Genomic DNA, 55,219 nt, shown 5'->3' on the forward strand with positions numbered 1-55,219 from the left:
CCCCTTCAATCGATCGTCACGACAAAGCTGTTTCCGCCGCGCGAGGCCGGCCGCCTGCTGCCGCGAGACCACCTGATCGCGCAATTGGTCAAGGCACGGCGGCATCGTTGCGTGCTGGTCGACGGCCCCGCGGGGTCTGGCAAAACGTCATTGGTGGCGGCTTGGCGGCGCGAATTGCTCGCACTCGGCTTCGACGTGGCGTGGCTCACGCTGGCGTCCGATGACAACGATGTTTCCCGCTGGCTGGACTATCTGCTGGCGAGCTTTTCCCAGGTCGATCCAACAATCAGCGACACTGCATCGCAGCTCGTGGGGCGAGGCGTCGACAGTGAGGCCGTCGACCAGCACGCAACGATGCCGCCGTGCCTTGACCAATTGCGCGATCAGGTGGTCTCGCGGCAGCAGGCGGCCGGCCTCGCGCGGCGGAAACAGCTTTGTCGTGACGATCGATTGAAGGGGCTCGGGTGATGCACCTGCATCGCTCGGCCGGCGAGACGTCATCTCAGTCAAACCTCCGTCCTCCGCCGGGATTGTCGCGGCCGGCCCGGCGGCAGCAAGGCCACATTATGTCACGGCGCAACCCGAAGACCACCCGGAGCGGGTGGGGCGGCCCAGGCAGTTCCGAGTGTAGTTTTCGCGCAAGCTGGCGTTCACACAGGTCGATCGGAGCAAAATTGAGCGTTTTGTCCGGAATTCGCGTCCTCGAATTCGAGGCAATCGGTCCCGCCCCCTTCGGGGCGATGCTGCTCGCCGACATGGGCGCGGATGTCCTGAGGGTCGACCGCCCGTTGCCGCCCGAGGACCTGGGGCCGCGCCGCAGCGGCAAGCCGGTCGACGTTACGGGCCGGGGCCGTCGCTCGGTCACGCTCGACTTGAAATCGCCGTCGGCAGCGTCCGCGGCGCTCGCCTTGATCGAAAAAGCCGATGTGCTGATCGAGGGTTTTCGTCCCGGTACGATGGAGCGGCTCGGCCTCGGGCCTGAAGCTGCGCTCGCGCACAATCCGCGGTTGGTCTACGCGCGCATGACGGGCTGGGGGCAGACTGGTCCCCTGGCTGAGAATGCCGGCCACGATCTCAACTACATCGCGCTATCGGGTGTCCTGTCGGCGATCGGGCCGGCAGGCGGGCGGCCCCTGCCACCACTTAACCTGGTTGGCGATTACGGTGGTGGGGGCATGCTGCTCGCGCTCGGCGTTGTCGCGGCGCTGCTCAACGTGCATCGCGGAGGGACGGGGCAGGTCGTCGACGCCGCCATGACCGAGGGCGCCGCCCAACTCGGGTCCATCATGTGGGGGCTGGTCGCCGGAGGCAGCTGGCAGGAGCAGCGCGGCAGCAACATCCTCGATGGTGGCGCGCCATGGTACGACAGCTATCGGACCCTCGATGGCCAGTACATGGCCGTTGGCGCGGTCGAGCAGCGCTTCTATGCGGAACTGGTCGACAAGCTCGGCCTCGCCGACGCCGGGCTCCCGAAGCAATACGATCGCAGCGGCTGGCCCGCGCTGCGCAACGCGTTCGCAAAGGCGTTTCTCGCCAGGACGCGGGACGAATGGTGCGAGATATTCAACGACAGCGATGCATGTGTAACCCCCGTCCTCGGGTTTTCGGAGGCGCCGCATCATCCGCACAATCGCGCCCGCAGCAATTTCATTGAAGTCGGCGGCGTCGTTCAACCGGCACCTGCGCCGCGCTTTCTCGGCACGCCATCCGAGCAGCCCAAACCGGCACCGCAACGCGGCGAGAACGGGGCGGCCGCGCTCCATCAATGGGGCTTTGGCGCTTCGGACGTATCCAGGCTGTGTGAGCTCGGTGTGGGATTTGCCGGCCAGCCTGAACCCCAGCCGGCGTGATCAATTCATCGGAGAGGCAACAGAGCGTGAGCGGAATCCTCGATTTGACTGACAATGTCGCCTTGATCACCGGCGCCGGACAGGGTGTCGGCCGCCAGATCGCACTGCATTACGCCACTCATGGTGCGGATGGTGTCATCGTCAACGACTTCTTCGAAGAACGCGCACAGGCCGTCGTCGACGAAATCAGGGCACTCGGTGGCAAGGCCATCGCGGCGGCTGGCGACGTGACCGATCTCGATGCCGTGAAGGGAATGGTGCGCAGGGGCAATGAGGCGTTCGGCCGCATCGATATTCTCGTGAACAACGCCGGCAATGCCGGGGCGATGCCCGATCCGGAGGCGCGCAAGCCGTTCTGGGAGACGGGGCCTGGCGCCTGGAACAGCTTCATCGGTGTCAATTTCTACGGCGTGATCAACTGCGCGAGCGCCTGCATTCCGTCGATGATTGAGCGCCGTCGTGGACGGATCATCACCATCATATCGGACGCCGGCCGCACCGGCGAGGCCGGCCTCGAAGTCTATTCTGGCGCCAAGGCCGGTGCAGCCGGCTTCACGCGTGCGATCGCCCGGTCGCTCGGCCGCTACCAGATCACGGCAAACTGCATCGCCATCGCCGCAACGATGACGCCTCCGATCGAAGCGCGGCTCAAGACCGAGCCGGAGCGGCTCAAGAAGATGATGGAGAAGTACGTCATTCGCCGTCCGGGCCAGCCGCAGGACGTCGCGAACATGGCGCTCTATCTGGCTTCCGGCGCCAGCGACTGGATTACCGGCCAGACCTATCCGGTCAATGGCGGCTTCTCCTTCTCAATGTGACCAACGGTGGCAAAATGAGCGAACGTGTTCTGACCGAGCGGCGCGGTCATATTCTGGTCATCACGATTAATCGTCCGGAGGCCAAGAATGCCTTCGACCTTGCATCCGCGCAGGCGATGCACCGGGCGATGGACCTGCTCGATGCCGAGGACGATCTCTTCATCGGCGTCGTCACGGGAGCCGGAGGCACGTTCTCCGCAGGCGCTGATCTGAAGGCGGTGGCCCGCAACGAGCGCGCAGTGACGCACCGCGGCGGCTTCGGCATGTTCAAGCGGCCGTCGCGCAAACCGTTGATCGCGGCGGTGGAAGGATTTGCGGTCGGTGGCGGGCTCGAGCTCTGCCTGTCCTGCGACCTCATCGTTGCGGCACGGGACGCGAAGATGGGGCTGCCCGAGGTCAGGCACAATGTCGCGGCCGTCGGCGGCGGATTGTTCCGGCTGCCGCGGCGCATTCCCTATCACATCGCCATGGAGCTGGCGCTGACCGGCGGCTTCCGTGAGGCCGAATTCTTCCAGCGCTATGGACTGGTGAACCGCATCAGCGAGCACGGGCAGGCGCTCACCGACGCGATTGGCTTCGCCGAGGAGCTTCTTGTCAACGGTCCCACCGCGCTCGCCGCCTCCAAGGAGATCATCTTCCAGTCGGCGAACTGGACCGACGAGGAGGCCTGGAGCCGACAGGCGCCTATCGCGGCGATCGCGTTCGACGCCGAGGACCGTGCGGAAGGCCTTCGCGCCTTCGCCGAAAAGCGAAAGCCGGTTTGGCGCGGACGCTGAGAGACCAGGCAACGACCGACGGTACGTCGGCGAGGGAAACGCAAGGAACCGGAGGAAACGATGGCCCGCAAGGACCTGAGAATCGAAGCCCTGACTCTCGCGGCCTGCATTGCACTGGCGAGCACGCCGGCTATCGCGCAGAAGAAATATGATCCGGGGGTCAGCGATACCGAGATCAAGATCGGCAACATCATGCCCTATAGCGGACCCGCGTCTGCCTACGGTGTGATTGGAAAGGCAAGCGATGCCTATTTCCGAATGATCAATGACGAAGGCGGCATCAACGGCCGCAAGATCAAATTTATCACCTATGATGACGCCTACAGCCCGCCGAAGACCGTCGAGCGGGCTAGGAAGCTCGTGGAGAACGACGAGGTGCTGCTGGTCTTTCAGCCGCTCGGTACGTCGGGAAACACGGCAATTCAGAAATACCTCAACACCAAGAAGGTCCCGCAGCTTTTTGTCGCCTCCGGCGCAACCAAATGGGGTGATCCGAAGGGCTTTCCGTGGACGATGGGCTTCCAGCCGAACTATCAGAGCGAGGGCCGGATTTTCGCCAAGTACATCCTGGAGCATAAGCCGGATGCGCGGATCGGCGTGCTCTACCAGAACGACGACTTCGGAAAGGACGTGCTGAAAGGACTGAAGGACGGTCTTGGCGCGAAGACGTCGCTGATCGTGGCCGAGGCGAACTACGAAGTCTCCGATCCGACCGCCGACTCCCAGATCGTGAAGCTCAAGACTGCGGGCGCCGACGTCTTCGTGGATCTCACGTCGCCACGGTTTGCGGCGCTTGCGATCAGGAAGGTCGCCGAGCTTGGCTGGAAACCGACGCATTTCCTGAGCAGCGTTTCGGGTTCGATCGGGTCGGTGTTGCAGCCGGCCGGGCTGGAGAATGCGAAGGGCGTGCTGAGCACCGCCTATACCAAGGACCCCTCTGATCCCCTCTGGAACAACGATCCGGGAATGATCAAGTGGAATGCGTTCATGGATAAGTACATGCCTGGTGCGAACAAGGCGGACCAGGGGCACATCTCGTCCTACATGGCGACGCAGACCCTGGTCGAGGTCTTGCGCCGATGCGGCGACGATCTCTCGCGCGAAAACATCATGCGTCAGGCGGCAAGCCTTCGTGATTTCGAGGTCGACGTCCTGTTGCCGGGCATCAAGGTCAACACCAGCCCAACCGACTTCTACCCCGTCGAGCAGATGCAGATGCGGCGCTTCGATGGCCGCGTGTGGGAGCTGTTCGGGCCAGTCATGAACGGCGAAGTTGGCAGTCCGGCCGGCTGAGCGTGCGCGGTCACGCCGACAAATGCAGCAAGGGAGGCAGCAGGTGAACGAGCAAATCGGGTTTGCGCCGACGACGACCACTATGATCCTGCGCGCGCTGTCGCGATTTCCGGATCGGCAGGCATTCGTATGGAATGGCGGCAGCCTGACGTATTCGGCGGTGCGCGACCTGATTGCCGGCTTGCAATCGGGAATGGTCAGCGCCGGCCTCAAGACGGGCGATGTGGTGGCGCTGCTGAGCGCCAACAGCGCCGAGACCTGGTGCGCGGGGATCGCGGCGCAGGCCCTCGGTCTGCTGATCACGTGGCTGCACCCGCTGGGCTCGCTCGCCGATCATCTTGCCGTCGTCGAGGACATCGGGGCGACGGCCCTGATCGTCGACCCAAAGACGCACGGCCAGCGCGGCGCGGACCTAGCGGCGGCCGCCGCCCATCAGCTCAAGCTGACGTTCGCGATGGGGCGCGCCGAATTTGGCTGCGACCTGCTGTCTGCCGCGCGTGCCGCCGGTGCCGTGACGCCGGTCGATCTGACCAATATCAACGAACGTGCGATCGTGAACTATACCGGCGGCACGACTGGAAAATCGAAAGGCGCGGTCCGCACTCACCGTGCATTGGTTGCGTCGGCGCAGTCGGTGGCGGCCGAATTCGGGCTTCCCGAGACCCCTCGCTATCTCGCTGCCGCGCCGATCACGCACGTCTCCGGCAGTTTCGTGCTGCCGTCGCTGGCTCGCGGCGGCACCGTGCATTTGCTCAAGGGCTTTGATCCCGATGAGTTCCTGACGACGATCGCACGGGAGAAGATCAACGTGACCATGATGGTCCCGACGATGATCTACGTCATGCTCGACCATCCGAAGCTTGGTGCCATCGATATCTCGTCGCTCGAGTTGCTGCTCTACGGTGCGTCGCCGATGTCGCCGACACGGCTGGTCGAGGGACTTGAGCGCATCGGGCCGATCTTCGCTCAGCTCTACGGTCAGACCGAATGCTATCCCGTCAGCTTGCTGGGCAAAGCGGACCACGACGACCGCCGGCCCGAACTGTTCGCATCATGCGGGTTCCCGCTGGCCTCCTGCACGGTGTCGCTGCTGGATGAGAACAATCAGCCGGTCAGGCCGGGGGAAGCGGGTGAAATCTGTGTCCGCGCCACGCAGGCGATGGAGGGCTACTGGAAGCGCCCCGAGCAGACCGCCGAAACATTTGCAGGCGGCTGGCTGCATACCGGCGACATTGCGAGAGCCGACGAGCGTGGCTACCTCTATATTGTCGACCGCAAGAAGGACATGATCGTCTCGGGTGGCTTCAACATCTTCCCCCGCGAGGTGGAAGACGTGCTCTCGTCCCACCCCGACGTCGCGATGGCCTCCGTCATCGGAATCCCCCATCCCAAATGGGGCGAGGCGGTCACGGCCCTGGTCGTTCCGAAGCCTGGCAAACAACCGGACGCCGAATCCCTGATCGATCTGGTCAAGCAGCGGAAGGGCGGTACCCACGCGCCAAAGCAGATCGAGTTCGTCGACAGCCTGCCGCTGACCGCAGTCGGCAAGGTGGACAAGAAAGTGCTGCGCTCCAAGTACTGGGCAGGTCAGGAGCGACAGGTCGGATAGCCTGCTCTGCAGACTTCCAGCCGCCTGCACAATTCCAATTGCCAACATCTGTGAGAACGAAATGGTTGACGCACTGATCATCGATGCATGCAGGACGCCACGCGGAATCGGCAAGGCCGGCAAGGGCGCGCTTACCGAGCTTCATCCGCAGCAGCTTGGCGCCACGGTGTTGCGAGCGCTTGCCGATCGCACCGGCATCGACACCGCCGATGTCGACGACATCATCTGGGGCACCAGCTCGCAGCGCGGCCCGCAGAGCGGCGACCTCGGCCGGATGAGCGCGCTGGACGCCGGTTACGATGTCCGGGCGAGCGGCGTTACTCTCGATCGGTTCTGCGGTTCCGGCATCACCAGCGTCAACATGGCGGCGCACGCGATCATGTCGGGTTCAGAGGATCTCGTCATCGCCGGCGGCACCGAGATGATGTCGATGGCAGGCCGCCGCGGTGAGGGGCCGGTGGTGATGGACGCCGGAAACCTGCGCCTGCGTGCCCGGCATCCGCAATCGCACCAGGGCGTCTGCGCCGACGCCGTGGCGACCCTGGAAGGCATTACGCGGCGGGAACTGGACCAACTCGGGCAGGAGAGCCAGAGGCGCGCGGACACGGCGATCAAGGGCGACCATTTCAAGAAGAGCCTGGTGCCCGTTTTCGGCGAGGATGGCGCGCTTGCTCTCGATCATGACGAATATCCGCGGTCGGGCAGCACGCTCGAAGGTCTTGCAACGTTGAAGCCGGCGTTCGCGGCGATGGCGGATGTTCCGCTCGACGATCGTGGGACGACCTATCGCCAACTGATCCTGGACCGGTATCCGGACCTCGACATCAACTTCGTGCATCACGCCGGCAATTCGTCGGGTGTGGTCGACGGTTCGGCTGCAATCCTGCTGGCGTCGCCGGACTATGCAAGCAAGCACGGCCTGAAGCCGCGAGCACGCGTGGTGGCGACCGCGAATATGGGCGACTCACCGACCCTGATGATGAACGCGCCGGTCCCCGCGACGCGCAAGGTGCTCGCGAGAGCCGGGCTCACCCTCGATGATATCGATCTGTTCGAGGTCAATGAGGCGTTCGCTGTGGTCGTGGAAAAATACATTCGCGATCTCAAGATCGACCGCGACAAGATCAACGTCAACGGAGGTTCGATCGCGCTGGGGCATCCGATCGGCGCAACGGGATCGATTTTGATCGGTACGGTTCTCGACGAATTGGAACGACGCGATCTCAGGCGCGGTCTCGTGACGATGTGCGCCGCCGGGGGGATGGCGCCCGCCATCATCATCGAACGGGTCTGATGGCTTTCGGCGATGCTGGAGCCGCGTTCCAACTCCATCGCAACGGAAATAGCTCTAGTTCCTTGAGGATGCGGTTTCGTTCGCCTGCAGTCGCGTGTCCGATGGATATTCGCCGAACAATTGATAGTAATACTGAGAGAACCGTCCGAGATTCAGGAATCCGTTCTGGAGTGCGAGGTCCGCAATCGTCGCGGTGTTTTGTGGATGCCTGCGGAGCGTGGCGTGAATAGAGCACAGCCGTCGATGTCGGAGGAATGAAATCGGGCCGAGCCCCAGAGCTTCATGCACCGCACGGTGCAGCGTTCGGCGAGAAAGGCGTAGCTCTTTGCATATCTGAGATATGTGGATTGGTCCGTCGCCCTGGGTGTCAAGATAGTTTTCGATCTCTCTGACCGTCTTCAAGGCCGAAGGCAGCGGTCCACCGCGATCTGACGGGGCACCTGCAACCGCGCTCGCCGTAACGGTCTCGATGATCGCCCGCTTCCAGAACTCGGCCGCTTGGGCCGTCAAGACCAGATTGTTCGCAAGCCGAGCAGCTAATTCCTGGAGCCGAGAGATGACCCACCGAACCGTCTCATCGGTGCCATTAAATTGGTGTCCCCACCAGAATGCCGGATCCGCTGGCCGACCTTCGCTACTGAACATCGCTTCGATATCTGATGGGGTAAGAGAGATGATCAGGACTGAACCGCCACCATAATGTCTGTTGTCCAGCTCTTCGCCCGGTTGTCCAATTAGCAGATCGCCGGGGGACAACTCGTGTGATCCGCAGGTCACGCGCTCGGTACTGCTTGTCAGCATGCCGATGGTGATCCGGTCTTTGCGGACCAACCCCCTGGATCTCAGGCCACGATTGAAAGCTGCAATGTCGATGGGAAGACCTGCAATCGTGCCATGCGATAGCCGTCCTCGCATCTTGCCGCGCCCGAGCTGAACGATATCCCGCTGTACGCCGGTGATCGTCTTCTCAAGCTCTTCGAAGCACTCAATTCTCTGGGTGTGCAATATCGCGAAATTATTCATCTAGGCCGATCCTTCAAGACGGAAGGAATTGCGCACCCTCGCCGCTTCGAGCCAATTCTCGTCAAATGCAGCACGAAGTGCGTCGATCGGTCGCGGTACGGCAAGCGTCGACACTTTAGCCCCTCGATGTTGGCGTGCCGGGTCATTGCAGCTCACCGAGCAACATTTGGCACAAACTGGACATCACAGTCCAGCACGACGTGTTTATCGTTCTGATTCAACGACAACGAGAAGGGCTCGATCAGCGGCGACGCGGCACTTGCATGTGTCCGGCTGCTCGACTCCTGCGCGGCCTTGCGGTCTCGTTGGGCCGACAGCGCTCATGAGTGAAAAGGAGACCGTAATGCAGAGATCTCGCGCTATTTTGCGCTTTGATCAGCGTGAGACGACTGTCGGTACGATGCTCTCCGTCGCGCTTCTCGTGCTTCTTGGATCGATCGTATGCTCTTCGCAATCATCGGCGTCGACGCTTCGATCCGTTGGCCTGATCGGGGCGCAGGTTGATCAAGCTAGCGACGTCACCAGAGTCGTCGTCGTCAGACGCGATCGCGCTGCCGCTGGGTCGCCTGGCGGCTTCGTCGCAGGTCCTACAACAGTGGTGCGGCCCGGCTGGTATGGCTGGCCCGTAGGCGGAGCGATCGCAGCCGGCGCTGCGCTTGGCTCCGTCACCGCGGCGACCGCGGCAGCATATGCAGGTGCGGCTCCGGCGCCCGGTATGTGCTGGTACTACACCGATCCGTCCAGGGCCCAGGGTTTCTGGGACTATTGCCCGCGGTAATTCTGATCAGCGTTGGGAACAGGCGTCATGGTGCGGGCTGGCGCGGAGCGCAACGAGCAACCGTCGGATCGTGTCAATACTGATGACATGATCTGGATACCCGGCGGGACGTTCCGCATGGGCTCGGACCGGCATTACCCCGAGGAAGCGCCGGCGCATCAGGTCACGGTCGACGGCTTCTGCATCGAGCGAACTCCGGTGACGAACCGGCAGTTCAAGAATTTCGTGAGAGCAACCGGCTATGTCACGACGGCTGAAATTCCGCCGGACCCAAACGACTATCCCGGGGCATTGCCGGAGATGCTCTATGCCGGCTCGCTGGTGTTTTCGCCACTCCCGCGCGTCGGGGATCTGCGCGATTTGAGCCAATGGTGGACCTTCATGAAGGGCGCCGACTGGCGGCATCCTTATGGTCCGAAGAGCAACATCAATGTTCTCGACCATCATCCGGTCGTGCATATCTCCTTCCATGATGCGCAGGCTTATGCCAAATGGGCCGGCAAGGATCTACCAACCGAAGCCGAATGGGAGTTTGCAGCACGTAGCGGACTAGACGAGGCCGAGTTCGCCTGGGGTGACGCACTGACGCCTGACGGTGCCCATATGGCCAACACCTGGCAGGGTGCTTTCCCGAACCAGAATCTTTGCGAGGACGGCTACGAGCGGACGTCGCCGGTGACGGCATTTCCAGCGAACGGCTATGGCGTTCACGACATGATCGGAAATGTCTGGGAGTGGACGTCCGATTGGTGGTCGTCGAAGCACGATGCCGATCCGGCCAAGCCGTGCTGTATTCCGCAAAATCCGCGCGGCGGTCCGGAAGACGCCAGCTACGATCTACGTCAGCCCACGGTCAGGATTCCACGAAAAGTCCTGAGGGGCGGCTCGCATCTGTGCGCACCAAACTATTGCCGCCGCTATCGCCCGGCGGCACGCCACGCCGAGCCGGTCGATACTTCGACCAGTCATGTTGGCTTCCGGTGCGTGGTGCGCCCGAACCGACCGCAGCCGATCCAAGAGCTTTCAGAAATTTAGGGAGTATCGAATGATTGATGACGCCAAGAAAGACAACGTTCGGACCGGTCAAGTCCAGAAGGGTGGCCGAATGCTTCGCAAGCTGCTTGCAGCGGCAGTTGTTGCAACCAGTCTCTCGCCACTGACATTTTCGGCATCAGCGCAGCAGGCCAACGCCGCGAAACCGAACATTCTTGTTATTTGGGGCGACGACATCGGTTTCTGGAATGTCAGTGCTTATAGCCATGGCGCGATGGGCTATCGCACGCCGAACATCGACCGGATCGCCAAGGAAGGCGCAATTTTCACGGACCACTACGGTCAGCCGAGTTGCACCGCGGGCCGAGCTGCGTTCATCACCGGCCAGTTGCCGATCCGGTCCGGGATGACCACGGTCGGTCTGCCGGGCGATCATCTGGGCCTCAAGCCGGAAACCGTAACGCTGGCCGAGGTTCTGAAAACCCGGGGATATGCCACCGGCCAGTTCGGCAAGAACCACCTCGGCGACCGGAACGAACATTTCCCGACCGTTCACGGCTTCGACGAGTTCTTCGGCAATCTCTATCACCTGAACGTGTCCGAGGAGCCGGAGATGGACGGTTACCCGACTGATCCAGCATTCAAGGCGAAATACGGCCCGCGCGGCGTCATGCATTGTTACGCCACCGCGACGGATCAGCCGGGCGAGGATCCACGCTATGGCAAATGGGGCAAGCAGAAATGCGAGGATACGGGACAATTGACACGCAAGCGCATGGAGCGCGTCGACGATGAATTCATCGATGGCGCGTTCAAGTTCATGGACAAGTCCGTTTCCGAGAAGAAGCCTTTCTTCATCTGGCTGAATACGAGCCGCATGCATGTCTTCACGCATGCGCCGGCCGAGTATCACGAACGTTGCAAGGAGTTCACCGGTGGCGACGATCCGCATTGTGCCGGCATGATCCAGCATGACGACAACATCGGCTCGGTGCTCAAGAAACTTCAGGATCTCGGCATCGCTGATAATACGATTGTGGTCTATTCGTCCGACAACGGTCCAGAACATTCCACATGGCCGTTCGGCGCAACGACGCCCTATCGCGGCGAAAAGATGACGACTTGGGAGGGGGCGATCCGCGTGCCGATGATGGTGCGTTGGCCGGGAAAGATCCCTGCCGGAAGTGAGCTCAACGGTATTCAGTCGCATGAGGACGTGTTCGTCACCCTCGCTGCCGTCGCCGGTGCGACCGACATCAAGGAGCGTATGGCCAAGGGCGACGATCTCGGAACCGGCGTCGTCAAGAAAAACTACCTCGATGGCTTCAACAATCTCGACTACTGGGAAGGGAAGACGAACAAATCCGCGCGCAACTTCATGATCTATTACGCGGAAAACCACATTCAGGCCGTGCGCGTGGATCGGTGGAAGGGGCATTTCGCCATGCGCGACGGGTATTACGGCACGACCACTGCGGCTGAAATCCCATGGATATTCAACATCCGACAGGATCCGTTCGAATCGTTCGATCAGGCTCCGGGCCCGCGAGCGCTCGTATCCCAGGCGCATACCTATGCAACCTACATGATCAAGGACATCGTGGAGGCGCATGTGAAGACCCTCGCCGAGTTTCCGCCTGTGCAGAAAGGCAACTCGCTGAGCATGGATCAACTGATTGAAGGCATGCAGAAGGGAGCTCAGTGACGCGGGTCTGATTGAACCGAGGTATGCGCACTTCAATCGGGGCGCATGTTCTGAATGATCCGTTCGAACATCGAGCGATGGAAGCCGCGTTTACACGCGGCCTCCCCAATTGGCCGCGCTGAGAGGCGCATATTCTGATCACGATCGTATCAACGATCCCGGCAAGCGTAACCCGTCCTACGGGACCACGAGCCGCCGAATGAAGGTAAGAGCAATGAAACTTGGAAACCATCTGAGCTTGGCGCTGGTGGCTGGCGCATTGATGCTTTCACCAGCGAAGGCACAAACCCCACTAACCGCCTATACCGACGCAAACGGCTTTATTGACGTGCAAGCGCTAACCTGCGCGCAGCTTGCAGGCACCTACCAGGAAGACGCCGACATGTTGGCCGCTTGGTACAGCGGTTGGTACAACGGTCTCGCCAAAAAGCACTTCGCGCACATTACCCGGGCGAAGTCCGGTGAGCATCAGTTGATCCTCTATTGTAAAGCCCATCCCGGTGTGAAGATCATCGAGGCGATCGACGTCCTCATGAAAGACGAAGGCAAGTAGTTCGAAAAGCGCAGGCGCCCCTGTCGCTGCGTCTGGACGGCGAGGGGATCATCGTGAGCGGATACGACATCTTCGCTTGGATCGTGCTGATCATACTGCTCGCGAGTGCGGTTGGCGTGTTCTGCATCGCCGGTTGGCTGCCGGGACACATCGCGAAGGCGCGTGGTCATCCGTGGGCGCAGGCCGTCACGGTCGCCGGTTGGATCACACTGATCTGCGGATTCGCGTTTTGGCCACTCGCGTTCAGCTGGGCCTATGTTGATGTGCCCGCGCCGCGCAAGACGGAGAACGTGTGATGGGCGTCGTGATTATCAACAGCTATCTCGTGCTGTTGTTTCTGCTCGTGCATTTCAAGATCGTGCCCTTTAACCTGTTCTGGAAGCTATCCCCGTTCCTCGTATTACTTCTGACCATGTTCGGGCTGCTTATCCCGATGAATTGGGGTGCGCCTCAAGGCTCAGCCCTTGTGGTACGCAATGCTGTGTCGATCGTTCCTGACGTGGCCGGCGAAGTGATCGACGTGCCCGTCACAGCCAATGTTCCGCTGAAAGCCGGCGACGTGTTGTTCAGGATCGATCCGACCCCTTTTGATGCGCAAGTGCAGGTCATCAATGCACAATTGAAGCTGGCGTCGACGCGCCTGTCGCAGATGACGACACTGTACGAGCGTGACGCGGGCCGCGCCTTCGACGTCGAGCAGCGGCAATCTGAAGTCGATCAGCTCAAGGGCCAGCTCCAGGCCGCGCAGTGGAATCTCGACAAGGCGGTGGTGAAGGCGCCAGCAGATGGCTACGTCACGAACCTTGCGCTGCGCAAGGGCGCGAGGGTTGCTAACTTGCCGTTGTCACCGGTCATGGCGTTCATCGATACGTCCGACGCGATAATCGGTGTTGAGATCAACCAAATCGACGCGCGCTACATCTTGCCGGGCCAGGAGATCGAGGCAACCTTCAAGTTTGTGCCGGGGCGAATCTATTCCGGCAGAGTTGAAGGCGTGCTCCAGGCGGTAGCAACGGGCCAGGTACAGACCTCGGGTACCGCCGTTCTACCGAAGGCGGTCGAGGCCGTGCCCTTCGTCGTGCGGATCAGGCTGGATGACCAAGAAGTCACGCGTCGGTTGCCCGCCGGCGCGAGTGGCACGGTCGCGATCTACACCGATCACCTGAAGCCGACTCACATCGTGCGCCGCGTGCTTCTGCGCCAAGTAGCGATTCTCAACTACGTCAACCCGTTCTGAAGTGCATTGAGCAGACACAAGGAAACAGCCAAGATGCTCCCTCATCTCAAGACAATTGGTGCAGGCGGGCTTTGTGCGCTCACCTTGCTTCTAGCTCCACACTCCGCGTGCGCGGATGAAGGCGGCATCAGCTTCTGGCTGCCCGGTAATTTCGGCAGCCTTGCCGCGGTGCCGGGCACGCCGGGCTGGTCCTGGGCGACGGTCTATTACCACACCGAGGTCTCTTCCGCCGCCGGAGCGCGCTTCCCGCGCGGTGGGCGGCTCGATGTTGGCGTCGGCGGGCAGGGCGATCTCGCGTTTTTCGGCCCAACCTACACGTTCGCGGTGCCGGGTCTCGGTGCAGTCGGCTCAGTCAGCGTGCTCGGCATCGGCGGTCGCAACAATGCCTCCGTTGCCGCGTCGCTGACAGGGCCGCTCGGCAATACGATCAACCTGTCGCGCTCCGAGGCGCTGACTGACATTGGCGACGTCATTCCACAGGTCACGCTGAAGTGGAACAGGGGCGTCAACAACATCATGATCTACGGTATGGGCGACATTCCGGTCGGCGCCTACGATCCGAAGCGCCTCGCCAATCTTGGCATTGGCCATGGTGCAATGGATTTCGGCGGCGGATACACTTATTTCAATCCGCAGACCGGCAACGAATTGTCCGGGGTCGTCGGTTTCACCTACAATTTCAAGAATCCCGATACGCAATATCAGAGCGGCGTCGACTTCCATTTTGACTGGGGCGCGTCGCGCTTCGTCACGCCGAATGTGCAACTCGGCCTAGTCGGCTACGTGATGCAGCAGATTTCCGACGATACCGGCCCGGGCGCAACGCTGGGTGGCTTCCGCTCGCGCATCGCCGGCGTCGGGCCCCAGGTCGGGTTCATGTTCCCGGTCGGGGATATGCAGGGCTATCTCAACATCAAGGGCTATAAGGAATTCGCTGCCGAGAACCGTCCTGAGGGTTGGAACACGTGGGTCACGTTCGCGATCTCGCCGGCACCGCCTGAGCCGGGGACGGCGAAGCCGATCGTGCGGAAATACTAGTGAGGCAACGAAAGTCAGGATGAGCGACGCGCGCGGGACCAGCCGGCGACCGATCCGGATCGGTTTCCGCACCTCGATCGTTACGGTGTTCATCGCCGTGGTTCTGGTGATGGGACTGACGCTGGTCTATCTCAGCTTCAAGCGCGTCTCATCGATCACAGAGACTGCGGCGAGCACCTTTATCGACAAGGTGGCGCAGCTCGGCGCCGATCGCATCGACTCCCAGTTCAAGGGCGTTCGCGACTCACTCGCGATCCTCGCCGGTCTGCCGCCGATCCAAGAGGCCGACCTCGCTGACAATACCAGGCTGTACAGCCTGATGGCAGCAACAACCCCCAGCTCTTCAGTCTCTATGTCGGATATGAGGATGGCTCGTTCCTGGAAATGGACGTGATCGACCGTGCCAAGCCCGGCTTTCGCAAGAGCCTGAATGTCGATGAAGACGCGGTCTACCGCGTCGTGATCATTTCCCGCACCGGCTCGGCAGCCGCACCACCAGTAACGCAGTTCCTTTCGGAGAATCTGATTCAGGTCGCGGAGATTGCCGGGCCGGCATCTTACGACCCGCGCCGGCGGCCTTGGTATGTGGAGGCCTTTAAAGATGACAAGACGCTGTTGACGGGACCTTACGTGGTTCATTACTCCGAGCGGACCAGTCTATCGTTGAGAAAGTCCATGAAGAAAAAATTCGATCCTGCGCCCATCGACAAGCTCGCGGTCGATCCCAAGAAGGCGATCGAGGCGGACATGAAGCAAACCAAACTCGAGGAAGGTCTCGAAGAAACGTTTCCGGCTTCCGATCCCGTGAGCGAGACTCAACCGAAACCCTCAAAATACTAGTCATCCTGCGACGTCGTCCACGGCAATCATAGATTGGCGCCGAGATACGACGGGAGTCACTCGAGTCGCACGGGTCAGTCGGACAGGTCGGCGAGAAACTGCCGCGGCGGTACGAAGAACGTTGCTCCAGAGACGGGTGTTGAGTAGTCGAGGATGCGATCGTGAAGCGGAGGCGGATCTCCGATAAACATCCGCTCAAGCATTTTCTCGATAACCCACAAATGCCGCGAGTAGCCGATGAAGTAGGTCCCGTACTCTCCTCGCCCGGGCACCGCGAACGGCATGTTGTCACGCAGAATATCATGCTCGCCCTCTTCATCAGTGATGGTGCAGAGTGTTTTGTGAGACTTCTGCCCTTCACTCGCGTCCGCCAGCTCGACATTGTCGAACTTGGTCCGGCCGATGATGGCCTCTTGCGTTTCGGCGGCCTGAGCCCGCCAGGCAGCCAGATTGTGGAGGTATTTCTGGACAACTACATAGCTGCCGCCGGCATGGTCCGGATCTTCGTCCCCAACGAGAGTCGCGGCGGGGAGATCGAGACCATCGGGGTTCGCCGTGCCATCCACGAACTCCAGCAGGTCGCGGCCGTCGAAATACCGGAAGCCTGCGACATCGTCCACGGCGATGACTGCGTCGCCGAAGGCCTCCAGCAGGATCTTCTCAAACTCGATGATAAGATCGGTCGAAGCGGCGCGGATATGGCAAAGCAGATCTCCCGGCGTTGATATCGCGGTATGCTTGGCTCCCTTGATCTCCCTGAACGCGGTGAGCTCCCTGGGTTCCGCTTTGCCGGTGAGAGTCAGCCAGACGCGATGCCCGATTCCCACGTTGGCGGTGAATGTCTCGCCGTTGGCACGTCCCCGGATATCCTTGATGAGATCGGCGGTCGAACCGAGGACTGCACGAACCGTCTCAAGAGCCTGATCGCCGGGATTGATTGCTAGTACGAGGAAGGCCGCCGACGCGGTCATTGGCGCATCGATGTATTGGGGCTCGGAGTCAATCGCGCGATGCCGCGCCTCCGGGGTCTGCGTTGCGTTGGACACTGTGATCGCACCTCCCTCGTCGAACAGGATCGTCTCTTCAGGTCTGTTGCATGGCAACGTGTCGCCGCGGCGTCTGTCCGGGTATTGTCGCGAGATCCGTTGCTCGCTCTAATCTGGCGGAACATCTCATGTCGTGCAATCGTGCACTGACTCACCCAGCGTGATCGGGCAGTGTGTTCCGGGCGAAGTCGATAGACAAATTGTCCGCAACGACACAGACAAATTGTCCGGCGTCGGTCTACGCCGCGTTCCAGATCGCTGGCACTGCGGCGCGTTAGAAATGGCACATCTATTGCTCGAAGCGCTTGCGATCACGTCGTGAAGTTGACCGTTTCGCTACGGCAAATATTCGAATAGTCGCTGCGAAGCCGGGTGCGATCGAGCTGGCGATCTGCGCGCGTTGGCGTGTCAATGCATTCTCGATGCCTCGTACTTCCTTCGAGCAAGAGTTGAGGTCATTGCAACAGTTTTCTGCCGATCAGAGCCTCGGCGTGCTGCTTGTCGCGAAAGAAGATGGCGCACCAATCGGCGCTTGCCTCTTGGTCGAGTCCGAGTTCGAGCCGAACCACGATGTCGCGCCATGGCTCACAGGTCTGTTCGTTATCCCCGAGCATCGCAAAGAAGGAGCGGGATCCATCCTGGTGCGAGCGATCGAGGATCAGGCGCGGCAGCGCGGATTTTCCCGGTTAAACCTGTATACATCAGAGGCAGCCGGATTCTATGCGCGGCTCGGATGGTCGATCGCCGATCGCACCTGCTGGAGGGGCGTTGATGCAACGCTCATGGTTCGCGATCTGTGAAGTGATGTCATGAAGTCGTTCTAGACCCGGCCGTCACGCCAGCTTCCCTGGGCACCTTGGCAAGGCCTCCGGTCCAACTTGTCCGTCGCGTGAGACAAAATGTCTGCCCTAAGGGCGGTGATCGCCCTCTAATTCATTGAATTTGCGTCGTCTTGGGATTTGGCGTGCTCCTTGCTCTGGGAGCACCCGAGTCAATGAGCGTATGGCCGATCGGTCCGGGTTGATCCGGAGCGACCGTCGCTTAAGGACCGTTAGATGGCGCTCGCTCGAGATCCCGATGGTCAGTATGAGGTTCACCGTCATGGAATCTATTTCGTGATGTACAATGACAGTGCCGAGGTTACGTGCATGATTGGGCGCAGAGCCCTCAATGTGATGCGCGTGCGGTTTCATCCCGCTCTGAGCGCCGAGGAGTTTTTCCTGATGCGTCGATCGCGCATCGAACGCGCCGCCAGCGATAAGTTCGAAAATCGTCAGTCCAGCGTCACCCGCGTGGTTTCGCTCGATCGGTTCGACGTGGATTTCTGAACCCAACTCAACTTTATAAATGATGTTACAACTCGACACAGCGGCCGCATTCTCCGTGCCGTCACAGGGAAATCCTCCCGGATCCGACGCATCGGTGTCCGCAGAATGTCTATGCTGGCCAGCCCGCGGCAGCGAAGCTCAGACCAGCGCAGCCTTGCAATGCGGGCGTGGGAATCGACCTGGAGTGCCGGAGAGGCGGCAATGATCGTACGTTCCAAGCCCGGCTTCTGGGACGTCGCGTTTGCGGTCAACGGGTCGATCTTGCCGCGGATCGCGCCGCATCTGGTGGCGATTGCACTGATCAGTGTGTTGGCCATCTTCGCCGCCATGGAGCATCCGGGTATTTTCGCGCGCATCTCCGCGGTGCCGTTCACGTTGATCGGCATCGCGCTATCGGTCTTCATGAGCTTCCGAAACAGCACATGTTACGCCCGCTGGTGGGAGGGACGCGAGCTCTGGGGTAAGCTGATCATCGCCTGCCGCTCGTTCGCACGTCAGATCTCCACCCTCGAAGACGACGATCGGCGTGTCCTGCTCCGCGGCCTGTGCGGCTTCTGCTCCGGACTAACGGCGCGCCTGCGCGGGGAGGACGAAGTGGCGGCGATCAAGCCATGGAGCGAAATCGACGTCGCTTCAGTCGGCCCCAACCCGACCAATGCCGTACTTAACCAGATCGGGCTACACTGCTTGATGCTGATGAAGCGGGATCGGATCGAGCCGATCCACTACGCAGTCCTGGAGGGGCAACTCACCGCTCTCTCCGACGTGCAAGGCGGATGCGAGCGTATCGCGTCCACTCCGGTGCCATTCGCCTATTCGCTGTTGCTGCATCGAACCGCGCTGATCTTCTGCGTGACGTTGCCGTTCGCGCTCGCCGGATCGCTCGATTGGTGGACGCTGCTGCCCGTTCTGCTCGTCGCCTACACCTTCTTCGGCCTCGACGCGCTCGGCCATCAGCTTGAGGCTCCCTTCGGGTCGGAGCCAAATGCTCTTCCGCTTGACGCAATGAGGCGAGGCATCGAGCGCGAAATGCTCGCCCTGCTCGGAGAGCGCGATTTGCCGGCTCCGATCGAGCCTCGTCAGAACGTGCTGATGTAACTCCGCCGTGAATCGTCGAAAGCAGCGAACCCCAAACCACGCCAACGACTCAGTGTGGGGTTGTCGCGGGTCGCCAGGAAAGATCGTTGGACCAAACGTAGATGGCGATAACTGCCAGGCACAAGGCGATACCAACCCAGAAGACGGGCGAATGATGGATCGGTCGTCGGCTCGCCGGATCGCGCTTCATTCGAACTCCTCATTTGCACGAATAGTCGACGAAGCGTCCTTGCGCAAGAACGCGGTGTCTCAACGTTCGTGAACGTAAGCGAAAGCGATGGAGGAGTCATTCGTCATCGCGTTCTCCACGCCGTCCATTGCGCCAAGCAAATGCATTCGGACTTCGGCCCCGTTGACGCGAGCTCGTGTCCATAGCGACGGTATCAAGCGTTGCGCCAAAAGATGAAGCCGCGGCCAGAAGCGGATGCTGCAATCTTCCATGCCGGACAACTTGGCCAAATCTGTCGTGACAAATTGTCCATTGTCGGCGGCCCGCACCGCCTAACTCATTGATATGACGATGCGCTCAGACTGGCACGCCTGTTGCTAACCTCTCTTCGATGCACGTTTCACGGTTAGGAAAAGAAGGAGATGAAAATGAACTGGGATCGCATCGAGGGAAACTGGAAGGCCGCCAAGGGTGCACTCAAGGCGACATGGGGCAAGCTGACCGACAACGACATTGACATCATCAATGGCGACAGGGAGCGGCTGGAGGGCAAGCTGCAAGATCTCTACGGCATCGACAAGAACCAGGTTCGCAAAGAGGTCGACAAGTGGGCGCGGGAAGCAAACTGGGATTGATCTCGATTGACCGATCCCGGTGGATCGACGGCTGCCGCGAGGCAGCAGCGGCGCTGGATCTGGATTGATCGAGCCTGTTCGCAATCGAACGCTGAACGTCATCACAGTGGGTAGCAAGGCTAAGCAGCACCCGGGCCGGCGAAGTCCGGCCTCAAGACTCGCTTGAACGGTCTGAACTGAGTTTCGTCCCGCCGAAACCGCCAAGCTGAACCGGATACACGAGGAGGTACAATGTCAAAGGATCACGACAAGGCGTCGCACGGATCGCAGGACGCACGACGTCACAAGATCGATCATCAAACGCGGCACGAGTGGCTTCACAGAGACGTGGGCCTCCAGGATGCGTGGCGCGCCTCCGGCATGACGCGCGATGACTTCATCCGGCACAACGAAAGCCTGATCGACAAGGTGATCGTCGCCAACCTCGATCAGGATCGATAGAGCGGGCCGATAACGGCCCGGCGTACCCGCGGGTGATCATATTCAGGTCACCCGGCTGAAAACCCTGTTGAAGATCTGGCAATTGCGGAGTTGATTTATGTTGGACGGTAAGCCGCGCTTCAAGACGTATCATCATCCCGCCGGCGGTTGGGGGGCTGCCGCCGCGACTGCAAAGATTCTTCTCGAGCAGAGTGTGGTGACGAAGGGGTCGCGCGCGCTTCTGTCAATGAATCAGCCCGGCGGGTTCAAGTGCTCGAGCTGTGCGTTTCCCGACGCGGAATGCAAGAAGACACTCGATTTCTGCGAGAACGGCGCCAAGGCGCTGGCGTTTGAGGCAACGAAGTTTCGAGTCACGCGCGAGTTCTTTGAACGGCACACCGTGTCCGAGCTCATGGAGCGGTCGGACTACTGGCTCGAGATGCAGGGACGTTTGACGGAGCCGATGCGTTATGACTCATCATCGGATCGCTACGTGCCGTGCAGCTGGGACGACGCATTCGCCCTGATCGGCAGGCATCTGCGGGCTCTCGAAACTCCGCACCAGGCGGAGTTCTATACATCCGGCCGCACGCCCAACGAGGCGGCGTTTCTCTACTCGATATTCGTCCGGGAGTTCGGAACCAACAATTTCCCCGATTGCTCGAACATGTGCCACGAGCCGACCAGCCGGGGCCTGCCGCCCTCGATCGGTGTCGGAAAGGGCACCGTTATCCTCGACGATTTCGAGCACGCCGAAGCGATTTTCGTCATCGGGCAGAACACCGGAACGAACTCGCCGCGGATGATGAGTAATCTGGTCGAAGCGAGCAAGCGCGGCGTTCCGATCGTCGCCGTCAATCCGATGCCCGAGCGTGCGTTGGTGCGCTTCGCCGATCCGCAGGATGTCATCCAGATGGCAACCTTCGGCTCGACCAGGATTGCCAGCGAGTTCGTTCACGTCCGCATCGGAGGCGACCTTGCCTTCCTCAAAGGCGTCATGAAAGTCATGTTCGAACGGGAGGAATCCGGCGAGAAGATCGTCGACTGGGAGTTTATCCGTGAGCATACCGTCGGCCTCGATGCAGTCCGGAGCGACGCGATGGCGCAGACGTGGTCGGAGCTGGAGCGGGCTTCCGGGCTTGAGGAAGCGCAAATCCGCAGGTGCGCCGAAATCTACATTCGCTCGCGCGCGACAATCATTTGCTACGGGATGGGCATTACGCAGCATCAGGAGGGGTCGCGGCTGGTGCAGCAGCTGGTCAATCTGCTCCTGCTCAAAGGCAATTTCGGCAAGCCGGGCGCCGGAATTTCACCCATCCGCGGTCATTCCAATGTGCAGGGAGATCGCACCGTCGGGATCGATGAGCAGCCGAGCCAGGACTATCTCGATCGCGTTCGCGATGTTTTTGGCTTCGAACCTCCGCGCGAGCATGGTCATCATACCATTGAGTCGGTCGCCGCGATGCAGGCGGGGACGGCGAAGGTTTTCATCGGCCTCGGCGGCAATTTCGTCCGCGCGGTGCCCGACACCGAACGCTCGTACGCCGCTATGCAGAAGCTCGCGCTGACGGTCGCCATCACGACCAAGTTGAATCGCGGACATCTGGTTCACGGTCGCGATGCCTTGATGCTGCCCGTTATCGCGCGATCGGAGATCATCCGAACGACAGCCGGCGAGCAATTCCTGACGATCGAGGACTCGATGTCAAACGTCACCGCGTCTCGTGGCGTGTTGTCGCCGGCGAGCCCGCATCTGCTTCCGGAGGTGGAAATCGTCTGCCGGATCGCGCAAGCGACGTTGCCGAACAGCAAGGTCGACTGGAAGAGCTACAGCGAGGACTACGGCCTGATCCGCGACAAGATCGCGGAGGTTTATCCGGAGATCTACAACGACTTCTCCGAGCGCATCGAAAGTCCGAGAGGATTTCACCTCGATGTGCCGCCGCGCGAGCTGGTGTGGCCGACGCCGAACGGCAAGGCGAACTTTCTGCTTCTGCCGGGTCTGGAAGTGAACGCATCCGTTCCGGATCCCGACATGCTGCGGCTGGCCACCATTCGCTCGCACGATCAATTCAACACCACAATCTACAGCAACAACGACCGCTACCGCGGTGTCTACAATGACCGCATGGTTCTCTTCATGAACGCCGAGGATCGAGCGTCGCGAGGGCTTGAAGACGGATCGAGCATTGCGCTCGAGACGATCAGCGATGACGGCATACAGAGGCGCGTCAGCGGATTGAAGGTGCTGGATTATCCGATGCCGCGCGGATCGGTTGCGGGATATTACCCCGAGCTCAATCCGCTGCTGCCTCTCGACTCCTACGACAAGATCAGCGGGACGCCTGCCGCCAAGTCCATTCCAGTACGGGTTGTTGCCGCCTAGTCGGTCGGATGCCGGAGACGAAGTGCCGGGACGCATATCCTGAGGCAAGGAGGGGACATTGTTGGACAATCTCGATGCGGTGATTTTGGCACGTGCCCAGTTTGCGTTCACCGTCTCGTTCCATTTCATATTTCCGTCGTTCTCGATCGGGCTTGCGAGCTATCTGATGGTGCTCGAAGCGTTGTGGCTGAAGACGGGACAAGGCGTTTATGCCAACCTGTTCCGCTACTGGCTGAAGATCTTCGCCGTCGTGTTCGGTATGGGTGTCGTCTCAGGGGTGGTGCTCTCGTATCAGTTCGGCACGAATTGGTCTGTATTCTCGACGCGAGCCGGGCCGATCATCGGGCCGCTCATGGCCTATGAGGTGATGACGGCCTTCTTTCTGGAGGCCGGATTCCTCGGCGTCATGCTGTTCGGCATGAGCAAAGTCGGCAAAGGCCTCCATTTCTTCGCAACCTGCATGGTCGCGCTCGGTACGCTGATCTCGGCAACCTGGATCATTGCCGTGAACAGCTGGATGCAGACGCCGGCGGGCTTCGCGATCAATGCGAAGGATCAGTTCGTGCCCGCCGGATCCTGGATCCCGATCATCTTCACCGCGAGTTTTCCATATCGCCTCGTCCACACCGTGATCGCGGCCTATCTGACGACGGCGTTCGTGGTTGGCGGTGTGGGCGCCTGGCATTTGCTGCGGGACCGCACCAATGTCGGCGCGCGCAAGATGTTTTCGATGGCGATGTGGATGGCCGCGATCGTGACCCCGATCCAGATCCTCGCGGGTGATGCCCACGGACTCAACACGTTGGAACACCAGCCCGCCAAGGTTCTCGCCATGGAAGGGCACTACGAACCCAGTCCCGATGGCGCGTCGCTGATCCTCTTCGGCTTCCCCAGCAACGAGGCAGCGCAGGTCCGATACAAGCTCGAAGTGCCGCGCCTCGGATCGCTGATCCTCAAACACGATCCGGCCGCACCTCTGCCGGGGCTCAGCGACTTCCCCAGGGATCAATGGCCGCCGGTGCCGATCGTGTTCTGGTCGTTCCGGATCATGGTCGGCCTTGGATTTGCGATGCTCGCTGTCGGTCTCTGGAGCCTGCTCGCGCGCTTCCGGGGAATGCTCTACGACTGGGCCTGGTTGCATCGCGCCTGTGTCGCGCTCGGACCGGCCGGCTTTGTCGCCGTGATCGCCGGATGGGTGACGACGGAGGTCGGTCGGCAGCCCTTCACCGTCTACGGGCTGTTGCGAACGGCGGAATCGCATTCGCCGCTGGCGGCGCCGGCTGTAGCGGCCTCGCTTGTCGCTTTCGTGCTGGTGTACTTCGCAGCCTTCGGCGCCGGCACCTATTATCTCCTGCGCTTGATGGCAAAGCCACCCGCGCCGGGCGAGAAGGAGCCGCCCAAGGTGCCGCAGCGTGCTGCAGGCATTACGCCGGCGGGCAGTGTCGGCGTGCCTCTTACCGCGGCGGAGTGAGGCCATGTACAGCATCGACCTTACCACTTTCTGGGCTGCCATTATCGGCTTCGCGGTGATGGCCTACGTCGTCATGGACGGGTTCGACCTCGGCATCGGAATTCTGTTCCCGAGCTTCGCGGTCGGCGACGAGCGCGACCAGGCGATGAATTCGATCGCGCCGGTCTGGGATGGCAACGAGACGTGGCTGGTGATGGGCGGCGGCGGTCTGCTGGCGGCGTTTCCGCTGGCCTATGCCATTATCCTTCCGGCCACCTATCCGTTGATGATTGCCATGCTGCTCGGGCTTGTCTTCCGTGGCGTTGCCTTTGAGTTCCGCTGGCGCGATCCGGGGCATCGGCCATTGTGGGACGTTGCCTTCTGGTTGGGTTCCCTGATTGCGGCTTTCGCGCAAGGCGTGACGCTTGGCGCAATCCTGCAGGGCATTCATGTCGTCAATGATGCCTATGCCGGCGGTTGGCTCGACTGGTTAAGCCCATTCAGCATCCTGACCGGCGTCGCGGTTGTGATCGGTTATGCGCTGCTCGGCGCAACGTGGCTGATCTGGAAGACGGAGGGGACGAGCCAACGTCACGCACGCCGTGCCGCGTTCTGGCTCGGCGCCGGTACGCTGCTGGCGCTGGCGGCCGTCAGCGCAGTGACACCGTTTCTCGACTATGACTATTGGCGGCGATGGTTCGCAATGCCCGGCGTCTTGTTGACGGCCCAGGTGCCGCTGTTGGTGCTGATCTGCGCGGCAACCTTCTTCTGGAGTCTGAAGCGTGAGTTCGACCGGCTGCCGTTCCTCATGGCGCTGACCCTCTTCCTGCTGAGCTTCATCGGGCTCGGCATCAGCATTTATCCTTACGCCGTTCCGCGCGCGATTACGATCTGGGATGCCGCGGCACCGGTCGAAAGCCAATTGTTCATGCTGGTGGGCGCCTGCGTGATCATTCCGCTCATCCTCGCCTACACGGGTTGGGCCTACTGGGTGTTTCGCGGCAAGGCCGGCACCGCGGGATATCACTGATGCAGGCGCAGCTTCCGCTATGGCAACGGCTCGTGTGGATGGCCGCGATCTGGATCGCAAGCGTTGTGGCGGTCGGCTTCGTCTCGGGCGTGATCAGACTGTGGTTACGTTAGTCTCCCTCCATTCATCCTGATTTCCAAACCGTCCCGCTCGTCGCGACGCCGCGAATATGGCGGGAAAGCATCATCGGCTTCGGCACGTTCCCAAATGACACATACCGCGAATTACGATCTGACTGCGCTCTGGGCGATCTTCCTTTCGCTCTGGCAGCGAAGCATCCTGGACCTGACTGTCGGGCACTTCATCGTTTCGATCGTCATTCTCGCGATCGCGGTGCTGATCCGGCGCTTCTTCAGCCGCACTGTCATCTCTCGTATCCACGCTTGGTCTTCGGGCGGGGAAGGAGACCTCAACCGAACGATCGTTGATGCCCTTGCTCCGCACCTCCAGTCCATTCCAATCGTCCTGGCCATCCTTATTATCGGCGAGTTCATTCTCACCAATCAGAGGCTCAAGGACGGGCTCCTCCAGGTCGATCAATCGTTGATCGCGTTCACGATCTTCTGGGCATTGTTTGAGGTGATCGGGCCGCTATGCGCGGTTCTGGATGGCCGAACGCCGATCTTCAGCAAGGCTATGATCGGCTGGACGGTCCGGGTCGGACGCGCCATCATCGTTGCGCTCGGCGCGACCGCTATCCTGGAGGTTTGGGGCATTCACGTCGGACCGGTGCTGGCGAGCTTCGGGCTCGTCGGTGTCGCGGTGGCGCTGGGCGCCCAGAATCTCTTCAAGAACCTGATCTCCGGAATCTTCATCATCGGGGAGCAGCGCTTCAGAAACGGTGACTGGATCCTCACCGAGGGAATTGTCGAAGGCACGGTCGAAACCATTGGTCTGCGAACGACAAAAGTCCGTCGGTTCGATCAAGCGCCTGTATTTGTCCCGAACTCATATCTGGCGGACAATGCCGTCACCAACTTCTCGCAGATGACGTTCCGCCGCATTTCCTGGATCATCGGGCTCGACTACAGCACGACCACCAGTCAACTCCGCGACATCCGCAACGCGATCGAGGCGTACATCCTCGGTAGTTCGGATTTCGTTCACCCGCCCGAAGCCGTCGCGTTCGTGCGTGTCGACAAGTTCAATGACTCGTCGATTGCTCTCATGGTCTACTGCTTTACCCGCACCACGGTTTGGGGGGATTGGTTGAGGATCAAGGAGGAACTGGCGTATGCCATCAAGGCGATCGTGAAGAAGGCCGGATCCGATTTCGCCTTCCCGAGCCAGTCGCTCTACGTGGAAAGCATTCCAACAGGGATCGAGCTGTTTCCTCACAATACCGCGCCGAGCAATGATCCGACGAACGGGACGCAGGTCGCGAGCAAGATCGTTCCGAAGGGGGCGTGACATGAATCCCAGCATGATGACGCTCGCGCCGGCGAGTTGGCCTTTCCGCGCTTTGGTCATTTTGTCCCGGCGATTCCGGACAAAATGACCTTTCGGCGACATCGATTGTCATAACTGATTGAAATCACGGCGTTTGCCGTCTGGCACGTCGATTGCGTTGTCGTCGGTTGCAAGAATGTCATCGTCCGCATCGCAGGGCCGACCCGCGTGCAGCGAGCCACCAACAACTCAATCTCTGGGCAATTCATCATGACGCAGACAACTGGAATGTCGGAACCGAGGCGAGCGTTCACGGGATTGATGACCGAAGCGCGAGGGAAGTGGGGCTGGTTCGTCGCCCTGGGCATCCTCTTCGTTGTGCTGGGCTTCGGAGCTCTCAGCAATCTGCTATTGGCGACCATCGCAACGATCTTCTACATTGGCGTCTTGATGATCGTCGCGGCCGCTTTCCAGATCGTCCATGCGTTCAGGGTCAAGAACTGGCGCGGGTTCTTTCTTTGGGGTCTGGGCGGTTTTTTCTATGCCGCGGCCGGTACGACAATCGTTCTTGATCCGGCAGTCGCTTCGCTGGTTCTGACTCTGATATTGGCCGTTTTCACGATCGCGTCCGGCCTCATGCGCCTGCTGCTTAGCTTGAGAGCAAGGGGAGATCGTGGCTGGGGCTGGCTGTTTGCGTCCGGATTGCTCACCGCGATCGCCGGATTGGCGTTTCTCCTGGGGTGGCCACTCAACAGTCTCTGGCTGCTTGGCCTGTTGTTGTCGGTCGACCTGGTTTTCCAGGGCTGCGCGCTGATTGGCCTGGGCCTCCAGCTTCGCGACACGCGGTAGATGGCCGGCTCGGGCGCGCGAAGAGCGGCGCTCTTCCGACTGCCCCTCAAACGACATATCAACGGCGAGATAAGAGAGCTGCCATGACCGACAACGGCCCGCCCAAGAATCCCTATCACAACAGACAGATTCACCCACGCCACCCTCAGCAAGGGACTCATCAGGCGGGAGAAGATGCAGAGAAGGTGACGCCCGAGGATTCCGCAAGGGAAGCCGCGTCGGGGTCGCCAGATGCTGCGAGCGTCGCGCCGGGCGCAGCAGAAGACGCGCATGATGCGATTGCGCGGCTCGTGGCGGAGAATGTCGATCTCAAGGACCGCCTGCTTCGGGCGCTCGCGGATGCCGAGAATATACGCCGGCGCGCCGAGCGCGAGTTGAACGACATGCGGCAATACGCCGTAACCAGGTTCGCTGGCGATATGCTCAACGTCGCGGACAATCTGGAACGTGCGATGTCCAGCCTTCCGGCGGAGCTGCGCCGCAATGCCGGCCCCTTCACGACGTTTGTCGAAGGCGTGGAGCTGACTGAAAAGGAGCTGTTGCGATCATTGGAAGCGCACGGCGTCAAGAAGCTTGATCCGACCGGCAGCCGGTTTGATCCTCACTTTCACGAGGCCATGTTCCAGGTGCAAGATCCGTCAGTGCCAAGCGGCACGGTCACGACCGTCGTGCAGCCTGGTTACGCGATCGGATCACGTTCGTTGAGGCCAGCGAAAGTTGGCGTGGCGAGTTGAAATGCCTGCTCGCGTCCAGGACGCTCCGATGGTTTTTCGCGGCGCCGGCTTGGATCGACTACCTGTGCTTGGGAAACGTCACGGTCACCACGCCGTCGTCGAAGTACGCGTTTATCCTATGAGCATCGACCGAACGAGGTAATCGCATCGAGCTCAAGACTCTGATTGTCCGCTCGGCACCGCGGCCATCGTTGACCTGCCGCTCGGCGATAATGGTGAGGACGCCATGCTCAACGGACACATCAATGTCGTTTGCCGTTAGACCATGCAGCTCTGCAACGATTTGCAGCTCGTCATCTGTCTCGTTCACGTCAACATTGAGCATCGTGAACCGTCCCGGTCGAACAGGCGACGGTACAGACCGTCGACCGGATCGAACCGCAGCAATACGCGTGCCATCCGGGTGGCACGTCGTATCAACGGCTTAAGCTGTCGGTTAGTTCGTCCGCGGACACTTTGTCAAATTCGATTGGACAAGTTGTCTGACGCAGCTCCGGGGCGAGCGCCATCTGTAGTTCTGGACGTCTCCGAAAATGACGCTAGCATTGATATTGCAGGCTGGGGGAGGCGTCGAGTGTCGAGCAAGATCGAACAGACCGCGTCCGAGATCGCTGACATCCGACTTCTTGTGCAGCGATTGCGTCGCGTCGAGGCGTGGCGACGGAAGCGCTTCGAACGTGCTATACAGGAGCTCGATAGAGAGAAAACGGTTCTTGATCGATCGAAAGTGATCAGGATTGCGCAGCTGTACACCGCGGTTTCAGTTCGTCGTAAAGCTATCGAAGCAGGGGTCGTGAAGCCTTAATGTGGTTGCGATCGGCGGATGATGGCTTTGGGTTTCCACGCGTTGACCGGTCAATCGAGCCCGCCACGATCAGATCTTGGAGATCAGATTGGAGCTGAGGCGCGAATTCTCCCTACGCAACAACTGTGCGAGGACATGCCATGAGTGCCGGCAAGTTACCTTCCAACACGTCATCTTCCAATCCCGCTGCTGGCGATCTGTGGCCGGCTCTGTCCTGGGAGGCTTTCGAGCAGACCCGGTATCTTCTCCACGTGGTGTTGCAGGTGGTTGGCAAGCTCAAGCTGGCCGGGCCTTTCCAGGCGCAATGGGCCGAGGTTCCGCTGTGGCTCGGCGCGAGAGGCCTGACCACTGGCCCGATCCCTTACGCCGGCGGCGTCTACGAGGTCCGCGCCGACTTTATCTCGCACGAGCTGAAATGGTTCACGAGTTCGGGCGGATCGGGACAATTGCCGCTCGGTTCGACGTCGGTCGCAACGCTGGTCGACACGTTCCTCGCCCGGCTTCGCCATGCGGGGATCGATGCGTCCATCACGCTGATACCGCAGGAAGTGTCCAACCCGATCCCGTTCGACCACGATAAGCAACCGCGCCCATACGACCGCGACATGGTGAACGCCTGGTGGCACATTCTCCTCAGCACGCAGCGCGTCATGCAGGTCTTTCAGGGGCGGTTCACGGGCAAGACGCAGCCCATCGGCCTGATGTGGGGGACGTTCGACATTCGCGTGCCGTTCTATAACGGCAAGCCCGCTTCACCGGCACCGAACGCTGATTTTGTCCGACGCAATGCGATGAATGCGGAGTTGATGGAGATGGGATGGTGGTCGGGTGATCCCTCCTATCCGAGGTCCGCATTCTACTCCTTCACCTATCCGCAGCCGCAAGGCATCGAACACGCGAAGGTCGGTCCAAGCGCCGCGCGATGGGACGCCGGCCTGGGCGAGTTTCTCCTCGACTACGACGACCTGCGCCAGTCCCGCAATCCTGACGGTGACCTGCTTGCCTTCCTGGAATCGACCTACAATGCTGGTGCGACCGCGGCGGGCTGGGATTCCACCCTGCTGGGCAGCGGGCGTCCGAAGTAAATCTCCGATGCTGCACGTTCGACGGCAGGTGTATTCTCCATGGATGTGCGCACGGGCTTCCTTACGAGATGCTTCCGTGCACGTCGCAAACGATCAGGGCGGAGTCCGGGCGAGCTAGCGCGACGAGCGTGAGTCCCGCCTGCTCTGCGCGTTCGACCGCAAGGCTCGTAGGCGCTGAAATGGTGACGAGCATAGGACAGCCCGCGCGAGCGGCTTTCTCAACAAGTTCATAGCTGCATCTGGCAGAGAGCAGCAGGAAGCCGCCGGATGCCGGGACGTCGGATAGCGCCAGCGCGCCAATCAGTTTGTCCAGTGCATTATGCCGACCGACGTCCTCCCGAACGCAGAGGATCGACCCGTCGGGGCGGCAGAATGCCGCCGCATGTGTCCCGCCGGTGGACCGACCGAGCAGTTGGTGGTGCTGCAGGGCGTCTAGCGCGCGAGCGATGGCTTCCCGGTTCGTGGCGATGCGCTTACGTATCGGCGGCAGCGGACGCAGCACCTGCTGGATATTTTCGAGTCCGCATAGCCCGCAGCTGCTCTCCGAAACGCGCCTGCGAGCGCGCTCCAATGCGATTGCGGCGCCTTCACCAGGCAAGGTGAGCCGGATGATCCAACCGCCTTCCGTCTCGTGGACGACGATGTCACTGAGGTCCTTTACATGCCTGATGAGGCCTTCGCTCAACGCGAACCCAACCGCATAGTCGCGGAGATCCGACGGCGTTGCCATCATCACGGCGTAGCCTATACCGCAGACTTCGATAGCAACGGGAGTCTCAACTGGAACAACACGAATGAGATCGCCGTCATTGCGATCGGTGAACGCAAGGCGTCGTACCGAGACATTCAACGTTTGATTGGTCATTGTCATTATCCCGCGATCCCGCGCCAGCCGACGATCTGATGTCGTCGCCCGTTAGTCAACGTTTCGGCTGAGGCATCATGCGAGCCTGAGCCGATAGACAGTTTGTCCGACGCGCTCCGGACAAAATGTCCGACGCGTCGCGATCTCGCGGCGTAAGTCGTTGAAATCACGCAGATCGCGATGTGGCACACGTGTTGCTCAACGGTAATGCGCAGGGACGCAAACCGCACATAGTCGATCAACGAAAAAGTCAGAGGAGCGCGACGTGGCAAAAGTGATCGGAATCGACCTCGGGACGACCAATTCATGCGTCGCGGTCATGGATGGCAAGAACACGCGCATCATCGAGAACGCCGAGGGCGCGCGCACGACACCTTCCGTGGTAGCGTTCACGTCCGATGGCGAGCGTCTCGTCGGGCAGCCAGCCCGGCGGCAGGCGGTGACCAACCCCACCAATACCATCTTCGCGGTGAAGCGCCTGATCGGCCGCCGCTACGACGATCCGACGGTCGAGAAGGACAAGACACTTGTTCCTTACAAGATCATCAAGGCGTCCAACGGCGACGCCTGGGTCGAGGCTGAGGGCAAGCCGTATTCGCCTTCGCAGATCTCGGCCTTCATCCTGCAGAAGATGAAGGAGACGGCCGAGGCCAATCTCGGCGAGAAGATCACGCAGGCCGTCATCACCGTTCCCGCCTATTTCAACGACGCGCAGCGCCAGGCCACCAAGGACGCCGGCAAGATCGCCGGCCTCGAGGTTTTGCGCATTATCAACGAACCGACCGCGGCGGCGCTTGCCTACGGTCTCGACAAGAAGAAGCAGGCCAAGATCGCCGTCTACGATCTCGGCGGCGGCACCTTTGACATCTCCGTTCTCGATATCGGCGATGGGGTGTTTGAGGTGAAGGCGACCAACGGCGACACCTTCCTGGGCGGCGAAGACTTCGACATGCGGTTGGTCAACTACCTCGCCGACGAGTTCCAGAAGCAGCAAGGTATTGATCTGCGCAAGGACAAGCTCGCGCTTCAGCGCCTGAAGGAAGCGGCCGAGAAGGCCAAGATCGAGCTCTCCACCGCCGCCCAGACCGAGGTTAACCTGCCGTTCATCACGGCGGACGCCTCCGGCCCAAAGCATCTCCAGGTCAAGATTACGCGCGCGAAATTCGAGTCCCTGGTCGAGGACCTCGTTCAGCGGACGATCGAGCCGTGCCTTAATGCCCTCAAGGACGCCGGGCTCACGGCCAAGGACATTGACGAAGTCGTGCTGGTCGGCGGCCAGACCCGCATGCCGAAGATCCAGGAGGTCGTGCAGAAGATCTTCGGCAAGGAGCCGCACAAGGGAGTCAATCCTGACGAGGTCGTCGCGGTCGGTGCGGCAATCCAGGCCGGCGTTCTGCAGGGCGACGTCAAGGATGTGCTGCTGCTCGACGTGACGCCGCTGTCGCTCGGCCTCGAGACGCTGGGCGGCGTGTTCACCCGGCTGATCGAGCGCAACACGACGGTTCCGGCGAAGAAGAGCCAGGTCTTCTCCACCGCCGAGGACAACCAGAGCGCGGTGACGATCCGCGTCTTCCAGGGCGAGCGCGAGATGGCTTCCGACAACAAGTTCCTCGGCCAGTTCGACCTCGTCGGCATCGCTCCGGCGCCGCGCGGCGTGCCGCAAATCGAAGTGACGTTCGACATCGATGCCAACGGCATCGTCAACGTCTCGGCCAAGGATAAGGGCACCGGCAAGGAACAGAATATCCAGATCCAGGCATCGGGCGGTCTGTCCGAGAGCGACATCGAAAAGATGGTCAAGGACGCCGAGGCGCATGCTGCGGAGGACAAGAAGCGAAAGGAAGCGGTCGAGGCGAAGAACGCCGCCGAAGCACTGCTGCATGCAACGGAGAAGACCGTTAGCGAGCATGGCTCGAAGCTCGGGGCGTCGGACCGCAGCGCGATCGAAAGCGCGATGTCCGACTTGCGCGAAGCGTTGAAGGGTGACGATGCCGCGACGATCAATGCCAAGGTGAGCGCCTTGCAGCAGCACACAATGAAGCTTGCGGAAGCCATGCAGAGTGCCGCGCAGGCGGCTCCCGGTGCTGCGCCGGGTTCGGGCGGAGACAATGTCGTCGACGCCGAATTCACCGAAATCGACGACGACAAGAAGAATTCGAAATAACGCGCTTCTGTAAGCGCGGGCGCGAGCCCGCGGCGACCAATCGCGCTTTACACCGCTGTCGGGACGAAACGCCAGCCCTCAGGTGCTGGAATGCAATCCCGGTTGCATCTTTTTACTCAAACTTCAGCAGACGTCTTGAAGGCATTCCGCCTTCATCTTGTAGGAGCTTTCTTATGCGACGACGTTCGACGGTCCTCACTGCCTTTGCCGGAGCAATGCTGGCCGCCCTGGTATCAACCGCGCAAGCCCAGCAGCCCGTTCAAAAGGTGCAAGTCGGCGTGCTTGAGTGCAAGGGCGGCCCGAGCATCGGCTTTATCGTAGGCGCGGTCACCAATCTGGCGTGTGTCTTGCGCATCAACGGACTGCCCGAAGATTACTATGTCGCGACGATTCAGAAGGTCGGTCTCGACATCGGCATTACCGAGAGCACTGCCCTTGCCTGGTCGGTGTTCGCGCCCATTGCCCAGCCCGGCCGCGGCGATATCGCCGGGACTTATGTCGGCGTCGATGCAATGGCCGCGGCAGTCGTCGGCGTGGGCGGCAATGTGCTGCTGGGTGGTTCGAACAACAGCATCGCGCTGCAGCCCCTCAGCGTGCAAGCGGAAACCGGCCTGATCGTTGCAGCAGGATTGGAGAGCATGACACTGCAGCCGGGTCGCTAGCGGCGCCCCGAACCTGACACCGTTCGCCAGCGCGAACGGTGTCGTGCATCACGCGAATAACAACGCTTTCTCGCCAAGGTTCTCAAATGTTGAAGCGACTGTTGACGACGACATCTCCTGTAGTTTTCGCTGTCTTGCTGCTTGGAAGCGCGTGCGTCATGCCGACGGCTGCGTTGTCCCAGGAAGCAGCTTGCTCTCAAGTCACGGCTGTTGAAACGCCACCGCCGCCGTTGCCTCGTTACGAACAGCCCCCCGTGCCTGCGCCGGGTTATCTCTGGTCTCCGGGATACTGGTCGTGGGATGAGGATGCCGGTGACTACTATTGGGTGCCGGGAACCTGGGTGCAGCCGCCGCGGCAGGGCCTGTTGTGGACCCCGGGCTACTGGGGCTGGCTGGCGGGAGCCTACATTTTCCACCCGGGCTATTGGGGTGAGCGCGTCGGCTTTTACGGCGGCGTCAACTATGGCTTCGGCTATTCGGGCATTGGCTACGAAGGCGGCCGCTGGGATCGTGGCCAATTCTTTTACAACAGCACCGTCAACAATATACGGAACGTGACGATCAGAAACGTCTATCAGAAAACCGTCGTCGTCAATGAGACGGTGAACAACGTCAGCTACAATGGCGGACGAGGCGGCGTCGAGGCTCGTCCGACAGCTGCGGACAGAACCATCGCCAAGGAACAACATTTCGCACCCACGCCGCTGCAACGTAAGCACGTCGAGGTCGCGAGCCACGACACTCGTCTGTTCAACAGGGCAAACGGCGGCGCACCGCCCGTGGTGGCTACGCCACGTCCAGCAGTCCTGAACGGGCGAGACATTGTTCGGCCACGCGCGCCCGCCGAGGTCATGCCGTCCAATACGGACAAGCCTCGACCCGAAGATCTGAAGGGCGCGCGTCCCGAGGATCCCGCGCGGCAGCGTCTCGAAGACTCTCGACGTCCGGCGGAGGCGCCCGCGCCGGCGCGCAAGTCGCCAGCGGATGAAGCCGGAAAAGTTGCGCCTCGCGAATCCGAGCGTGAACGAGCGCCGCTGCTTGAGGCAGCCCCGAGACCTCTTCTCCCGGAAGAGCGAAGGCGCGAGGACATCCGAGTGCCGGAGGCAAGGCCAGAGTCGGCGCCCAGGCCGGAGCCTCGCCGCGAACCCAGCCCCGAACCTATGGCTCGTCCAGCCGCGAGGCCGGAAATCGAGGCCAGACCTGCTGCGCCAGCCGTGAGGCCGGAGCCGCAGCGGGAGGAGATGGGTGCTTCTCCGCGCCGTGGGCCCTCGGGAGAGGAGCGTTCCGGCGAAAGACCCGAGGAGCGGCGGCCCGAGCAACGCTGAGCGTGATGCGGGCGGTTCTTGTCAGGCAAGCGGCGACTGGAACATCGTGAAGAAAAAGCGTGCAGAGGTTGGAAGGCGATGACAGTGAGTCTCGGAGGCAATGGACAACTCGACGACGGCAAGCCGCGGTTGACGGAAGACGACATCGTGCGGGCGCAGCTCGGTCCGCGCGGTGTTCCCGGAGCTCCGGATCCCGCACGGATGACGCCTCAGCAACTGAAGAACTACCCCAGATACGTGGATCCCGGTCATGTTGAATAATCGGGATCCGGCGCTCGGCTGTTCCTCGCCACGGGCAAACCCGATCGCCGCCATCGTCAAGTCGGGAGCGGTAAGTGGCTAAGAATCCGTACGATGTGCTGGGCGTGTCCTCCTCAGCTTCGGCCGCCGAAATACAAAAGGCCTATCGCAAGCTTGCGAAGAAGCTGCATCCTGACCTCAACCCCGGCGACAAGGCTGCGGAGGAGAAGTTCAAGGAAGCGGCCGGCGCCTATGACTTGCTTGGCGATGCCGACAAGCGCAAGCGCTTCGATAATGGTGAGATCGACGCGACCGGAGCTGAACGGCCGCAGCATCACTTCTATCGCGACTACGCCGATGCCGGAGACCCGCATGCTTACACCAGCGGGGCCGGCTTTGCCGACTTCATGGATTCGGAGGGTGCGTTCGCCGATCTGCTGAGGCGTGGACAGCGCGCACGCGCAAATCGACGCGGTGAAGATCTGCACTATCGCCTGCCTATCGAGTTCGTCGAATCGATCAGCGGTGCAACCAAGCGAATCACATTGCCCGACGGCGGGACGCTGGAAGTGAAAATCCCCCCGGGCCTCGTCGACGGGCAGGTCCTGCGCCTGAAGGGCAAGGGAGCTCCAGGCGCCGGCAAAGGCGGACCAGGCGATGCCCTCATCGAAGTCGAGGTCATGCCGGATCGGCGCTTCACGCGTGACGGCGACAACATTCTGCTCGAATTGCCGATCTCGTTGACCGAGGCGGTTCTGGGCGGTCAAATCCGGGTGCCGACACCGACCGGCGATGTTACCATGGCAGTGCCGAAGGGATCGAATACAGGCACGACACTGCGCCTCAGAGGCAAGGGCGCCCCGCGCCGAGGCGGGAGTGCCGGCGACGAGCTGGTGAAGTTGATGATCGTCCTGCCGAAGTCGACGGATCCGGAATTGGAAGCGTTCGTCGAGAACTGGGCCAAGGGGAAAGAATTCGATCCGCGCGAAGGCACCTTGTAATGACCCTGAACAAGCAGGAATTTCTGATCTCGTCAGGACAGCGCGTGCAGACACTCGAGTTCTGGCTGGAGCAACGATGGCTGATTCCAACCGAGGCGGCTTCAGGCGCACAGTTCTCCGACGTGGATGTAGCTCGCGCGCAGCTGATCCGCGATCTCAAGAGCGATCTGGGTGTCAACGACGAGGGGATCGACGTCATCCTCCATCTCATCGATCAGCTGCATGGTGTCCGACAGGCCTTCGCGTCGATGCGCGCCGCACTTGACGATGATTCACGAAACGTCTGAACGCGTTACCCACGGTCGATTGGGGGCTAGGTATTGAGGGAGCAGCTATTCAATGGAACGTACGCTCGGCAACGGACCGATAGTCGGCTTGGTACTTGAGGCCCTGGTCCGCACACTCATCGCGAAGAACGTCTTGTCGTCCGATGACGTGAGGGCGTTGCTCTTTGAGGTGGCGACACGCCTTGATGTTGAAGGGAGCCCCCAAACGCCGCAGGCTGCGAAGATCATGGTCGATGAGGATCTGGCGCCTGTCTTCCTTGGTGACGACCGGAAGGTGACGACCGAGCCGCCCTTCGGGAAGTCTTCGTTGATCTCGACACCGACCGAAGAAAAGTAACCCGCGCGAGCGTTAACGCGAGCGCGTCATCGCCTTGCAGAACAACCCAGAGATGGGTGGGAACAGGATGCCAACGTCAGGACGTTTTCTCTATCGCGAATTGACGATCGCGGACGACGGCTTCAATCGCCGGCTTGTGCCTGCTGCGATGTTCGCGATCCAGCCGAGGAGCGGAATGGCTTATGGCTCGGCGCGGCTTGTGGTAGGCATACCGCTTTGCCTTCGCTTTTTCATTGCGCTGGAGGAGGCCATCTCGCCCTGCGTTGAGATGGTGGCCGTCAAGAGCTGAGTCGGGAGGGATATGGATGTCTGAGGAAGCCCCGCGTGACGTTGCCGAACCGGTGGTCGACCCGGAATTCGGACCTTGGCTTGCGCAAGCCTCAATCCTGATCGTGGACGACGAACCGGGCATGCGCAATTTCCTCGTCAAACTCCTGCGACCGCGCTGCAGGCTGATCGAGGAGTCCGCGGACGCCAAGGATGCATCGCGGAAGCTCGATGGGCAGCATTTCGACGTCGTCATCCTCGACAACGTCATGCCCGGAAAGACTGGCCTGGATTGGCTTGCGGAGCAGCGGGCGATCGGGTTCTTCACCGATGTCATCCTTATGACCGCCTATGCCGATCTCGACACGGCAATTGGCGCACTGCGCATCGGCGTCATTGATTTTGTCATCAAGCCATTTCGATCCAATCAATTGCTCAATGCCGTTGCACGTTGCCTCGACCGGGCGAGACTGCAGCGGGAGAATTTCGTGCTGCGCCATGAACTGAAGTCGTCCTCGCAGCAGCTGTATCTGCGAAACAAACTTCTCGGAGCATCCGCAGCAATTCAAAAGGCGCGGGAGACTATCGCTCGGGTGGCGCCGTTGCCGACGCCGGTTCTGTTTACCGGCGAGTCCGGAACAGGCAAGGAGGTTGCCGCTCGATCGCTCCATTCCCTGTCCAACCGGGCGGACAAGCTGTTCGTGCCGGTCAACTGCGGGGCGATCCCCTCAGAAATGATTGAAAGCGAACTCTTTGGCCATGTGAGGGGGGCGTTCACAGGCGCAGGGAAGGCCCGAGAGGGGCTGTTCATGTTCGCGCAAGGAGGCACTCTTTTCCTGGACGAGATCGGCGAGCTCCCATACCAGCTGCAAAGCAAGCTGTTGCGCGTGCTTGAGGATCGTCGGGTGCGTCCCGTCGGCTCGGAGCGAGAGGTGCCGATCGACGCCCGCTATGTCTTCGCGACCAACGCCGATCTGCAGAAGCGGGTTGCCGCAGGCACCTTTCGTGCGGATCTCTATTTTCGTATCAACATCATGCAGATCGAGCTTCCGCCTCTTCGGGACCGCGATCAGGATGTGCTCGAGCTTGCCGAGATCTTCATGCGTGAGATTTCCGAGCAGCTTGGCATGCCGCGCGTTCCGATCGACGCCGGAATGCGGACGTTCCTCCTGCAGTACGATTGGCCAGGCAACATACGGGAGCTGCGCAATCTGATCGAGCGAACGGTGATCCTCGGTGAGTTCCGCGAGGATTATCTCAAGTCGCGCAGCGAAAGATCCACAAGCGATATCACGCTCGCCGATGTGGAGCGGCGCCATATCCTCTTTGTGCTTCGCGAGTCGGACGGCGACCGTGAGGAAGCGGCCCGCCGTCTCGGGATCTCGCGCAAAACGATCGACCGCAAATGCGCAAGCTGGCAACTCTGATAACGAGCTTTTCCCCGAAGGCCTCCGTGCGGTATCGCCTGCTGGCGATGGCACTCCTGCCGATGCTCGTCATTCTTCCGCTGCTGCTTGGAATCAGCATTTATCGCTGGAACGTGAGGTTCGACGCGGTATTGACGTCCAAGGTCCATGACGACCTGACGATCGCCAGGCAATATCTCGGACGAATTTTCGAGAACACCGAGGACTATCTGGTATCGTCGGTGAACTCCGCGCGCTTTCAGTCGATTGTGCAAACGCCGGGCTATGAGCGTGGCGCTCTGAGCGATTATCTCAAGGACATCGCACAGGCTCGCGGCTTTGATTTTCTTTACGTTGTCGCTGACGATGGCGCGGTCGTCGCGAGTGAATATCAGATGGCGGCCGTGCCACGATGGAATTGGCCTGTCATCAGCGCGGCGCTCGAGGGACGAGCGCGAACCGCGATTGATGTGTTTCAATCGATGGAGCTCGCGGCAATCTCCACCGATCTTCCGAAGCGCGCCCAGATCGACATCGTGGCGACACCTGGAAGTGCGCCGACCACGCGGACGCAAGAGAGCCGCGGGCTGGTATTGCAATCGGCGACGCCGGTTTCGCTGCCGAATGGACGGAAGGCCGCGCTGGTTGGTGGAATGCTGCTCAATCAGAACCTTGCGTTCGTCGACACGATCAACGACCTGATCTATTCCGGGGCGGGTTTGCCGGAAGGCAGTCGCGGGACCGTTACGCTTTTTCTCGATGACATACGTATCAGCACCAATGTGAGGATGTTCGAAGGGCAGCGGGCAATTGGCACGCGTGTCTCTGCGGAGGTTCGAGATGCGGTTCTCGATCGCGGCCAGACGTGGCTCGATGGCGCATTCGTCGTCAACGACTGGTACATCTCCGCCTACGAGCCGATTCGTGACAGCTATAATCGCCGCGTCGGAATGCTCTACGCCGGCTATCTCCGGCAACCGTTCGCCGCGGCAAAGCGCGGGACGGTTCTGGAAATCGCCCTGGCATTTGTCGTTGCGGTTGCATTGACTGTCCCGCTGTTTTTGACATGGGCGGCGAGCATCTTCCGGCCGCTCGAGCGGATGACGACGACGATTTCGAAAGTGGAAGGCGGTGAATTAGGCGCACGAACCGGACCCGTCGATGGGCGCGACGAGATCGAGCAGGTTGCGGTTCATCTGGATCGACTGCTCGATCAGATCCACGAGCGCGATGCCCAGCTGCGGCAATGGAACCAGGAGCTCAACCAGCGCGTCGAGGAACGCACAAACAAGCTCGTGCATGCGAACCAGCAACTGGAAGCGACCACTAAGCAGCTGATCATGTCGGAAAAGCTCGCTGCAATTGGTGAAATCACCGCGGGTGTCGCCCATGAGATCAATAATCCGATTGCGGTGATGCAGGGCAATTTGGAGATCATCAGGGACATGATGGGGGCCAAGGCGGACGAAGCAAAAACCGAGTTTCGGCTCATCGACGAGCAGATGCATCGCGTCAGTGAAATTGTGACGAGGCTCCTGCAATTCGCCAAGCCGCAGGAGTATGCCGGCTTTACCGATCAATACGATCCTGCCGTCGTCGTCACCGACACGCTGCCGCTCGTCAAACATCTGCTGAACAAGACGACGATCAGCGTCGAAACGGACTATCACGCCTCACGCCTGATCTCGATGAACCGCACCGAATTGCAGCAGGTGCTCGTCAATCTCCTCGTCAACGCAATTCATGCAACGTCCGGAGGCGGGCGTTTGACGATTCGAACCTTCGACCGGAATGAGGGAAGGCGCCGTGGCGTCGTGATCGATGTGACGGACACCGGTGGCGGCATGACGCCGGACGTGATGCAGCGGATCTTCGATCCATTCTTCACCACCAAGAGGCGGGAGGGAACCGGGTTAGGGCTGTCCATTAGCCAGATGCTCGTAACGCGCCAAGGTGGTAAGATCTCCGTCGAGAGCGAACCCGGCAAGGGTACGACCTTTGCGGTCTGGCTGCCCGCCGAGGATTGATGGTGACCGAAGAGTCGGTGACATTTCGTCCCGCTGCAAAGACAAATTGTCCGTCGGCTCCTCGTTGCAGTGATTAAGCGATTGATATCGCATGACGCCTCGCCTGGCATGGCGGTTGCTGGAATCGCGAGGGGCAGTCGGAGCCTCAATTGAGTGCAACAATGAGTCTGAGGTCAAGGAGAAGGAGACGCAGCAATGCCACGTCATCACGGAAAAATGCCCCCTGTTCCGCCGGCCAGCCGCAGCCCGAAGGGCACCGGCAGCGACCCCGAGGTCAAGAAGGATACGTCGTCGAAGCAGCGTGAAGACAATTACGCGGAACAAGGTGACACAGCAAACATTCGCGAGAACACCACCAACAAGGGTTACTTCCAGGGGCGCCGCGTCAAATGATGCCAGGCTGATCGATGTTGTTCTGCCGGAAGTGACGGCTCTCGGCCGCTACGTGAAGAGCGAGGAGCTTCAGAAATGACCGTTGTGTCCAATCAGCAGCTATCGAAGGATATGCAGGCCAAAGCGCATCTGCTCATCGACCAGGTCGGTCTCGTGCCGCAGGCGCAGGATCAGCCATTGCAAGCGGGCGACCTGCTCTTTTACATCAGCGAGACGACGATGCCGATGGCTGCCTTTTTGCAGAGCCATGGCCTGTTCATGGACGACGAGGGGCTGCACTTCGACTTTTCGCAGTTCGATGCTATCCGCGAAGTTGCCGTCAAAGTCGTTGCCGAGCATGATGCCGGAAAGCTGGACGGCGTCTGGAAGCAATTCGATCTCTCCACCGACGAGGACGCCGACTACAATGGCGAGTATATCCTGCTTGCCCTTGCCGCCCTCGCGATCATGTATGATCAGGGGGCCTAGGCGAGCCGGGTGCCTCGCTGCACCAGCGGCAGGCGAGACCGCGATCGAGGAGATGCGTGATGACGCTGATTGAACTGGCTGACGCGCTGGAGAAGGTTGACGAGGAGGCGTTTGCCTCAATGCTGTTGGAGTACGAGCTCAGTCACGTTGATGAGCCCAAGGTCGTGAAGACGATGATCGTCGAGGCGCTTCGTTTTGCGGACGCGCATGGATTTCGCGTGGCTCGACCGCCACTCGATGAGGCCGACTAGCCGCGCCGTCGTTTCGGTGCTTTGCTCCGAAGCGCTTACGGAGCTTGCGCCGCACCTTTCGCGCCGTTTCGGCCGATTCAGCGAAATAGCCGTCGCAGAGGGTCGGTCATTGCTGATCGATCGCCCTCATTCGATTTCGGTCCATATCGAACGCCGCGTTTGACCAGCGATCCTCATCCTCAGTTTGGTGAGCCGTGCTCCAAAGCGATACGCAGGACATTTTGTCCGTCTTGCTTTCGACAAGTTGTCCGAAAGCACCGCCCTCCTGCGACGCAACTGATTGATATCGTAGAATTTCCGATGTGGCACATGAGTTGCTCAGTATCTCGGGGCAGTAGCGCGGTCGCGTGGCAATCACCATGCCGTCGCCGATGTTCTCTCCAGAGGAGATGTCCATGTCCTTCACGCTTCCCGATCTGCCCTACGCGCATGATGCGCTCGCTCCCTACATGTCGACGGAAACGCTGGAGTATCACCACGACAAGCATCACGCCGCGTATGTGAATGCCCTCAATACCCTCATCAAGGGCACCGAATGGGAAGGAATAAGCCTGGAGGATGTCGTGATCGGCTCGTTCGGGCACAACGTTCCCGTATTCAACAATGCGAGCCAGGACCTGAACCACACCTACTTCTGGAAATGGATGAAGCCGCACGCTCGAGCAGCCTTGCCGGGGATGCTCGAAAGGAAAGTCAAGGCGGACTTCGGCTCGATCGAAAAAATGAAAGAAGAGTTCATCGCTGCCGGTGTCGGACAGTTCGGATCTGGCTGGTGTTGGCTGGCGGTCCAGAACGGGAAGATGATCGTCATGAGAACACCCAATGGCGAGAACCCGCTTGTCTATGGTGCAAAGCCCATACTGGGCTGCGATGTGTGGGAACACGCCTACTACATCGACTATCGCAATCGGAGGCCGGATTACATCAGGGCGTTTCTCGACCACCTCGTGAACTGGGAATATGTCGATGATCTCTTCAAGCAGGCAGCGTGATCAATGAAGGTCGTACCGATTGGCGCAACTGGACGCTTCGCGCTCGTCGTGAAGCCCGAACACCTCGCCAACCGCGTCAAGGATAGCATCCTGCCGCCGGTGCTGGCGACGCCGGTCATGATCATGGCGATGGAGAACGCGGCCTTGAATGCCGTTCGTGACTATCTCGAGCCGGGTGAGAGCGTGGTCGGCACCATGGTCAATGTCCAGCATCTTGCTGCGACCGCAGTCGGACAGACGGTGACCGCGATTGCCGAGGTCACAGCGGTCGAAGGGCGTCGGATCATGTTTGCCGTCAGCGCCGTCGATGAAATCGAGGCGGTGGGCAGAGGTACCCACGAGCGGACGGTTATTGAACTCGCCAGGCTGAGAAAGCGCCTCGATGAAAAGATCGCGCGTTCAGCGGCGGCCCGAGCCGCGCCGCGTTGAGACGGAGGGCGAGCCATACTGCAGTCCGTCAGGACCGGACTTGAGCATCAAGCAGGGAATAACCGCGATGTCCGATCTCCTCGTTATCACTCTCTACCCGACCGAAGCCAAAGCCGAAAAGTTGAGGCAGAAGCGCCCCGGATATGCAGCCCGTTGCGCCAACACGAGCCGGATCGCAACTCCGTTCCTGACCATTTGACGACAGACCACGGGTCTGAAAGGCGGCGCCATGAATGCTGAAAAATTTACCGACCGCGCGAGGGGCTTTATCCAGTCGGCGCAGTCTCTGGCAACAAGAGAGGGCAACCAACAGTTCACGCCTCTCCATGTGCTCAAGGTGTTGCTCGACGACAATGAGGGCCTGGCCGCCGGTCTGATTGACCGGGCAGGTGGCAATTCGCGAGCGATCCTGCACGCGACGGAGGCGGCTTTGGCAAAGCTGCCGAAAGTGTCCGGCTCCGGTGCGGGACAAGTCTACATGGCGCCCGATACCGCGCGCCTGTTTACCGCCGCCGAGGATCTGGCGGGAAAGGCCGACGACAGCTTCGTCACCGTTGAACGCCTGCTGCAGGCCTTGTCTACGGACAAGAACAGCGAAGCTGCGAAGATCCTGGCGCAGGGCGGTGTCAATGCCCAGGCGCTTGGTGCTGCGATCGATTTGCTCCGCAAGGGCCGCACCGCGGACAGCGCGTCAGCCGAGAATGCATATGACGCACTGAAGAAGTACGCCCGCGATCTGACGCAGGCCGCGCGTGAAGGCAAGCTCGACCCAGTGATCGGCCGCGACGAGGAGATCCGCCGCACGATCCAGGTTCTGTCACGCCGGACCAAGAACAATCCCGTCCTGATCGGCGAACCGGGGGTCGGCAAGACCGCCATCGTCGAAGGGCTCGCTTTGCGGATCGTCAACGGCGACGTTCCCGAAAGCCTGCACGACAAGAAGCTGCTTGCGCTCGATCTGGGCGCCCTGATCGCGGGCGCCAAGTACCGCGGCGAGTTCGAGGAACGATTGAAGACGGTGCTTTCCGAGGTGACGTCGGCGGAAGGCGGAATCATCCTCTTCATCGACGAGATGCATACGCTCATCGGCGCCGGCAAGACCGATGGCGCGATGGATGCGTCCAATCTTCTCAAGCCGGCACTGGCGCGCGGCGAGTTGCACTGTGTAGGCGCGACCACACTCGACGAGTACCGCAAGCATGTCGAGAAGGATGCCGCGCTTGCCCGCCGTTTCCAGCCGGTCTTCGTGTCGCAGCCCACGGTGGAGGACACGATATCGATCCTGCGCGGCCTCAAGGACAAATATGAACAGCATCATGGCGTTCGGATCTCGGACGCTGCGCTGGTTGCCGCCGCAACGCTATCCAACCGCTACATCACCGATCGGTTTCTTCCCGACAAGGCCATCGATCTCGTCGACGAGGCGGCGGCACGGCTCAAGATGCAGGTCGACTCCAAGCCGGAGGAGCTGGATTCGCTTGACCGCGAAATCGTGCGTCGCAAGATTGAACAGGAGGCACTCAAGAAAGAGAGCGATGCCGGATCGAAGAGCCGTCTGAAGACGCTCGACGGGGAGCTGGTTGATCTCGAGAAGCGCTCCGCCGACATGACGACGAAATGGCAGGCCGAGAAGAGCAAGCTCTCGGACGCCCAGAAGATGAAGGCGCAGCTCGAGCAGTTGCGCACGGAGCTGGCCAACGCGCAGCGCAAAGGTGAGTATCAGCGGGCAGGCGAGCTGTCCTACAGCACGATCCCCGAACTCGAAAAGAAGCTGGCTGCCGTTGAAGCCAGCGAGAGCAGCTCGATCAGCGAGACGGTCACGGCCGACAACATAGCCCAGGTGGTCTCGCGCTGGACCGGCGTTCCAGTCGACAAGATGTTGGAGGGCGAGCGGGAAAAACTGCTCCAGATGGAGGAGATGATCGCCAAGCGCGTCGTCGGGCAGACGCAAGCCGTTCGCGCCGTGTCGACGGCTGTGCGACGGGCTCGCGCAGGACTGCAGGACCCGAACCGGCCGATGGGCTCGTTCATGTTCCTTGGTCCCACTGGTGTTGGTAAAACGGAATTGGCGAAGGCGCTTGCGGAGTTCCTGTTCGACGATGAACACGCGATCCTTCGTATCGACATGTCGGAGTTCATGGAGAAGCACTCGGTCGCGCGGCTCATCGGCGCGCCCCCGGGTTATGTCGGCTACGACGAGGGCGGTGTACTGACGGAAGCGGTGCGGCGACGGCCATATCAGGTTGTACTGTTCGACGAGATCGAGAAGGCGCATCCGGACGTCTTTAACGTGTTGTTGCAGGTGCTGGACGACGGCCGCCTGACCGACGGCCAGGGCCGTACCGTCGATTTCCGCAACACCCTCATCATCATGACCTCGAATCTGGGCGCGGAATTCCTCGTCAATCAGGGGGAAGGCGAAAAGACGAGCGCCGTTCGCGACAACGTCATGGAGATGGTCCGCGCGCATTTCCGGCCGGAATTCCTCAACCGCGTCGATGCAATCATCCTGTTCCAGCGGTTGCAGAAGAACGACATGGGGCGGATCGTCGATATTCAGTTTGCGCGCCTGCGCAAGCTCCTCGACGAACGCAAGATCGCGTTGTCGCTGGATGCCAAGGCCCAGAACTGGCTGGCTGAGAAAGGCTGGGATCCGGCCTATGGCGCCAGGCCGCTCAAGAGAGTGATCCAGCGGTACGTGCAGGATCCGCTGGCTGAGATGTTGCTTGCCGGCGATGTCCGCGACGGCTCCACAGTGCAGATTTCCTCCGGGAAGGACGGTTTGACGTTCAACGGCAAGACTGTGAAGTCGCCGGACGATGACGAGGCAATCTAAGCGTCGGGCTTGGGAATAGCATTGGAACGAGCAGGTGCAACCCTATGAAGAAGCATGAGATCAAGGAAGGCATGGAAGTCGTCGGGTTTGACGGCGTGAAAATCGGTGTCGTCGACGGCGTCGAGGGTGATCGCATCAAGCTGAAGAAGAGCGAGAGCGACGGCTACCACAAGCGACATCACCACTATATCGGCATGGATTTCGTGGACAGCATCACGGATCAAAAGGTGCGGCTCTGCTCCGATGCCAATATCGTCGAATTCTTTGAAGAGGAAAAGTCCGGACGCCCCGTCAAATAGCAATAGGTATGAACAGTCCGCGGCCACGCAGTCACCGCGGATGATCGCTCACACAACCATCGCAATGAGCACCGAGGGAGAAGTACGGTCATGAACAAGATCAACGGCGGAATGGAAGTCATCGGCGCTGACGGCGTGCATGTCGGCACAGTCGATCGGGTCGAGGGAAATCGCATCAAGCTGAAGAAGAGCGACAGCTTCGGGCATCACAAAGGTCATCAGCATTATATCGAATTGGGATTCGTCGCCGGCGTCGAGGGCGACAAGGTGCGCCTATCCGCCAATGCCGACATTGCGCTGACACTGGAAGAAGAACCGTCGGGCCGTCCGGTCAATCTCGGATAGCCGGGAGATTGCAGCGGGATCGCCGCGACAGTCTTTGTCTGGCAGGACCTTTCGACTTCACGCCAACGGCAGCTGACTCGAGGCCGCGTGAGTCGTTGCGCACCTGGTTTGGACAATTTGTCCTTGCCGGGGTGGACAGTTTGTCAGAGCCGGTTGGTCAGATTGGCATAAGCTATTGATATCGCGATGCACTCGGACTGGCATGGCGGTTGCTCCATAGCGGATGAAACACCCGACAGAGCAACAGGGAAGCATCGACACAATGGAAGAATACGATCTCTACATCAACGTGAAGAAGCCGGCGATCGGGATCTACGTCCGCAAGGGCGCGCAGCTCCCAGACCTCGCGGACAAGGGCGATTGGGTTTTTGACGGGACCTCCGCTCAGGATCTTTTGCCGCCGAGTGTGATCGAGGGTGTCAAGGCCGATGGCCATGCCTTTCGGGATATGGATTGACCGGGTCTCGGCCTGACCAGCCGGAGTGAATACACCTCAAGGGACGCCGCGGCCTGGTGTCTCCGCTATCTCGATCGCGTTGCCGGTTATTCCACGCCTCGTTCGGAAGGCCCGCGGCTGCACCGACGCCGCGGCGCGATGTTCGGGTGGGCGGACGGACGCGCCCGGCGCATTGAGTGGCTCCGGACCGGCCGCCAAGGAGTGATCGTGCCACCCGTCGTACCACAACCAGTCATCGCGAAATTGACGCGAGCCGCGATATTTCTCGTCGTCAGGATCAATCCTGGAAAGGAGAGTGAAGTTGCGGTTCGCGGTCTATGCGCCGATCTGTCGTCTCTGCTGCGGGCGGTTGGATTTCGCGATCTCGAAGCCCGGTTGTCATGTGTGATGGGTTTGGGCTCCGATGCTTGGGATCGACTGTTTGGTCATCCGCGGCCAAGGGATCTCCATCCCTTCAAGGAAATCCACGGGGTGCATCACGCTGTTTCCACGCCAGGCGACATTCTCTTTCATATTCGGTCCGTCCGCATGGACCTGTGTTTCGAGCTCGCCTCGCAGATCATGTCCCGACTGGGCACGGCCGTCACGACGATCGACGAGGTTCATGGATTCAAATACTTCGACGATCGCGACTTGCTCGGATTCGTCGACGGAACCGAAAACCCGACCGATCATGATGCGGTCAACGCGACGACGATTGGACAAGAGGATCCTGCATTCGCTGGCGGAAGCTACGTCATCACCCAGAAGTATCTGCACGACGTGAAACGATGGAACAGCATATCCATTCCGGAGCAGGAAAATATCATCGGTCGCCACAAACTGTCCGACATCGAGCAGCAGGACTCGGCCAAAGCGCCCTATGCCCATAACGTCCTGACGACGATCATCGAGGATGGTGAGCAGCTTGAGATCGTGCGCGACAACATGCCTTTCGGCGAAATCGGCAAGGGTGAATTTGGCACCTATTTCATAGGCTACGCTCGCTCGCCGCACCGGATCGAGCAGATGCTCGAGAACATGTTTGTCGGCCGACCGCCTGGCAACTACGATCGGCTGCTGGATTTCAGCCGCGCCGCTACGGGCTCGCTGTTTTTCTTGCCGTCAGCAACATTTCTCGACGATGTTTCGCCGGAAGACATCGGCATCACGCCGTCCAGCGAGGAGGCGCCGGTCGACGCTGAGCGGCGTGGGGCAGATCCATCGGATGCCGCTCGTAGACATCCGCCCGTCAGCGACGGGTCGCTTGGAATTGGCTCCTTAAAAAAGAAGGCGAACCATGAATAATCTCCACCGGCACCTCGCTCCAATATCCGACGCGGCATGGGCTCAAATCGAGGAGGAGGCTTCCCGCACCCTGAAGCGACACCTTGCCGGCCGGCGTGTGATTGACGTCCCCGAAGCCAAGGGGAGTGGCTTTTCTGCGCTAGGGACCGGCCATGTCAAACAACTCCAGGCTCCAGGCGAGGGTTTTGTCATCGCTCGTGGGACCAGCCGGCAGGTTACGCATCGTGGCGAGGCGGGCGGCGACATCATGGTTGAACATGCATTCTGAAGCCAGGGCAGGAACCGATGCAGCATTGATCGCGGCGGACGCGATGAAAACGGCAATTCTAGTCATTGGGGTAACTCCACGGCTTTGTCGCATGCCGTGATCCTGCCGTTCCCTCCGGTGAAATTCGTGAATGTCCTTGCGTCCGTATGGACGTGCTTGCGCCAATGCCGCTTACAGCGTTCTCCCGCCGGCTTGTCGATCAGTACTTCACCGCAACTCCGGACAAGAGATTGGCGATGTATGGCTCCTAGAGTGCCGAAGTCGCACTTAACACCGTAGCTTGCGTGCGACGCACGACCTGCAGTGAGCGTCTTCTCCCTCCCGAGATGCTCGTACGCGGCGCCGAACGCCTGGCGCGGCGCCGCACCAGGTCATCTAGGCCGATGGCGATCGCCGCTCGCCATCGGCCCATTTCTTTTGGAAGGGCCTCGAAGACTAGGTTTCCGACCTACCGGCTTTTTTGAGGTCTACGGCATGGGCTCGTTTCAAGCATCGCTATCTTGATAATTCTGACTTTGAAGGGACGGGGCAGCAGCGGCCGCAACGCCGCCGGATTACTCGCCACGGATATCGCTCGGCGCCTTGTTGGTCCAGCGGTGGAACGCGCGCCTGAAGTTTGCCGCATCGCTGAAGCCGAGCGCCAACGCGATATCGTCATTGGCGAGCGTCGTGTTGCGGAGATATTTCAGCGCAAGCTGGGTCCGCAGTTCATCGTGTAGCCCACGGAAAGAAAAGCCCTGCTGACGAAGCTGGCGCCGTAACGAGCGGTCGTTCACGCCGAGCAGCTTGGCGATGGCTTCGAAAGTCGGGGGATTAGCGATGTCGCGAAGCAGCATGGCGCGGATCTTTCCGGCAACGCCGGTCCGCAATTTCAGGTCTCCGAGCAAGTCGTCGCAGAGCGCGACGATGGTCGGATACGTCGTCTTGTTGCCCAGATCCGCGCTCCGGTCCAGCCACTGCGCCTTGAAGACGATTTGGTTGGCGGGCTGATCGTAGCGCACCGGGCACCCGACGCTATCGGGCGGAAGATCGAAGTCGGATGCCTGCGGATAGGCAAGCTTGATTTCAAAGGGCACAAAGCCCGGACCCATGACGTCACGCATCAGCGAGATGTGGATGCCGATCTGCATCTCGGCGACGAATCGATAGAGCGCGGAGTCCGCAAGCGCGTGCAGATTGGGCTCGATGGTCCATCGCGCATGGGCCTTGTCCTCGATGAAGTCGATCGCCGCGAGCGGCGCCGCGAGCGCGTGGTAGCGCATCGCAAATTCCATCGCCTTGCGAAAGTCCGGGCAGCACAGCAGCGCATAAAGGTCGCGATCTGCGGCACCGTTGCGGCCGGCGACGGCGGGCCTGACTACGGCGGTTCCCCTGAGGTCGTGGAAGGTAAGGTCTTAGATCCGGGCCCGGTCGCAGGCCTTTGACCAGGAGGTCCGGAAGCCGCCAGATGTCCAGGGGCGGCCATGTGAGTTGGCCAGAATGAGAGGACTTCGCCGCTCGGTTTTGTCCAGCACGACCTTGAGTGGAGCGCCCGCAGGCATCACGATCCGGCGCCCCGTCTTCGACTGGCGCAGCCGTATATGGGAGCCGTCATAGGCTGACCAGGGTAACCGCAAGAGATCGCCCTGACGCTGGCCGGTCCAGAGAGCCAGTTTGATCTCATTACTGGCGGTCTCGAGGACGGCTGCAATCTGTTCCTCGCCCCAGATATTGTCCTTTCGATCGGCCGCATAGAGGCGGCCGCCACGCTCGCACGGATTGCTGGCGATGATGCCGTGATCCTTGGCGAACGACATCAGCCGCGCCAAAGCGGTCCAGGCTAGTCGGCCTTGCGGGGCGTTTCCGCAAACGAATCCCGCCAGCTTTTGAAGTCGCCCCGGACCCGACGGTCAGCGAGCGGCAGGTCCCCGAACTCGTTCTCGATAAGCTTGAGGTGGGAGAGGTACGAGCGGCGGGTAGTGCTCCGAACAAACTCCATAGAATCTACCCGGTTGTGGAGTGGCACGAAGGCGATTGGGAAGATCGCACTTTCGTCAGCCAGCGCAACTGCAAGGAGCGGTATCGAGGTCAAGCTGGCGCCCCGTGGGAACACCGGCGCGCATAAGCGGTCAAGCTCGATCTAGCCGCTCACAGTGTCTTGAGAGGCGACGATAATCGTCGGCAAGCATCAAGCACAAACTCGATCTTCATGCGCATTTGCTGCACGACCATTTCCAGGCCTGTTAGGACGACACGGCGTGCAAAAAAATGGATGGGCGCCTTTCTCCAACGAGCCAACCTCGCCCCGCAAGCGGGGCGAGGTACTCAGGCTCAGGTGCCTTCGAACTTGAACGACACGGCGAGCTTGGCGCGATAGGCCTCTACTTTTCCCTTATCGTCCAGTTGCATATCGAGTTTGACGACCTCTGCAACACGAAGATCTCGGAGAGATTTTGCAGCTTGCTCGACTGCATTGGCGGCGGCTTTCTCCCAGGAGTCTTTGCTAGTACCGACCAGTTCAATGACCTTGTAAACGCTATCAGCCATGTCGTTCTCCTGTTCAGTAAGAAGCAGGCAGCAGGTGCTCCCTGCCGTTGACGAATCTAGCATCAAGACGTTGGCGCTGATACCTGCGTCGGCGGCCACTACTCGGTACACACGACAAAGGAGACTCTTCGTTCGGGGGAAAGCAATATCGTTGCCATCGGTCGTCGCTTGCACAATCAGGGTGTCCTCGGGTCCAAGTAAGAGCCGCCGGGCAGGGGCGATCGGCCAATGACGTCGTGACGAATGACCCGATCACGCTCTGGGTTGAAGCCAGGCGGACCTGTACAAAGGATATATTCTCCCCGCTGGCGCGCGGAGCATACTGACCCTAGCCGCATGTCGATCGTCCTGGACTGATCCTGCCGATCAGTGGGCGACGCAGGCCTCGGGGACAGGGATGCATCAGACAAACGCAGATATCCGACGTCTGGATATCGAGCATTTCATTCATCCTTACACGGATTTCGCGACCTTCAAGTCCGAAGGCAGCCAGATCGCGGCGAGGGCGTCCGGCGTCCACGTCATCGACGAAAATGGGCAGCGCTATGTAGACGGGATCGCCGGCCTGTGGTGCGTCAATCTCGGGCACGGCCGGCGCGAGATCGTCGATGCGATCGCCGAGCAGGCCGCAACGATGCAGTACTACAATCCGTTCGGGCACACGACCAACATTCCAGCTACGCTGCTGGCCGCCGAGCTTGCCGAGCTGCTGCCCGGATCGCTCAATCATGTTTTCTACACCACGGGTGGCTCGACGGCGAACGATCTCGCCATCCGCATGGTGCACTACTATTTCAATCGGCGCGGCATGCCGCGCAAGAAGAAGATTATCTCGCGCGTGGATGCGTATCACGGCTCGACCTACGTGACCGCGCGCCTCACTGGCATTCACGCCACGAAGTACGATTTCGACGAGGTGGCTGAAGGGCTCGTGCATCATGTTTCCGCTGCGAACCTCTATCGTCGGCCGGCCGGAATGGACGAGGCGGCGTTTTGCAATCACCTGGTGAGTGAGTTTGAGGACCGGATTCTACAACTCGGACCGGACAACGTGGCGGCGTTCATTGCCGAGCCGATCATGGGTGCGGGTGGAGTCATGGTGGCGCCTGCAGGTTACCACGCGCGTATGCATGCGATCTGCCGAAGATACGGCATGCTCTATATCGCCGATGAAGTCGTCACCGCATTTGGCCGTCTGGGAGAGTGGAGCGCTTCCGAGACGCTGTACGGCTACACGCCGGACATTATGATCGTCGCGAAGGGACTCACTTCCGGATACGTCCCGCTCGGTGCGGCGATCTTCTCGTCCGAGATATACGACGTCATCTCGACCCCGCAGCGCAAGGGCGCGGTGCTATCACTCGGCTTTACTTATACAGGTCACGCGGTTGCCTGTGCTGCGGGCCGGGCGACCATCGCGATGATGAAGCGGGACGACGTTAATCAGCACGTTCGGAAGATCGGGCCGCTGTTTCAGGGCCTGTTGTCGTCACTGAGGTCGTTCGAGGTCGTCGGTGACGTACGTGGCAGCCATCTGATGGCGGGCATCGAGCTCGTCAAGGATCGTCACCAAAGATTGCCATTCGGCGCTGAAGTGGGCGCCGCCCACCGGGTCTTTCTCGCTTGCCGGCGTCGTGGGCTTATCGTCCGGCCGATCGGGAACGTTGTGGTGCTGTCTCCACCACTTGTCTTCAGCCAAGAGGACTGCCGGGAGACCTGCCGGATCATGTCCGAGGCAGTCGAGGAAGTGACACCCGCGCTGCTGGCAGCGTGAGGGTGGCGTGATCGCCGTCGTGTGAAAAGCACGTCGAGCAGGAAATCGACACCAAATCAGGCTGGAGCCCGTGCTGTGGAAGCCGCTGTCACAACGCTACTGAATGCCCTGACTCTGATCGGAATCCTGTCGCTGGTCGGGCTTGGGCTGACCATCAGCTTTGGCCTGATGAACGTCACCAACCTGGCGCATGGCGAGTTCCTGACCGTCGGCGCCTATGCGGTGTACTTCACTCAAAGCTTCGGCGGATCGTATTGGCTTGGCCTTGTGACCGCGCCGCTCGCGGCGGCAATCGTCGGCTGTGCTCTGGAATGGCTGATCCTACGGCATCTCTACGAAAAGCCGATTGCTGCAATCCTTGCCACATGGGGTGCCAGCCTCGTGATCCAGCAGTCGCTCGAGCTCGTGTTCGGCCTGGGCGGAAAGCCGGTCTTGCCTCCTGTGCAAGGGGCGCTCGATCTCAGCGTCGCTGCCTATCCCGCGTATCGAATCCTATTGATCTGCATCGCCGCGATTGCACTTGGACTCGTGCTTGTTCTGGTGCGGCGCACCAGCTTCGGCCTCGACATCCGGACCGTCATCCAGAACAGGACGATGGCGGAGGCGGTGGGCATCAACACACGGCGTGTCTACGCGATTGCCTTTGCATTCGGCGCAGGCGTGGCCGGGCTCGCCGGGGCGCTTGTCTCGCCGTTGACGACGGTGCTTCCGCAAATGGGCGTGGGCTATCTCGCCAACGCGTTCTTCGTCGTCATCGTGGGCGGCGCGGGTTCAGTCGCCGGCCTGATCGCCGGCAGCACCTTCATTGGCGGCCTCACCAGCGTTCTGAACTACCAGATGTCACCGTCTCTGGTGCAGGCGATCGTGCTGCTCGTCGCGATTCTCATCGTCAGGGTACGACCCAATGGATTGCTTTCGACAGCGGGAGCTCTCCGATGAAGCACCGTGGCCGGCTTGTCGCGCTCGCGGCAGGAACCTGCGTCCTGTCGATCTATCCGGCGTTCGCTGACGAGTACCATCTGACCGTGCTGCGAGATGCGCTGCTGTTCGGCCTGTTCGCCGTGAGCCTTGATTTCTTCTGGGGAAGCACCGGAATCCTGAGCTTTGGCCACGCCACCTTCTTCGGTCTGGGCGGTTATGTCATGACGCTGGTCACCATGACGAGCGGATTGCCTGCTCCGTCTGTGCTGGGCTTGTTCGCCGCCGTCGGCGCGCCCGCAGCACTGGCGGCGATCGTCGGCTACTTCCTGCTGTTCGGCGGCGTGCGCGGCAGCTTCTTCACCATCGTTACGCTGGCGCTGTCCGTGATCGCGCAGCAGCTCGTGATTTCATGGTCGTCGGTCACCGGCGGAGACACCGGACTGCTCGGCGTCCCCCCGCTCGCGCTCGGAGGATATGAGATCTCCGGAGCGATGGCGACTTACATCGTCGTTGCCGTGACGCTGATTGTCGTGCTGCTCGCCCTGCGCGCGCTCGAGCAAAGCCGGTGGGGCAAGATTCTCATCGCCATCGGCGATAACGAGGTCCGGGCGGCTGCGCTGGGGCACAACGCGCCGGCCCGCCTGACCCTGACATTCGTCATTTCCGCAGCGGTGGCGGGGTTTGCCGGCGGGCTCTATGTGGCGATCGCCGGCGTGGTCGCGCCTGATCTCATTGGGCTGCTTCTGTCGACCGAGGTGATCGTCTGGGTCGCCATCGGCGGGCGCGGCACGCTGCTCGGCCCGGTGGTCGGTGCCGTGCTGGTGCAACGCGCGCAGCAGGAAATCAGCAGCATGAATCCGAGCCTCTGGCCGCTGATCCTTGGATGCACCTTCGTCATCATCGTCTTTGTGGCGCCGGATGGCGTGATGTCGATCGCCGAACGGTCGCGCATGCTGCTCAGACGGAGGTCGGCATGAGCGAGGTCCTGCTGGAGATGAAGGGCGTCAGCGTGAAGTTCGGCGGTCTCACCGCGCTGTCGGATATCGATTATTCGATCACCAGCCGGTCGCTTGCCTGCATTATCGGCCCGAACGGCGCGGGCAAGAGCACGTTCCTCAACGTGCTGACGGGAACATTGCGCCCGTCGATCGGCTCCGTCGC

At 60.7% G+C, this 55,219-nt stretch carries 62 protein-coding genes and 3 pseudogenes (1 of these 65 cut by a window edge); 55 read left to right on the top strand and 10 right to left on the bottom strand.

Annotated elements, in window-relative coordinates; translation table 11 throughout:
- The 7 genes and pseudogenes from FNJ47_RS06850 to FNJ47_RS06880 form a co-directional block, all read left to right on the top strand.
- Positions 1-468, top strand: a pseudogene (locus tag FNJ47_RS06850) (hypothetical protein); the annotation flags it as partial.
- A 206-nt stretch (positions 469-674) separates the two neighbouring features.
- A complete protein-coding gene (locus FNJ47_RS06855; protein ID WP_163151935.1) occupies positions 675-1,850 on the top strand; it encodes a CaiB/BaiF CoA transferase family protein in 1,176 nt (391 codons plus the stop codon).
- Positions 1,851-1,876: 26 nt separating this feature from the next.
- A complete protein-coding gene (locus tag FNJ47_RS06860; protein ID WP_163151938.1) occupies positions 1,877-2,668 on the top strand; it encodes an SDR family oxidoreductase in 792 nt (263 codons plus the stop codon).
- 14 nt (positions 2,669-2,682) lie between these two features.
- Positions 2,683-3,444, top strand: coding sequence for a crotonase/enoyl-CoA hydratase family protein (locus tag FNJ47_RS06865; protein WP_163151940.1), 762 nt, complete (start codon positions 2,683-2,685; stop codon positions 3,442-3,444).
- Between the two features lie 60 nt (positions 3,445-3,504).
- The gene (locus FNJ47_RS06870) at positions 3,505-4,737 is read left to right on the top strand and encodes an ABC transporter substrate-binding protein (RefSeq protein ID WP_163151942.1); all 1,233 of its coding nucleotides are present in this window, start codon (positions 3,505-3,507) and stop codon (positions 4,735-4,737) included.
- Between the two features lie 43 nt (positions 4,738-4,780).
- Positions 4,781-6,346 carry an AMP-binding protein gene (locus FNJ47_RS06875; RefSeq protein ID WP_430649359.1) on the top strand — a complete coding sequence of 522 codons (1,566 nt, stop codon included), beginning with the start codon at positions 4,781-4,783 and terminating at the stop codon, positions 6,344-6,346.
- A gap of 61 nt (positions 6,347-6,407) precedes the next feature.
- On the top strand, positions 6,408-7,640 hold the full coding sequence (locus FNJ47_RS06880) for an acetyl-CoA C-acetyltransferase (protein WP_163151946.1): 1,233 nt from the start codon (positions 6,408-6,410) through the stop codon (positions 7,638-7,640).
- Between the two features lie 54 nt (positions 7,641-7,694).
- Here FNJ47_RS06880 and FNJ47_RS06885 read toward each other — a convergent pair whose 3' ends face one another.
- Positions 7,695-8,663 (bottom strand): AraC family transcriptional regulator, encoded by a 969-nt coding sequence (locus FNJ47_RS06885; RefSeq protein ID WP_163151948.1) that lies wholly within the window; start codon positions 8,661-8,663, stop codon positions 7,695-7,697.
- Between the two features lie 805 nt (positions 8,664-9,468).
- On the opposite strand from FNJ47_RS06885, the gene FNJ47_RS06890 reads away from it, so the two are divergent.
- The 8 genes from FNJ47_RS06890 (at position 9,469) to FNJ47_RS51065 (ending at position 15,807) form a co-directional block, all read left to right on the top strand.
- Complete coding sequence (locus tag FNJ47_RS06890) at positions 9,469-10,476, top strand: formylglycine-generating enzyme family protein (RefSeq protein WP_163151950.1); 1,008 nt, start codon at positions 9,469-9,471, stop codon at positions 10,474-10,476.
- A gap of 10 nt (positions 10,477-10,486) precedes the next feature.
- Entirely contained in the window at positions 10,487-12,139 is a 1,653-nt protein-coding gene (locus tag FNJ47_RS06895; RefSeq protein ID WP_235999546.1) for an arylsulfatase, read from the top strand.
- Between the two features lie 199 nt (positions 12,140-12,338).
- Positions 12,339-12,692, top strand: coding sequence for an HdeA/HdeB family chaperone (locus FNJ47_RS06900; RefSeq protein WP_430649360.1), 354 nt, complete (start codon positions 12,339-12,341; stop codon positions 12,690-12,692).
- Between the two features lie 53 nt (positions 12,693-12,745).
- Entirely contained in the window at positions 12,746-12,988 is a 243-nt protein-coding gene (locus FNJ47_RS06905; RefSeq protein ID WP_163151952.1) for a DUF3302 domain-containing protein, read from the top strand.
- A complete protein-coding gene (locus FNJ47_RS06910; protein ID WP_163151954.1) occupies positions 12,988-13,929 on the top strand; it encodes an HlyD family secretion protein in 942 nt (313 codons plus the stop codon). Before FNJ47_RS06905 ends, FNJ47_RS06910 begins: the two co-directional genes overlap by 1 nt.
- Before the next feature lie 33 nt (positions 13,930-13,962).
- Complete coding sequence (locus tag FNJ47_RS06915; RefSeq protein ID WP_235999555.1) at positions 13,963-14,967, top strand: SphA family protein; 1,005 nt, start codon at positions 13,963-13,965, stop codon at positions 14,965-14,967.
- A gap of 19 nt (positions 14,968-14,986) precedes the next feature.
- On the top strand, positions 14,987-15,361 hold the full coding sequence (locus FNJ47_RS51060; protein ID WP_235999556.1) for a hypothetical protein: 375 nt from the start codon (positions 14,987-14,989) through the stop codon (positions 15,359-15,361).
- The gene (locus FNJ47_RS51065) at positions 15,352-15,807 is read left to right on the top strand and encodes a PDC sensor domain-containing protein (RefSeq protein ID WP_235999557.1); all 456 of its coding nucleotides are present in this window, start codon (positions 15,352-15,354) and stop codon (positions 15,805-15,807) included. Before FNJ47_RS51060 ends, FNJ47_RS51065 begins: the two co-directional genes overlap by 10 nt.
- A gap of 74 nt (positions 15,808-15,881) precedes the next feature.
- On the opposite strand, the gene FNJ47_RS06925 is transcribed toward FNJ47_RS51065, so the two are convergent.
- Positions 15,882-16,853 carry a Dyp-type peroxidase gene (locus FNJ47_RS06925; protein WP_163151956.1) on the bottom strand — a complete coding sequence of 324 codons (972 nt, stop codon included), beginning with the start codon at positions 16,851-16,853 and terminating at the stop codon, positions 15,882-15,884.
- Between the two features lie 422 nt (positions 16,854-17,275).
- Here FNJ47_RS06925 and FNJ47_RS06930 point away from each other — a divergent pair, with 422 nt between their 5' ends.
- The 3 genes from FNJ47_RS06930 (at position 17,276) to FNJ47_RS06940 (ending at position 19,279) form a co-directional block, all read left to right on the top strand.
- Entirely contained in the window at positions 17,276-17,653 is a 378-nt protein-coding gene (locus FNJ47_RS06930) for a GNAT family N-acetyltransferase (protein WP_347341625.1), read from the top strand.
- A gap of 255 nt (positions 17,654-17,908) precedes the next feature.
- The gene (locus FNJ47_RS06935; RefSeq protein ID WP_163151960.1) at positions 17,909-18,181 is read left to right on the top strand and encodes a DUF1488 family protein; all 273 of its coding nucleotides are present in this window, start codon (positions 17,909-17,911) and stop codon (positions 18,179-18,181) included.
- Positions 18,182-18,382: 201 nt separating this feature from the next.
- Positions 18,383-19,279: a bestrophin family protein gene (locus FNJ47_RS06940; protein WP_163151962.1), complete on the top strand. Its 897-nt coding sequence runs from the start codon at positions 18,383-18,385 to the stop codon at positions 19,277-19,279.
- A 249-nt stretch (positions 19,280-19,528) separates the two neighbouring features.
- Here FNJ47_RS06940 and FNJ47_RS06945 read toward each other — a convergent pair whose 3' ends face one another.
- Positions 19,529-19,777, bottom strand: coding sequence for a hypothetical protein (locus FNJ47_RS06945; RefSeq protein ID WP_163151964.1), 249 nt, complete (start codon positions 19,775-19,777; stop codon positions 19,529-19,531).
- Between the two features lie 99 nt (positions 19,778-19,876).
- Here FNJ47_RS06945 and FNJ47_RS06950 point away from each other — a divergent pair, with 99 nt between their 5' ends.
- The 9 genes from FNJ47_RS06950 to grpE all read left to right on the top strand — a co-directional run bounded on the left by FNJ47_RS06950 (position 19,877) and on the right by grpE (position 28,341).
- Entirely contained in the window at positions 19,877-20,083 is a 207-nt protein-coding gene (locus FNJ47_RS06950) for a CsbD family protein (RefSeq protein ID WP_163151966.1), read from the top strand.
- 231 nt (positions 20,084-20,314) lie between these two features.
- Positions 20,315-20,524, top strand: coding sequence for a hypothetical protein (locus FNJ47_RS06955; RefSeq protein WP_163151968.1), 210 nt, complete (start codon positions 20,315-20,317; stop codon positions 20,522-20,524).
- A 97-nt stretch (positions 20,525-20,621) separates the two neighbouring features.
- A complete protein-coding gene (locus FNJ47_RS06960) occupies positions 20,622-22,889 on the top strand; it encodes an FdhF/YdeP family oxidoreductase (protein WP_163151970.1) in 2,268 nt (755 codons plus the stop codon).
- A 58-nt stretch (positions 22,890-22,947) separates the two neighbouring features.
- On the top strand, positions 22,948-24,360 hold the full coding sequence (locus FNJ47_RS06965; protein WP_163151972.1) for a cytochrome ubiquinol oxidase subunit I: 1,413 nt from the start codon (positions 22,948-22,950) through the stop codon (positions 24,358-24,360).
- A 4-nt stretch (positions 24,361-24,364) separates the two neighbouring features.
- Complete coding sequence (cydB, locus tag FNJ47_RS06970) at positions 24,365-25,369, top strand: cytochrome d ubiquinol oxidase subunit II (RefSeq protein ID WP_163151974.1); 1,005 nt, start codon at positions 24,365-24,367, stop codon at positions 25,367-25,369.
- The gene (locus FNJ47_RS06975; RefSeq protein WP_163151976.1) at positions 25,369-25,482 is read left to right on the top strand and encodes a DUF2474 family protein; all 114 of its coding nucleotides are present in this window, start codon (positions 25,369-25,371) and stop codon (positions 25,480-25,482) included. The genes cydB and FNJ47_RS06975 overlap by 1 nt, the downstream gene beginning before the upstream one ends.
- 220 nt (positions 25,483-25,702) lie before the next feature.
- Entirely contained in the window at positions 25,703-26,779 is a 1,077-nt protein-coding gene (locus FNJ47_RS06980) for a mechanosensitive ion channel domain-containing protein (protein ID WP_206685294.1), read from the top strand.
- A gap of 249 nt (positions 26,780-27,028) precedes the next feature.
- On the top strand, positions 27,029-27,607 hold the full coding sequence (locus FNJ47_RS06985; protein ID WP_235999562.1) for an HdeD family acid-resistance protein: 579 nt from the start codon (positions 27,029-27,031) through the stop codon (positions 27,605-27,607).
- A gap of 83 nt (positions 27,608-27,690) precedes the next feature.
- Positions 27,691-28,341, top strand: a complete 651-nt coding sequence (gene grpE / locus FNJ47_RS06990) for a nucleotide exchange factor GrpE (RefSeq protein ID WP_163151980.1) — start codon at positions 27,691-27,693, stop codon at positions 28,339-28,341.
- Positions 28,342-28,399: 58 nt separating this feature from the next.
- On the opposite strand, the gene FNJ47_RS06995 is transcribed toward grpE, so the two are convergent.
- Entirely contained in the window at positions 28,400-28,666 is a 267-nt protein-coding gene (locus FNJ47_RS06995; RefSeq protein WP_163151982.1) for an Hsp20/alpha crystallin family protein, read from the bottom strand.
- Between the two features lie 249 nt (positions 28,667-28,915).
- Here FNJ47_RS06995 and FNJ47_RS07000 point away from each other — a divergent pair, with 249 nt between their 5' ends.
- The gene (locus FNJ47_RS07000) at positions 28,916-29,146 is read left to right on the top strand and encodes a hypothetical protein (RefSeq protein ID WP_163151984.1); all 231 of its coding nucleotides are present in this window, start codon (positions 28,916-28,918) and stop codon (positions 29,144-29,146) included.
- Positions 29,147-29,286: 140 nt separating this feature from the next.
- Positions 29,287-30,231, top strand: a complete 945-nt coding sequence (locus tag FNJ47_RS07005; RefSeq protein ID WP_163151986.1) for a DUF5996 family protein — start codon at positions 29,287-29,289, stop codon at positions 30,229-30,231.
- Positions 30,232-30,292: 61 nt separating this feature from the next.
- Here the strand turns inward: FNJ47_RS07005 and fdhD are convergent, their stop codons facing one another.
- On the bottom strand, positions 30,293-31,096 hold the full coding sequence (gene fdhD, locus FNJ47_RS07010) for a formate dehydrogenase accessory sulfurtransferase FdhD (RefSeq protein WP_163151988.1): 804 nt from the start codon (positions 31,094-31,096) through the stop codon (positions 30,293-30,295).
- A gap of 262 nt (positions 31,097-31,358) precedes the next feature.
- Here fdhD and dnaK point away from each other — a divergent pair.
- The 13 genes and pseudogenes from dnaK to FNJ47_RS07070 form a co-directional block, all read left to right on the top strand.
- Positions 31,359-33,260, top strand: a pseudogene (dnaK, locus tag FNJ47_RS07015) (molecular chaperone DnaK); the annotation flags it as partial.
- A 173-nt stretch (positions 33,261-33,433) separates the two neighbouring features.
- On the top strand, positions 33,434-33,922 hold the full coding sequence (locus tag FNJ47_RS07020; RefSeq protein ID WP_163151992.1) for a DUF992 domain-containing protein: 489 nt from the start codon (positions 33,434-33,436) through the stop codon (positions 33,920-33,922).
- 158 nt (positions 33,923-34,080) lie between these two features.
- The gene (locus tag FNJ47_RS07025; RefSeq protein ID WP_163151994.1) at positions 34,081-35,247 is read left to right on the top strand and encodes a YXWGXW repeat-containing protein; all 1,167 of its coding nucleotides are present in this window, start codon (positions 34,081-34,083) and stop codon (positions 35,245-35,247) included.
- Between the two features lie 78 nt (positions 35,248-35,325).
- Positions 35,326-35,508 carry a hypothetical protein gene (locus tag FNJ47_RS51070; protein ID WP_165445574.1) on the top strand — a complete coding sequence of 61 codons (183 nt, stop codon included), beginning with the start codon at positions 35,326-35,328 and terminating at the stop codon, positions 35,506-35,508.
- 74 nt (positions 35,509-35,582) lie between these two features.
- A complete protein-coding gene (locus tag FNJ47_RS07030) occupies positions 35,583-36,488 on the top strand; it encodes a DnaJ C-terminal domain-containing protein (RefSeq protein ID WP_163151996.1) in 906 nt (301 codons plus the stop codon).
- Between the two features lie 5 nt (positions 36,489-36,493).
- Positions 36,494-36,775, top strand: coding sequence for a chaperone modulator CbpM (locus FNJ47_RS07035; protein WP_163152056.1), 282 nt, complete (start codon positions 36,494-36,496; stop codon positions 36,773-36,775).
- Between the two features lie 52 nt (positions 36,776-36,827).
- Positions 36,828-37,112: a hypothetical protein gene (locus FNJ47_RS07040; RefSeq protein ID WP_235999565.1), complete on the top strand. Its 285-nt coding sequence runs from the start codon at positions 36,828-36,830 to the stop codon at positions 37,110-37,112.
- 34 nt (positions 37,113-37,146) lie between these two features.
- The gene (locus tag FNJ47_RS07045; RefSeq protein ID WP_163151998.1) at positions 37,147-37,401 is read left to right on the top strand and encodes a hypothetical protein; all 255 of its coding nucleotides are present in this window, start codon (positions 37,147-37,149) and stop codon (positions 37,399-37,401) included.
- A 16-nt stretch (positions 37,402-37,417) separates the two neighbouring features.
- Positions 37,418-38,806 (top strand): sigma-54-dependent transcriptional regulator, encoded by a 1,389-nt coding sequence (locus FNJ47_RS07050; RefSeq protein ID WP_163152000.1) that lies wholly within the window; start codon positions 37,418-37,420, stop codon positions 38,804-38,806.
- Positions 38,785-40,812: a sensor histidine kinase gene (locus FNJ47_RS07055; RefSeq protein ID WP_163152002.1), complete on the top strand. Its 2,028-nt coding sequence runs from the start codon at positions 38,785-38,787 to the stop codon at positions 40,810-40,812. Before FNJ47_RS07050 ends, FNJ47_RS07055 begins: the two co-directional genes overlap by 22 nt.
- 195 nt (positions 40,813-41,007) lie before the next feature.
- Positions 41,008-41,205, top strand: coding sequence for a hypothetical protein (locus FNJ47_RS07060; protein WP_163152004.1), 198 nt, complete (start codon positions 41,008-41,010; stop codon positions 41,203-41,205).
- Between the two features lie 75 nt (positions 41,206-41,280).
- On the top strand, positions 41,281-41,673 hold the full coding sequence (locus FNJ47_RS07065; protein ID WP_163152006.1) for a hypothetical protein: 393 nt from the start codon (positions 41,281-41,283) through the stop codon (positions 41,671-41,673).
- Positions 41,674-41,732: 59 nt separating this feature from the next.
- The gene (locus FNJ47_RS07070; protein ID WP_163152009.1) at positions 41,733-41,924 is read left to right on the top strand and encodes a hypothetical protein; all 192 of its coding nucleotides are present in this window, start codon (positions 41,733-41,735) and stop codon (positions 41,922-41,924) included.
- A gap of 106 nt (positions 41,925-42,030) precedes the next feature.
- Here FNJ47_RS07070 and FNJ47_RS07075 read toward each other — a convergent pair whose 3' ends face one another.
- Positions 42,031-42,321 (bottom strand): hypothetical protein, encoded by a 291-nt coding sequence (locus FNJ47_RS07075; RefSeq protein WP_163152011.1) that lies wholly within the window; start codon positions 42,319-42,321, stop codon positions 42,031-42,033.
- Between FNJ47_RS07075 and FNJ47_RS07080 the strand changes: the two genes are divergently transcribed.
- The 9 genes and pseudogenes from FNJ47_RS07080 to FNJ47_RS07120 all read left to right on the top strand — a co-directional run.
- On the top strand, positions 42,320-42,916 hold the full coding sequence (locus tag FNJ47_RS07080; RefSeq protein ID WP_163152012.1) for a superoxide dismutase: 597 nt from the start codon (positions 42,320-42,322) through the stop codon (positions 42,914-42,916). The genes FNJ47_RS07075 and FNJ47_RS07080 overlap by 2 nt on opposite strands.
- A gap of 3 nt (positions 42,917-42,919) precedes the next feature.
- The gene (locus FNJ47_RS07085; protein WP_163152014.1) at positions 42,920-43,345 is read left to right on the top strand and encodes a thioesterase family protein; all 426 of its coding nucleotides are present in this window, start codon (positions 42,920-42,922) and stop codon (positions 43,343-43,345) included.
- 40 nt (positions 43,346-43,385) lie between these two features.
- A complete protein-coding gene (locus tag FNJ47_RS07090) occupies positions 43,386-43,544 on the top strand; it encodes a hypothetical protein (protein WP_163152016.1) in 159 nt (52 codons plus the stop codon).
- 30 nt (positions 43,545-43,574) lie between these two features.
- On the top strand, positions 43,575-46,181 hold the full coding sequence (gene clpB, locus FNJ47_RS07095) for an ATP-dependent chaperone ClpB (protein ID WP_163152018.1): 2,607 nt from the start codon (positions 43,575-43,577) through the stop codon (positions 46,179-46,181).
- 44 nt (positions 46,182-46,225) lie between these two features.
- On the top strand, positions 46,226-46,480 hold the full coding sequence (locus FNJ47_RS07100) for a DUF2171 domain-containing protein (protein WP_163152019.1): 255 nt from the start codon (positions 46,226-46,228) through the stop codon (positions 46,478-46,480).
- 90 nt (positions 46,481-46,570) lie between these two features.
- Positions 46,571-46,825 (top strand): DUF2171 domain-containing protein, encoded by a 255-nt coding sequence (locus tag FNJ47_RS07105; RefSeq protein WP_163152021.1) that lies wholly within the window; start codon positions 46,571-46,573, stop codon positions 46,823-46,825.
- 262 nt (positions 46,826-47,087) lie between these two features.
- On the top strand, positions 47,088-47,282 hold the full coding sequence (locus tag FNJ47_RS07110; RefSeq protein WP_038387850.1) for a hypothetical protein: 195 nt from the start codon (positions 47,088-47,090) through the stop codon (positions 47,280-47,282).
- Between the two features lie 207 nt (positions 47,283-47,489).
- Complete coding sequence (locus FNJ47_RS07115) at positions 47,490-48,569, top strand: Dyp-type peroxidase (protein ID WP_347341624.1); 1,080 nt, start codon at positions 47,490-47,492, stop codon at positions 48,567-48,569.
- Positions 48,562-48,753: pseudogene (locus FNJ47_RS07120) on the top strand (encapsulin); the annotation flags it as partial. The gene FNJ47_RS07115 and the pseudogene FNJ47_RS07120, both read left to right, overlap by 8 nt.
- On the opposite strand, the gene FNJ47_RS51075 reads toward FNJ47_RS07120, so the two are convergent.
- The 4 genes from FNJ47_RS51075 to FNJ47_RS07145 form a co-directional block, all read right to left on the bottom strand.
- A complete protein-coding gene (locus FNJ47_RS51075) occupies positions 48,709-48,903 on the bottom strand; it encodes a hypothetical protein (protein WP_163151931.1) in 195 nt (64 codons plus the stop codon). The pseudogene FNJ47_RS07120 and the gene FNJ47_RS51075 sit on opposite strands and share 45 nt — an antisense overlap.
- A gap of 488 nt (positions 48,904-49,391) precedes the next feature.
- Positions 49,392-50,099: a helix-turn-helix domain-containing protein gene (locus tag FNJ47_RS50160; protein ID WP_235999572.1), complete on the bottom strand. Its 708-nt coding sequence runs from the start codon at positions 50,097-50,099 to the stop codon at positions 49,392-49,394.
- Between the two features lie 132 nt (positions 50,100-50,231).
- Positions 50,232-50,633, bottom strand: coding sequence for a site-specific integrase (locus tag FNJ47_RS50165; protein WP_175068355.1), 402 nt, complete (start codon positions 50,631-50,633; stop codon positions 50,232-50,234).
- A gap of 514 nt (positions 50,634-51,147) precedes the next feature.
- Positions 51,148-51,363 carry a dodecin family protein gene (locus FNJ47_RS07145; protein WP_163152025.1) on the bottom strand — a complete coding sequence of 72 codons (216 nt, stop codon included), beginning with the start codon at positions 51,361-51,363 and terminating at the stop codon, positions 51,148-51,150.
- Positions 51,364-51,760: 397 nt separating this feature from the next.
- On the opposite strand from FNJ47_RS07145, the gene FNJ47_RS07150 reads away from it, so the two are divergent.
- The 4 genes from FNJ47_RS07150 to FNJ47_RS07165 form a co-directional block, all read left to right on the top strand.
- Positions 51,761-53,137 carry an aminotransferase gene (locus FNJ47_RS07150; protein ID WP_163152028.1) on the top strand — a complete coding sequence of 459 codons (1,377 nt, stop codon included), beginning with the start codon at positions 51,761-51,763 and terminating at the stop codon, positions 53,135-53,137.
- 75 nt (positions 53,138-53,212) lie between these two features.
- Positions 53,213-54,076 (top strand): ABC transporter permease subunit, encoded by an 864-nt coding sequence (locus tag FNJ47_RS07155; RefSeq protein ID WP_163152029.1) that lies wholly within the window; start codon positions 53,213-53,215, stop codon positions 54,074-54,076.
- Positions 54,073-55,035: a branched-chain amino acid ABC transporter permease gene (locus FNJ47_RS07160; protein WP_163152031.1), complete on the top strand. Its 963-nt coding sequence runs from the start codon at positions 54,073-54,075 to the stop codon at positions 55,033-55,035. The genes FNJ47_RS07155 and FNJ47_RS07160 overlap by 4 nt, the downstream gene beginning before the upstream one ends.
- 17 nt (positions 55,036-55,052) lie before the next feature.
- Positions 55,053-55,219, top strand: the start of a protein-coding gene (locus FNJ47_RS07165) for an ATP-binding cassette domain-containing protein (RefSeq protein WP_235999577.1). Its footprint extends 514 nt past the window's final position; 167 of the gene's 681 nt are visible here — the first part of the coding sequence; the start codon lies at positions 55,053-55,055; the stop codon falls past the right edge of the window.

The organism is Bradyrhizobium uaiense, from assembly GCF_010811875.1.
GTDB classification, from domain to species: domain Bacteria; phylum Pseudomonadota; class Alphaproteobacteria; order Rhizobiales; family Xanthobacteraceae; genus Bradyrhizobium; species Bradyrhizobium uaiense.

Coding starts and splice junctions, on each gene's coding strand:
- FNJ47_RS06865 (WP_163151940.1), top strand. CDS start 2,683: ATGAGCGAACGTGTTCTGACCGAGCGGCGCGGTCATATTCTGGTCATC.
- FNJ47_RS06870 (WP_163151942.1), top strand. CDS start 3,505: ATGGCCCGCAAGGACCTGAGAATCGAAGCCCTGACTCTCGCGGCCTGC.
- FNJ47_RS06880 (WP_163151946.1), top strand. CDS start 6,408: ATGGTTGACGCACTGATCATCGATGCATGCAGGACGCCACGCGGAATC.
- FNJ47_RS06885 (WP_163151948.1), bottom strand. CDS start 8,663: ATGAATAATTTCGCGATATTGCACACCCAGAGAATTGAGTGCTTCGAA.
- FNJ47_RS06890 (WP_163151950.1), top strand. CDS start 9,469: ATGGTGCGGGCTGGCGCGGAGCGCAACGAGCAACCGTCGGATCGTGTC.
- FNJ47_RS06895 (WP_235999546.1), top strand. CDS start 10,487: ATGATTGATGACGCCAAGAAAGACAACGTTCGGACCGGTCAAGTCCAG.
- FNJ47_RS06900 (WP_430649360.1), top strand. CDS start 12,339: ATGAAGGTAAGAGCAATGAAACTTGGAAACCATCTGAGCTTGGCGCTG.
- FNJ47_RS06910 (WP_163151954.1), top strand. CDS start 12,988: ATGGGCGTCGTGATTATCAACAGCTATCTCGTGCTGTTGTTTCTGCTC.
- FNJ47_RS06915 (WP_235999555.1), top strand. CDS start 13,963: ATGCTCCCTCATCTCAAGACAATTGGTGCAGGCGGGCTTTGTGCGCTC.
- FNJ47_RS51060 (WP_235999556.1), top strand. CDS start 14,987: ATGAGCGACGCGCGCGGGACCAGCCGGCGACCGATCCGGATCGGTTTC.
- FNJ47_RS51065 (WP_235999557.1), top strand. CDS start 15,352: ATGGACGTGATCGACCGTGCCAAGCCCGGCTTTCGCAAGAGCCTGAAT.
- FNJ47_RS06930 (WP_347341625.1), top strand. CDS start 17,276: ATGCCTCGTACTTCCTTCGAGCAAGAGTTGAGGTCATTGCAACAGTTT.
- FNJ47_RS06935 (WP_163151960.1), top strand. CDS start 17,909: ATGGCGCTCGCTCGAGATCCCGATGGTCAGTATGAGGTTCACCGTCAT.
- FNJ47_RS06940 (WP_163151962.1), top strand. CDS start 18,383: ATGATCGTACGTTCCAAGCCCGGCTTCTGGGACGTCGCGTTTGCGGTC.
- FNJ47_RS06950 (WP_163151966.1), top strand. CDS start 19,877: ATGAACTGGGATCGCATCGAGGGAAACTGGAAGGCCGCCAAGGGTGCA.
- FNJ47_RS06955 (WP_163151968.1), top strand. CDS start 20,315: ATGTCAAAGGATCACGACAAGGCGTCGCACGGATCGCAGGACGCACGA.
- FNJ47_RS06960 (WP_163151970.1), top strand. CDS start 20,622: ATGTTGGACGGTAAGCCGCGCTTCAAGACGTATCATCATCCCGCCGGC.
- cydB (WP_163151974.1), top strand. CDS start 24,365: ATGTACAGCATCGACCTTACCACTTTCTGGGCTGCCATTATCGGCTTC.
- FNJ47_RS06975 (WP_163151976.1), top strand. CDS start 25,369: ATGCAGGCGCAGCTTCCGCTATGGCAACGGCTCGTGTGGATGGCCGCG.
- FNJ47_RS06985 (WP_235999562.1), top strand. CDS start 27,029: ATGACGCAGACAACTGGAATGTCGGAACCGAGGCGAGCGTTCACGGGA.
- grpE (WP_163151980.1), top strand. CDS start 27,691: ATGACCGACAACGGCCCGCCCAAGAATCCCTATCACAACAGACAGATT.
- FNJ47_RS06995 (WP_163151982.1), bottom strand. CDS start 28,666: ATGCTCAATGTTGACGTGAACGAGACAGATGACGAGCTGCAAATCGTT.
- FNJ47_RS07005 (WP_163151986.1), top strand. CDS start 29,287: ATGAGTGCCGGCAAGTTACCTTCCAACACGTCATCTTCCAATCCCGCT.
- fdhD (WP_163151988.1), bottom strand. CDS start 31,096: ATGACCAATCAAACGTTGAATGTCTCGGTACGACGCCTTGCGTTCACC.
- FNJ47_RS07020 (WP_163151992.1), top strand. CDS start 33,434: ATGCGACGACGTTCGACGGTCCTCACTGCCTTTGCCGGAGCAATGCTG.
- FNJ47_RS07025 (WP_163151994.1), top strand. CDS start 34,081: ATGCCGACGGCTGCGTTGTCCCAGGAAGCAGCTTGCTCTCAAGTCACG.
- FNJ47_RS51070 (WP_165445574.1), top strand. CDS start 35,326: ATGACAGTGAGTCTCGGAGGCAATGGACAACTCGACGACGGCAAGCCG.
- FNJ47_RS07040 (WP_235999565.1), top strand. CDS start 36,828: ATGGAACGTACGCTCGGCAACGGACCGATAGTCGGCTTGGTACTTGAG.
- FNJ47_RS07050 (WP_163152000.1), top strand. CDS start 37,418: ATGTCTGAGGAAGCCCCGCGTGACGTTGCCGAACCGGTGGTCGACCCG.
- FNJ47_RS07055 (WP_163152002.1), top strand. CDS start 38,785: ATGCGCAAGCTGGCAACTCTGATAACGAGCTTTTCCCCGAAGGCCTCC.
- FNJ47_RS07060 (WP_163152004.1), top strand. CDS start 41,008: ATGCCACGTCATCACGGAAAAATGCCCCCTGTTCCGCCGGCCAGCCGC.
- FNJ47_RS07065 (WP_163152006.1), top strand. CDS start 41,281: ATGACCGTTGTGTCCAATCAGCAGCTATCGAAGGATATGCAGGCCAAA.
- FNJ47_RS07070 (WP_163152009.1), top strand. CDS start 41,733: ATGACGCTGATTGAACTGGCTGACGCGCTGGAGAAGGTTGACGAGGAG.
- FNJ47_RS07080 (WP_163152012.1), top strand. CDS start 42,320: ATGTCCTTCACGCTTCCCGATCTGCCCTACGCGCATGATGCGCTCGCT.
- FNJ47_RS07075 (WP_163152011.1), bottom strand. CDS start 42,321: ATGGACATCTCCTCTGGAGAGAACATCGGCGACGGCATGGTGATTGCC.
- FNJ47_RS07085 (WP_163152014.1), top strand. CDS start 42,920: ATGAAGGTCGTACCGATTGGCGCAACTGGACGCTTCGCGCTCGTCGTG.
- clpB (WP_163152018.1), top strand. CDS start 43,575: ATGAATGCTGAAAAATTTACCGACCGCGCGAGGGGCTTTATCCAGTCG.
- FNJ47_RS07100 (WP_163152019.1), top strand. CDS start 46,226: ATGAAGAAGCATGAGATCAAGGAAGGCATGGAAGTCGTCGGGTTTGAC.
- FNJ47_RS07105 (WP_163152021.1), top strand. CDS start 46,571: ATGAACAAGATCAACGGCGGAATGGAAGTCATCGGCGCTGACGGCGTG.
- FNJ47_RS07110 (WP_038387850.1), top strand. CDS start 47,088: ATGGAAGAATACGATCTCTACATCAACGTGAAGAAGCCGGCGATCGGG.
- FNJ47_RS51075 (WP_163151931.1), bottom strand. CDS start 48,903: ATGACTAGAATTGCCGTTTTCATCGCGTCCGCCGCGATCAATGCTGCA.
- FNJ47_RS50160 (WP_235999572.1), bottom strand. CDS start 50,099: ATGCGCTACCACGCGCTCGCGGCGCCGCTCGCGGCGATCGACTTCATC.
- FNJ47_RS50165 (WP_175068355.1), bottom strand. CDS start 50,633: ATGTCGTTCGCCAAGGATCACGGCATCATCGCCAGCAATCCGTGCGAG.
- FNJ47_RS07145 (WP_163152025.1), bottom strand. CDS start 51,363: ATGGCTGATAGCGTTTACAAGGTCATTGAACTGGTCGGTACTAGCAAA.
- FNJ47_RS07150 (WP_163152028.1), top strand. CDS start 51,761: ATGCATCAGACAAACGCAGATATCCGACGTCTGGATATCGAGCATTTC.
- FNJ47_RS07160 (WP_163152031.1), top strand. CDS start 54,073: ATGAAGCACCGTGGCCGGCTTGTCGCGCTCGCGGCAGGAACCTGCGTC.